Origin of the sequence: Psychrobacter faecalis (assembly GCF_016107575.1) — a bacterium.
GTDB classification, from domain to species: Bacteria; Pseudomonadota; Gammaproteobacteria; order Pseudomonadales; family Moraxellaceae; genus Psychrobacter; species Psychrobacter faecalis.
The window spans coordinates 1-57,671 of sequence record NZ_JABAST010000012.1 but is presented as its reverse complement, the minus strand read 5'-3'; the positions used below and the strand labels follow the sequence as shown (position 1 = coordinate 57,671).

Sequence of the window (57,671 nt, the reverse complement as noted above, 5' to 3'; positions counted from 1 at the left end):
GTCATTATATTCAGGATGCTGCTGCAAAAAATAGCGCGCCGCTTTGATAATTTTATGTTGCTTACTTTTCGTCACGCTAAGGGCAGCATCACCAAATCCTGAACGCTGCCGTTGCCGCACTTCAATAAATACCAGTGTCGACCACGCCTGCCCTTTTTCTAGCATAATTAAGTCGAGCTCACCCACTTTTGGTTGTTGCCAATTTTGCGCAATCAATATCAAGCCTTGCGCTTGCAAAAACGCACACGCTTGCTGCTCAAAACGGCTGCCTTGACGCTGGGTCGGTGAAGTTAGGTTTAAGGGTTTGTCATTTACCATCACGGGCTTTTATTATCATGGCTATCGGTCAGCGGAACATTTGAGAATTATCATAGCACATCATGCTAAACTAACCACTTTCGCGTTTTCATAATCGCTTTTCATATGCGTTTTTAATGCTCTTTCTTAAGACAATTTCTTAATACTCCGAGGTTTTCATGTCTAGCCCTACCGCGATGCCAGCTTGTCTCTATATCGTTGCCACGCCGATTGGTAATTTAAGCGACATGACACCGCACGCAATTGACGTTTTAAAGCAAGTTGCCATCATCGCCTGTGAAGATACACGCACCTCAGGCAAACTTTTATCACATTTTGGTATTAATACCAAAGGCAATAAGGTTGAAGATAGCGAAGAAGGAACGGGTTACCATAATAAAAATGCTGCCGAAAACGAGTCTGATGGCGCTGCTAAACAAAAAGGTCATCATAAGCTTTGGGCGTATCATGAACATAATAGCGCCATTCAAACCCCCAAAATTATTGAGATGATTCAGCAAGGTCATTCGGTTGCCTTGATTAGTGATGCTGGCACGCCGCTGATTAGCGATCCCGGTTATCAATTGGTACAAGCCGCTCATGCTGCTGGTGTTCGCGTCTCTCCTATTATTGGTGCTTCTGCTGCTATTGCTGCGCTATCGGTTGCAGGATTGCCCTCAGACCGTTTTAGCTTTATTGGTTTTTTACCAGCCAAAACCCACGGTCGCCAAAAACAATTAACGACTCTCAATTCACGTACCGAAACTTTGATATTTTATGAAGCGCCGCACCGTATTGTTGCTAGCTTAGAAGATATGGCAGCTATTTTTGGTGCAGAGCGCGAAGTGACGTTTTGCCGTGAATTGACCAAAACCTTTGAGACCGTGCATAAAAGCACGCTTGGCGAATTGGTCGAATTTGTCAAAGCTGATGACAATCAGCAACGCGGTGAAATCGTCGTGGTCGTCGCTGGGGTAAATATGGCGCAGGACGATGATGATATCAGTATCCACGATAAATTATTACAGCGTTTATTAGAGGATTTATCGGTTAAAAAAGCCGCTGCCTTGGCCGCTGATATCACAGGCGTCAAAAAGAACGCACTTTATCAGCGCCTGCTTGAACTACAAACAGCATAGTTTGTGGTTATAAAAAATTAAGCGAAGCAGCCATAGATTAAGTAACAGCAAATTAAGTATTGATAAATTAAGTATTGATAAATTAAATGTCAGTAAATTAAGTACTGGTAAATTCATTGAGGAGAGAAACAGTATGTACGATGTGATGGCAATAGGTAATGCCTTGGTTGACCACGAATACCTGCTGTCGGATGCAGCGCTAGAAGAAACCGACCTGACCAAAGGCAATATGACGCTTGCAGGACTCGAAGAGCAGCAGCAGTTATTGGCGTATTTTAAACTGGCCGACATTGCGCCATCAAAACAAGCAGGCGGCGGCTCAGCGGCCAATGCAATGTATGCCTTTGCAAGCTTAGGCGGTAAACCTTTTTATGCTTGCCGCGTCGGTGATGACAAGCAAGGCGAGTTTTACCTAAAAGACTTGCATGAAGCGGGCGTTGCCACCTCCCCGCAATCCATCCATGCAGGCGGCGTGACTGGCTCATGCGTGGTAGCAGTGACCGAAGATGGTGAGCGTACCATGCAAACATTCCTTGGCACCTCAAGCGATATTACGGCTAATAACGTTGACTTTGGAGCATTAACCCAAGCTGGCTGGTTATATTTAGAAGGTTATTTGGCGATGTCCGAAGGTATCCAGCCTGCGATGACCAAACTACGCCAACAAGCTGGTATCAATGGCGCCAAAATTGCCGTCAGCTTTGCTGATCCTGCCGTGGTAAAGTTTGCCAAAGAAGGCCTGCTTAATATGCTCGGCAATAAAGTCGCGGTGATATTTTGTAATAGTGAAGAAGCCAAATTATTCACCGATAAAAAACAGCATAAGTCGGCGGCGCGAGCCTTACTTGAGCATTGTCAGACAGCAGTCGTTACCGATGGACCCAATGGCGCTATCATCGCTCATAAGCCAAATGATGAGTCAGAGATTGAAATTTTTGAGGTTCCTACGCCAGCTGTTGTAAATGTTATTGATACCAATGGTGCCGGCGATAACTATTCTGGGGCGTTTTTATATGCTTTATCGCAGCATTATAGCTTGCCAGAATGCGGACAACTTGCTAGCGAAATCGCCGCCCAAGTGATTCAGCAGTTTGGTCCACGCCTCGCATCAAAAGAGTATCAAGATATCTCGCGCCGCGTTTTAACGGTTTAGTGGCTGGATTATTTGATTACTAAAGCGCTAAAATCTAAGTTTCTAAGTGTCTGAGATGGCGTTTCTAGTTTACCTCTAATAAAAGATAGTGCTGCTGGGATAAATTTTGCGCAGCCTCTGGAGCGACGAAGTCGCACAGCAAGCAAGGAAAATTTGCACCAGTAGCACTTTATAATATTTTCGCGCTTTTATTTAGGATTGCCTACAAAACTTTAGCATCTAATAAGCAAAAGCCCATCTCAAATCAATATGGGCTTTCTCTGTATGCAATATCTTATATTTGACTAAGCCGTAGCCAATGCTTGCTCTAAGTCGGCCTTAATATCTTCGATGTGCTCAATACCAATCGATAAACGAACCATATCCGCACTGACGCCGGCATTTTCTAGCTCTTGCTCGTTAAGCTGACGATGAGTGGTTGTGGCTGGATGACAAGCGAGCGACTTAGCATCACCGATATTGACCAAGCGCGTAATCAGTTGCAGCGCATCAATAAAGCGCGCGCCTGCTTCGAGGCCACCTTTTACCCCAAAGGTTAAAATAGCAGATGGCGTGCCCTTCATGTATTTTTGCGCAAGCTCATGCTCAGGATGGTCAGGTAGACCAGCATATTTTACCCAAGCAACTTTGTCATGGTCGCGTAGATATTCAGCAACCGCTTGCGCGTTTTGCACATGACGCTCCATACGCAAGCTCAATGTCTCCATCCCTTGCATGATACCAAAAGCATTGAGTGGGCTAATTGCTGCGCCAGTATTACGTAAAGGCGCCACGCGAGCACGAGCGATAAAGGCCGCTGCGCCGACGTCTTTGACAAAGTTTACGCCGTGATAGCTTTCATCTGGGGTGTTTAATAATGGGAAGCGCTCAGGATAATCGCCCCAAGGGAAAGTTCCGCTATCAACAATCGCGCCACCAATTGAGGTGCCCGTACCGCTCATGTATTTGGTCAATGAATGAATGACGATATCAGCGCCAAACTCAAATGGACGGCACAGCGCCGGCGTCGCAACCGTACTATCAATCACCACTGGTACGCCATATTCATGGGCGATGTCACTCAGTGCTTGGATATCGACGATATTACCCAATGGATTACCAATACTTTCGGCAAAGACCATCTTGGTTTTATCATCGATTAAATCACATATTGCTTCTGGGTTTTTATGGTCAAAAAAACGGACTTCGATACCTTGGCGCGGCAAAGCATGGGCAAATAGATTATAAGTGCCGCCGTATAGCGTTGATACGGCGACGATATTATCACCTGCTTCACAAATGGTTTGAATCGCATAAGTGATAGCCGCCATACCTGAGGCAACCGCTAGCGCCCCAATACCGCCTTCAAGTGCGGCAACGCGCTCCTCTAACACCGCCGTCGTCGGATTCATGATACGGGTGTAAATATTGCCAGCAACCTTTAAATCAAATAAATCGGCGCCATGCTGGGTATTATCAAAGGCATACGAGCTGGTATGATAAATAGGCACGGCGACCGCTTTGGTGGTTGGCTCGACGCTATAGCCAGCGTGAATAGCTAAGGTTTCAAGGCGCTGGGTATTCTGCTTAGCTGGTTGTCCGTCACTCATCAGGTGCTCCTAAAATTTTATGGGATATTTAGAGGGTATTGTTAGGTTATTAAACCCATATTTCATTTATCAAAATTGGTTATAACAAAAAGTCATAAAAAAAGCTGAGTTAATCATAACCCAGCTTCTTTATTAAAAGAATAGCAAATTTTTCATCTCTTAATAACAAACATTCATAAGTAATATTTATAAGCAAAGAAACTAATAAGCATATTCCTAGGTGATATCGGCGCTATTTTTATAACGACTTGTCATTTTCTATTTATAGTAAGCGTTTTCTGTACGCGTGTGGTCGGTTTCATCGATGACTTGGGTCAGCTCGGGAATTTGCTGTTTTAGCTGTACTTCGACGCCTTGACGTAAGGTCATATCAACCGCTGAACAGCCTTGGCAACCACCACCGAATTTTAGTATCGCGGTCAAACCAACGCCTTCTTCATCAATCAATTCAAGCAACTGGACATCACCGCCGTGAGCGGCCAAACTTGGGTTAATTTCAGACTGTAAGACATAGTTGATACGTTCTTCGACACTGGCATCAGCACCAACTTTTGGCACTTTTGAGTTTGGCGCACGGAACGTCAACTGCCCACCAAAACGGTCTTTATTATAATCAATCACCGCATCTTCTAAATAAGGCACCGATGCCGCTTCAATAAAGGCCGAAAAATCATCATAAGTCAATTTTAAATCAGCGCTGTCTTCTTCGCCTGGCTGATTGTACGCCATGCAGCATTCGGCACGCGGTGTGCCTGGATGCTCGACGAAAATACGCACGCCGATACCATCGGTATCTTGCTTCGCTAATAAATCTGCCAAATACCCTTGCGCCGCTTCAGTGATGGTGATGTTACTTTTAGCTTCGGTTTGCTCAGTATCTAACGCTGACTCGTAATCGGCAGCAGGGTTTACTTGAGTATCAGTTGGATTGTGTTCACTCATAATGCTTCCTATGTGTTATGACACAAGCGTTATATTGGCCACGTCTACTGTGTCGTCTATGTGAGGTTGGGACTAATGAAATTACCATCATTTTGGCTTATCGTTTTAATGCTTTGACCGTGATGAAAATTTCTTTATAGCTCTTTATGATGTCTATTATAGCGCACTTAACGCATAATTCCGACCGCACTAGTGTGAATTGGCAGTAGCGATTTTTAAGCGCTGAGGTTTTAAGCGATGGCTATTTTTAATAAGGCTTACCTATAGTAAGCTGCCTTTATCTTCATAGTATATAAAGACAGTGTGCAGACTTATCAAGTCTAGCGGGCGTAGAATGCACCAAAGAGCTTATGAAAATTTTAAAAGAATAAATATCAGAATCTTAACTATTTTGAGAGAGCAGTATGTTGACTGAGAATCTAAATTTTGTGACCACCAAAGATGCCGTACAAATCGCTATTTGGGAAGTTTTTGATAATGAAAAAAGCCATCAATTATCTATCGTTAATGCGCATCAAGGTCAAAATATCTTCTTAACGCACGGCACTTTTTCGGACAAAAAAACCTGCTTAAGAATCGCCGAATACTTAGCTGAGCTTGGACATCATTGCTATATCATGGAATGGCGCGCTCATGGCGCAAGCTCAAACCCCACAGACCAATTCAATTTCGAAACTGTCGCCACCTATGATTTTGCCGCCACTTTTGATTATTTATTTAACGAATTAAAGCTCAGCAATTTACACTGCGTCACCCATAGTGGCGGCGGCGCTTGCTTAACGATGTTTCTCATTCAAAATCCGCAGTATATCAATAAAATAAATAGCATCAGCATGTTTGCTTGCCAAGTGTACGGCGCCATCGTCAATCTGAAGAACTATTTTAAAATAGTCGCCGCCAAGATGTTTACCCGTCTATTTGGCTATATACCCGCCAGAAAACTCAAACTGGGACCCATCAATGAAAACCATCACACCATGAATCAATGGTATGAGTGGAATTTGCATAAAAACTTCCACAGCAGTTTTATTAAACAAAGTGATATAAATGCGAATGGTATTCAGAAAAGTGCTTTTGATAGCCACACTCGCCAGCAAAATACTCCTGAAAGTGCGATTTTTGATTATCGGCAGTATATGCCGAATATTACCGTACCCATTTATGCTATCAGCGCCAAGGGTGATAAATTCATCTCGCCAACTCGAGGTTGCCTGTCACTTTTTAACGACTTTAATCGCTCGCTCAACAAAAACTCTGCTAACGTTTTTCGTGAATACGCGCGAAGTCATGGTGACTTGGATGATTATACCCATAGCCGCATTTTAAACAGTCGTACGGCTGCCAAAGAGATTTGGCCAACGGTGGCGGCATGGATTGCGCAACATGCAGGGTAAACTTGCAGATTAGAATAGGTCAAATGACGCAAACAGCATAATACTACATCTCCTAAAACTAACTTCACATAACATAACTGACTTGGCCAGATTGGCTGTTTAGACTGGATTGAACGCTATAATAAATCCACAGGAGTAGTTTATGCAGTTATATGTCATACCAGGAACTTGCGCCGTTGTACCGCACACTGCCCTCGAATGGACGGGGACAGATTACGAGCTTAAGCTTTTAGATCACGATTCGGTCAAATCAGAAGAATATCTACGTATCAATCCGCAAGGCGCGGTGCCAGCTATCGTCGATGGCGACACTATCATTACTCAAAACATCGCCACCCAAGTCTATATCGATGCCGCCTATCCCGATGCCAATATATTTGGTTCAGATACCTCACCAGCTGGTAAAGGTGAACTGATGCATTGGCTAGGGTTTTTGAATGCGGATCTGCATAAAGCCTTTGCCCCGCTCTTTGGCCCTGATGGCTTTGTTGAAGGGGATGCAGCACAAGAAAGCTTAAAACAAAAGGCCAAAGAAAAAATCGCCCATTTGCTTAGACTGCCCAACGAGCAGCTCGGTAAAACTGATTATCTAACAGGCAGTAAAACCACGGCTGATATTTACTTATACATCACCCTAACGTGGGCGAAAAAGTTTGAGATCGATCTATCTGACTATAAAAACCTTGATACCTTTGTCAAACGTATTGAAGAAGATAAAGGTTTGACCGCCGTCATTGAGCAGCAAGGCTTAGAAAAAATCAAAACACTTGAGATTTGATATTATTAATGCTTTGAGCGTTTGCAAAAACCTTTCTAACCTTAACCTTTCTAGCCTTTAGAAGGGTTTTTGCTTTTATATCTATAAAAATATTATCCTTTAAAATAACATTCATGGCGCAAAAACCAAGCGCTAAAATTCGTTAAAGCGATAAAGTCACGGCACTAAACATCTTTATACTTGTCAGCCAGATATAGGCTGTGTCAGTATTAGCCTCTTTGAGACATTTTAAATTGATAATTAATAGCAGTAAGTTAGGAGTTGGCCGTTATGAGTGAATCAGCAGAGCAAGGTTCGGATAAAAGCTCGGATAAAAATAACAGTAAAGACTACCGTTATTTGGTATTTATTGGACGTTTCCAGCCGTTTCACTGCGGGCATAAGGCAGTGGTCGATGAAGCATTAAAACGTGCCGATAACGTCATTATGCTGATCGGTTCTGCCAACCTGCCGCGCAGTCTGCGTAATCCATTTAGTGTCGATGAACGGGCGGCGATGATTAAGAACACCTACTTGCCAGCAGAAGCGGCGCGAATTCACTGTGTCGGCCTCGACGATGCACTCTACAATGACACGCGTTGGCTGCAATATGTGCAGACGGGCGTCAAATCCGTCACCGGCGACTTACAGGCTGATATTGGGCTGATTGGTCATTCAAAAGACAGCTCATCTTATTATTTATCCTTATTCCCAAATTGGGCGTCGGTTTCTGTACCCAATTATCACAATTTATCCGCGACCCCTATTCGTGACAGCTACCTGATGGGTGCCACGCCAACGCCTGAGCGCACCCCTGAGTCGACCCGCAACGTCCTCAATGACTTTAAAAAGACCGATATTTATCAAAACCTGCATGAAGAAGCCGATTTTGTCGATAAATATAAAAGACAATGGGAATCTGCGCCTTATCCACCGACCTTTATGACCGCTGATGCGCTCGTCGTACAATCAGGGCATATTTTATTGGTTGAACGCCGCAGTATGCCAGGACGCGGGCTATGGGCATTACCGGGTGGTTTTTTGAATCCAAAAGAAACACTCTTTGATGCCTGTATCCGCGAGCTACGCGAAGAGACGCGCTTAAAAGTGCCTGAACCGGTGCTACGCGGCTCTTGTCATAGTCAGCATACCTTTGACGACCCGTATCGCTCAGCGCGTGGGCGTACGATTACCCAAGCTTTTTATTTTCAGCTAAAAAACGACCCAAAAGGGTTGCCAAAAGTCAAAGGTGGCGACGATGCAGCCAAAGCGTTTTGGCTGCCACTCGCTGAGCTTGATGCCACCATGATGTTTGAAGACCATTATGCGATTATCGCTAAAATGGTTGGTTTGTAGGCTTTTATCAGGCGACTGTGCAATTTTTATTAACCTTTTTTCACGCCAGCGCCGATAGACGGCAATGGCTCACCGCCGCAGCGGTTATTAAAAAACAGCTGCGGCATCTCAAAGCAGAGGAGTTCTGTGATGTACACCAGCAATTTAAACAATTTAATCTTAAATAGCGACAGCTATAAAACCTCCCATTGGGTGCAATATCCAAAAGGTAGCGAGTATCTATCAAGCTATATCGAAGCGCGTAAAGGTGACTACGATGTGGTATTTTTTGGCTTGCAAGCCTTTATCAAAGAATACCTTAGCACGCCGATTACCCATCAAGATATCGATGAAGCCGAAACGGTCATTCAAGCCCATGGCTTAACCTTTAACCGTGCCGGTTGGGAGCTGTTAGTCGATAAGTATGGCGGCTATCTGCCACTGCGCATCGAAGCCATTCCTGAAGGCAGCGTCGTTCCAGCATCCAATGTGGTCTGCCAAATTATTAATACTGACCCTGAGTTCTATTGGCTACCAAGCTATATCGAAACGGCGCTACTGCGTGCGATTTGGTATCCCTCAACCGTCGCTAGCGTCTCGCACTATTGCAAAGGCATCATTCGTCAGGCACTAGAAAAATCTGCCGACAATACCGAGTCGCTGATTTTCCGTTTGCATGATTTTGGTTCGCGCGGTGCGTCTAGTCAAGAATCTGTCGCCCTTGGTAGTCTTGCGCATTTGGTGAACTTTGCTGGTACCGACTCGATGACGGCCTTGGTTGCCGCCAGCCGCTGGTATCACATGGACAAAGAAATAGCTGCTTTTTCTATCCCTGCTGCTGAGCATAGCACCATGACGGCGTGGGGTCGCGACGGAGAAACTGCCGCCTTTGCCAATATGATTGAACAATTTGGCGGCGCTGGTAAAAGTTTTTCTGTGGTATCTGACAGCTATGATTTATGGAATGCCATTGATAATATTTGGGGCGGTAGCCTAAAAGACGACGTCAAAAATATGGGCGGAACTTTGGTTATCCGTCCAGATAGCGGCGATCCGGCAAAAGTGGTGCGCGAAGCCTTGGAGCGTTTGGCGGTAAAGTTTGGCACCACCATCAATAGCAAAGGCTATAAAGTGCTGCCCGACTATGTACGCATTATCCAAGGCGATGGTATCAGCCCGCAAAGCTTAAGCAAAATCATCGATGTGGTCTTAAACGCAGGCTTTAGCGCCGACAATATCACCTTTGGGATGGGCGGCGGCTTATTGCAGCAAGTCAATCGCGATACCATGAGCTGGGCGATGAAAGCCAGTGCCATCTCTATCGATGGTGTATGGAAAGATATCTATAAAGACCCTGTCACCAGTCGCTCAAAACGCTCAAAAAGAGGCCGTTTGGCACTCATAAAAAATAGCAAAGGCAACATAGATACCATTAAAGCGGATAATTTAACGTCAGCTGCAGATAACCTACTACGCGATGTATATATCGATGGTAAATTACTTATTGAAGACAACCTCACTACGATTCGGGAGCGTGCAGGATGGTAGCTACTAAAAAAATGCAAAATAAAATAACCGCTGCTGCCAAGGACGTGCTGCTTGCTCCTGTTTACCTTTATCAAGGGCACAAAATCAAGCGTGATACCGTACGCCTACCTGAGCCAAATGGCGAGCGTCATGGACAGGTTCAGCTCAATAACTTGCCTATTACCTCAAAGGGTAAAAGCAATAATATATTGAACCTGATGGTCGTTGGTGATTCGGCAGCGGCTGGCGTCGGTAGTCAAACCCAACAAGAGGCGCTGGTTGGTCATTTGATACCTATTTTGACTGAGCAGCCTGCTATCCAAAGCGCTTTTGATACCTTAAACTGGTCGTTGCAAGCGACCACGGGTCATACCAGCTTTGATATTTTGCGCAGGCTTTATGTGTTGCCTGCACCGAGCCAACCTATTGATGTGATGGTATTAAGTGTCGGCGTTAATGACACCACCTCCAAAGTCTCTGCGGCTCAATGGCAACAGCAGATTGAAAATATCATTGCTATCGCCCAGCGTAAATTTGGCGTACGCGAGCTGGTTTTTTTAAGCTTACCGCCGATGGCACAAATGCCTGCAATACCTGCGCCATTGAATAACTTCGTTGGTGCCAAAGCCGCTATCCTTGATAATAGCTTGCAGCAAATTTGTGCCGCTCATGACAATGTCACTTATATGGCAACGAACTTTGCGCGCATGATAGAAGAACACTCTAACGGCACGCCGATCGATATCAGAGTGATGTTTGCCAGCGACGGCTTTCATCCAAGCAGTTTGATGTATGGCTATTGGGCGCAGCAAGTGGCAGAATTGATTGTGAAGTTGCTAGATTCGTCGACTACTAAGTTAAGTAGCTGAGTAGTGCAAATACTTAACATTAAAATTTAGATAAAAAAAACCGCTGAATAGTCAGCGGTTTTTTATTGCTTAGCAAAAGACTGCTTCGCGATATGTATTTACACCATAAGTATAAATTATTCAGCAGAATCAGCCGCTTTCTTACTACGGCCACCAAACGCACCAAAGCGTTTGTTGAAGCTTGCAACACGGCCTTCAGTAGAGGTTTTACGTTGTTCGCCAGTATAGAATGGATGCGACGCACTTGAAATATCAAGTGGGTAGTATGGGTATTCTTTACCTTCGTATTCACGAGTGGCTTTGGTGTTAACGGTTGAGCGAGTTAAGAAAAACACGTCAGCGTTGGTGTCATGGAACAAAACTTCTTGGTAATTAGGATGGATATCTTTACGCATAATAAACTCTCTATGTCCGATGTATGGAAAGCACTTTTGCTTAATGGCATTTTGACTATCAAGCACGCTCACATACGTAACTGAGGCACTAAGGACATCTATCAGTCTGGCAATTACGTCACTGGCTTATTCCAGCACCCAACACCACACCGCTGCTCACTTAGCCTTTCCCCAGCGGGAAAATCAAACCGCGATTTTAACGGTTTTTGCTACTCGATGCAAGCCGCTTCTACGATAAAACCATGCCATGAACTCGACTTAACGCCATTATGCTGAGTCAAAAAACCACATAAATAATCATAAAAAAGCAGCCACGCTAGCTGCCTTTTTTATGGAAAACTTATTTTTGGAAAACTTATTTTTGGAAAAATGGAAACTTATTTGGTTTTTACGATATGCCAAACGCCAAGTTTGTTGTCGCCATCTTTATCGCCAACCTTGGTATCATTGGCATAAAAGTATAACGGTTTACCATTCATCGCCCATTGATATTTGCCATCTTCACGTTTAAAGGCGGCAAACTGTCCTGACGCTTTGGCATTACTTGGTGCCAAAAACGCTGGCCAAGCAACCAGACAAGCTGAGCCACATTCTGATTTATTCATAGAATCTTTATCAAAGGTATATAAGGTCATATGATTGGTTGCATCGACCAACATACCGTTTTTACTGGCAACTGGAGCGGTATTTTTAGTGGTCGCTTGCACCTCATGCATGCCAGAATCATCCTTGCCCAGCATATTGTTAAACGTAGAACAGCCGCTAAGCGCCAATGCACCAGAAATGACAGATAACATAAGTATATGTTTCATAATAACGTCCTTGTTAATAGTGGTTTTTTAAATTGCTTCTTTTATATGGTTTCTTGTGGTCTGCAATCCTATACCTTAAAGCAAAAAACGGCTTAAAGCTGACCATAAGTATTTTTACTATAGCACAGACATAAAATCAGTTATTTCTCGCATCATATAAATTTACAAAAGCACATAAAGTTTACAAATTAAATAAAGTTTGCTCTTCAATTTTTTAAAAATGCTTTTACAAAGCTGTGTTTTAGTCGCTCCTTGTTTGCCGTCCTTTGACAAAACTTATGCATCTACTTACGTTTTTGCCATGCTAATTTGAGTAATTTTTTCGTAGAATAAGACACCTATATTAAGAATTACTACACAATGAGAAATATGACTATGGCGGTTTAAAATGACTGTTGAACTTAGGGTTCGCTGTACGCATATCGGTAGCCTTGCATGAAAAAACATACGCATTAGAAAAACACGTTATTTAACATATAAGCACGGCGAATATAAAAAACTTAAGAAAAGAAACTTAGCAACGAACTATTTCACAAAGACGCCGAGCCATTCCTACTAACTGAATATAGGAATGCGACTAAGGATATAACAACGACAATGACTCATTCTGTTATGAACAATCAAGCGCCTGCTAGCAAACGGGTTGGTATTCTCGGTGGTGGTACAGCGGGGGCAACTATCGCGATTCGCCTTGCGGCATTAGGCCTTGAGACGTATTTATTTGAAAAAAACACCTCGCTGATTGATGGGCCGCCGATGTGTCATTTGCATGCGGGCGGCAATCTATATCGTGAAATACCTGATGAAGATTGCGTTGCCCTGCTCAAACAATGCATCGATATTCTGCGCCTTTATCCTTATACCATTGATGTACGCCCGACGGTATTTGCGGTGCCAACACGCGATGAAGGTTTGCCTGAGGATTTATTGCCACGCTTAGACATCTTAACCGACGCTTATCGAGAGCTTATCGCCGAAGATGCTAATAATAAAGTACTCGGCGAACCTGAAAACTACTATCAGCTCTACAGCCATGAGCAACTGATTGCCTTATCTGAGCGCGAGCAAGTCGCGGTGCCGCGCGCGGTTGATGAATGGATGATACCAGTTGCTAAGTATTTGGATTTAAACAAGGTTAAATTTCCGCTAATTGTCGTACAAGAATATGGCTGGAATATCTTCCGTTTGGCAGCGTCTGCACAATTGGCATTAGAAGGCTATGAGCACGCGCACGTGTTTACCGATACGCAGGTGAAGCAAGTGATGCCAGTCAATTGTGAAAACTGCTCAAATGCTGACCATCATGTGACCAGATGGCGCATTGATTATCAACAAGCAGCGCGCTCTGATACTGAAACCGAATTTGAAGCCAAAACGGATTCTATCGAAGTTGATTACTTAATCAACGCTTGTGGTTTTCGTACTGGCATCATCGATGATATGGTCGGGGTCAAAGTCACGCGTATGGTCGAGTTTAAATCCTCTTATATCACTTATTGGGACGATACGGGCGGGCAAATACCAGAAATCATCGTCTATGGTGAGCGCGGCACCCCTGAGGGCATGGCGCAACTAACGCCCTACCCTGATGGTTATTTTCAGATACATGGCATGAGTAAATTTATCACCTTATTTGATGATGGTTTGGTTGCTTCTAACAAAAATAGCGCGCAACCGAAATTGCCATCGCAATACCTGCATTATATCGAGGACGGTTGGGATAAAGCGCCGCTGCAAGCGCGCAGCCAGCAAGCCATTGATTACGTGGCTGAATTCGTCCCAACCTTTCATAGCGCGCGTACAGTTGGCAATGCGCTCTATGGCGGGCAGCAAATACCGGGGCAAGACGATACGCTGCGCGTTGCCGATGTGAGCTTATACTCTAATATTCGCTATGCGCGGGCAGAAAACGTCAAAGCCTCATCGACGCTGATTGCTGCTGATCAAATCGTTGATGAATTGACGACGCTTGGTTTGGTTGATTTTGAGGCACCAGAAAACCGTCAGCGTTATGCGCATGAATGGGCGTATTTGGCACAAAATGATAGCGTGGCGATTGATAAAGTCGCGCGTCATTTGGCGCAAGAGCGCGGCTTTCCATTGGCAATGGCGGGCGTAAATCATGGTATTCATGAGACTAATTAAAATGATTTAAATGTTAATAAAGTCAAAGCAAAAAAGAGAGTAAGGCTTAATGTTAGCCTTGCTCTCTTTTTTATATTTAGTTATTGATAAAGATAACCGCTGCTAGTTTCCCGCCATTTTCTCGGTATCAACGGCGTCATCTATTTTTACGACGGTTTTTAGCATGGCAATCGCCTCGTCAATGGTATTACAAACGACCAAACGCTCAAGGTCTTGTTGCTTCATAAAGCCTTGCTCAGCGGTATATTGTAAATGTTCAATCATACAGTCATAAAAACCATTAATATTAAGAATAATCATCGGTTTTTCGTGCTGATATAGCTGACGCCAGGTGGCGATTTCCATGATTTCTTCTAGCGTCCCAAGCCCGCCCGGCAAGGTAATAAAGGCATCGGCATACTCTGCCATCACCGTTTTACGGGTGTGCATGGTATCGGTCAAATGCAGGCGGGTCAGCTGCTCATGGGCAATTTCGTGCTTGAGCATAAAGGTTGGAATCACACCAACCGCTTGCGCGCCACCTCGGATGACCTCATCAGCGACTGCGCCCATCAGCCCGATGCTCGCTCCGCCGTAGACCAAACCCATGCCATTATCGGCAAGCGCACTACCAAGCTCACGCGCTGCCTGCTCATAAACGTCATTATTGCCCAAACGCGAGCCACAATAAACCGCGACCAGCGGCATGGTGAGCGCTGATTTATCCACAGCTTTTTCAATATTGGTAATGTCTTGACTGGTAATAACTTCATAGGTGTCATTGTTAATTTTCATTTGCATAGAGTTTCCTTAATTTTATATACATTGTTCTTATTAAATACTTAGCTATTAAAACACGTTTATTCATGCATAGTAGTTTATTGATATGTGTTATTTGGTCAAAATACATACTGCTTAATCGATAATAATTAAAATATTGCTGAAAAATAGCGCTCAAAATATACAACGTCGAGCTTGCTCATAGAACTTAGAAGTCATTTTCGCCTACCTTCCTCACTAAGATTTATTTTACCATAAGCAGTGTTACTGCAAAGTCATCATGCGGTTATCGCCAGCTAGGCTATAAAGTAAGCAACCAATCACGGCTTAATGACTGCACGCTTAATATTGATTATTAAACGCTGGTTTTTAAACGCTGAGCGCCTAGCAAGCGTTTTTATTGACCCAAAATACTGATTGATAAAAAAACTTTTACTCATAAAAATGACAAAAATACATGAAGGTTAAACCATGGAAAATCCGCACAATCAAACAGATATTTATACCCTAAGCATCATGACTGAGCGCAATCGAGCATTGGCAGCGACCGTTTATCGTCCTACAGACGAGGTGAAAGCCGCGGTTATGATCGCGCCGGCTACTGGTATAAAACGCCAGTTCTATCATAATTTTGCCACTTATTTAGCAGCCAGTGGCTTTGGGGTCTTAACCTTTGATAACGAAGGTATCGGCGAATCACTTAGCACCGATTTGGCAAAATGTGATGCTTCTTTAATCAGTTGGGGGCGTCATGACATGCCAGCCGTCCTTGATGCCTTACAAGACGAATTTACTGATGCCACTTATCATTTAATTGGACATAGCGCTGGCGGTCAGCTGATTGGTCTGATGCCAAATTATAAGGCGCTTACCTCAGTATTTAACGTCGCTTGTTCATCAGGGCAAATTAAAAATATGGACATGCCTTATAAGCTCAAAGCGATGGGTTTTATGGACGCCTTTATCCCGCTCACCAACTTAACGCTAGGCTATACGCCAGCGGATAAAATCGGCATGGGAGAGCCACTACCACGCGGCGTCGCTCGTCAATGGCGCGAGTGGTGCAATGGCGCAGGCTATATTAAAACCGCTTTTGGTAAAAGTATTCATACCCATTTTTACGATGAGATTGATATGCCTGCGTTGTGGCTCGGCTTTAGCGATGATGAGATTGCCAATAGCAAAAATATCGATGATATGATTCGCGTCTTCAGCAAAATGCCAGTCGAAAAATACTATTTTGACCCCGAAGAATTTGGCTTAAACAGTATCGGTCATATGCGCTATTTTAGCAGCAAAACCAATGCTAAAGCCCCGCAGCTTTGGCAAATGGCAGTCGATTGGCTAGCCAAGCAGCAATAAGTTTTGTTTAGGGCAGTCGTTTAAGCGCAGGCCTTTCAAGCGCAAGTCTATTTAGTCTTGCGTGATTTTTGCTGCTTGTTCTGCTTGCACACGCTTGGTCAACGCAGAATACAGCGACGGCTGCATATTATGAATGTTGCCTAGCATCCATTTTACGTAGCTAATTGGCACGTCTTTAATCGGCATGCCTTTATGTTTACCAAAGGGCATTTTGCTCAGTGGATTGGCTTTATTGGCGATAGCGTGTGCTGCGGCAAAATCTGTCGGCGCAATTGCTAGGCGCTCGCAGCAGGCCTGATACAGCAGATAACACATGCGCGCATCACCCAGCGCATCATGAGCGGCAATCGTCATTTTACCTGCCTCGCCTTTACCTAATAATTGCTCGATACATTTCGATTGCCCATAAGCGCTCCATTCTGGAAAGGCCACGCGCGCCAGCCGCACCGTACATATCAGCTTGGCGGACGGACTACCAATCACCCGCCAATCAAAGCGCACATTATGGCCAATCAAGTACTGCGGCAACTCAAATTGCCCAAGCTCAAAGCGCTCAAGACCGGCGACATCGTCATCGGTGATACCATGGATTCTAATCACGACGGGCGATATCGAGCGTCCACTATTAAAGTATTTCATCCACTCAAATCCTGTCGCTACATTGATCGTCGCCACTTGAATCGGACGCGGATCACGGCCTTGGTCGGTTTCGGTATCGATAATCAGCGCAATGTCGGTCATAAAGATTTGGCCATCGTTATTTAAAAATAGGTAGCAATAACAGTTTTCTACATAGACCTAAAAAACAGGTTAGCTTTAAAAGCAACAATGTATTTATGGGGATAAAAGCTAAAGATAACAATGGCATACAAACAATAGAAACGTTAACTCTTATACTACCCATTAGAGTTAACTCAAAAAAAATAAAGAGATATCAATGCTAGCAGATGGCAATAATCCGCAGCCAAGCCCAAGTAAAAAGCCAAACCTTTTACGCCGTGTACTAAGTGTATTCATCAAGGCGGCGGTGTTACTGATGCTGTTATTTGTCTTTGACAAGCTCTTACCGAGTATCAGCAAGCAAACTCAGTCGTTTGTACTGGCAAAATGGCAACAGCTCAGTTTATTACAACAAGAATTACCGACAGAAAATAGCTTACCTAGCCCACTGCCCGAACGACACTTAACGGATACATGGGGCGCTGCGCGTAGCCAAGGTCGTTCTCACGAAGGCATAGATATATTTGCCAAGCGAGGTACGCCGATACAAGCAACGACGCAAGGCATCGTTAGCAAAGTTGGCGAAAACAGCTTAGGCGGGCGCGTGGTGGTCATCATTGGCCCGGGCGGCGCTGGACATTATTATGCCCATTTAGAGGATTATGCCGATATCAGCCCGAACGACTGGGTCAATGCTGGCGATATCATCGGTTACGTCGGCGACAGCGGAAATGCCAAAGGTACGCCGCCGCACGTCCATTATGGGATTTATATCAATGGCAGCGCGGTCAACCCTTATCCACTTTTGCAAAAGCCTGATAGCTAGCGTTTGAATTTTTGGCCTTTAAAACCTGACCCTTTTAAAAATAAGACCTTAAACTTCCAATATAAAATTTAACGGCCCATCGTTGATACTCGCCACTTGCATATCAGCGCCAAACTCACCAGTTGCTACATGGGGATGTTGGGTTTTGGCATAAGTAATTAGTTGTTCGAACAATACCTCTGCAGCATCGGGTGCCATCGCCCCGCCAAAGTCAGGACGGCGACCTTTATCGGTTTTTGCCATTAAGGTAAATTGTGACACCAGTAATAAACCGCCGCCTACCTGCTGGACATTTTTATCCAATTTACCAAACTTAGCAGGCTCATCGTCATTCTCAAAAATGCGATAAGTGAGGATTTTATCAATCATACGCTGCGCACTTTGCAAGTTATCCTCATGACCCAAGCCAATATAAGCCAAGACTCCATGCTCAATCGCACCAACGCAGTGCGCATCGACAGTGACGCTGGCGCGCTCCACCCTTTGTATCAGTGCTCTCATTTACAGCCTTCCTTATTTATAAATCGCTTACAGTTTATGGTCATACAATCATACCCTGACCATGATAAAATACCGCCATTAACTTGCCTATTAATAATTACATCGAACCCTATTTTGGTAACCTTATTATGAATTTATTTGCCACCCTTCAACAATTTGTACCGCAGCAGCAGCTGAGTAAAGTCGCTGGACGTCTAGCAGCCAGCCGCCACCCTTATGTCAAGCGTGCGTTTATTCGTAGCTTTGCCAAAGCTTACAATGTCAGCTTAGACGAATACGAGCGCCAAAGTTTCAATGCTTATGAAAGCTTTAATGACTTTTTTACCCGTGAGCTAAAAGACGACGCGCGTCTCATCGATAGCCGCGCAAATGGAATTGTTAGCCCTGCTGATGGTGTTATCTCGCAATTAGGGCAAATCCGCGACCATAAATTACTGCAAGCCAAAGGTCGTCATTATGACATCGGTCAACTACTCGCTGATAGCGAAGATGGCAGTTATTTTGCTGATGGTAGCTTTGCCACCGTGTATCTTGCGCCGAGTAACTATCACCGCGTGCACATGCCATTTGCGGGTACCTTGACCAAGACTCGTTATATACCGGGTACCCTATTTTCTGTCAATAATGTCACGGCGGCAAACGTGCCGGATTTATTTGCCCGTAATGAGCGTTTGGTCTGTTTATTTGACACAGAGTACGGCAAAGCGGCGGTGGTCATGGTTGGAGCGATGATTGTCGCTGGTATCGAAACCGTCGCGACGGGAAAAATCAGCCGCACTGAGGATATCCAAGAAATGGTTCACAATATGAGCTTTGCCAAAGGCGATGAGCTTGGACGCTTTTATTTAGGCTCAACGGCGATTGTCGTTCTACCAAAAGGCGCAAAAGCCGATTGGCAAGACAGCTTACAAGCCAACAGTATGGTAAAAATGGGACAGCTATTGGGTGTTGCGAATAAATAGCAGTTGTATAAAGACCCTAAAAACCTCTACGTATAAGCCTAGTTAAGCCACTCAGCTTAGCTAGGTTTTTTATTAGACGCATTCAATCTAATACCGAAAGTGCTTGTGAATAGGATACGCAAATAAGATGTTTTCTTCTTGCGTTCCGCGTCCGATGTTATGAATAATCAACGGCGAGCCATCAGCGGCGACTTTATTAGAAACGATGCCCATATGCGGTAAATTGCCGTTTGGCAACCGCCACGTCACTATATCACCGGCTTGAAAGCTAGATTTATCAGTGGTAGATAATGTTTGACCATGACGGGCAAAAAACACCTCAAGATTCGGCACACGGCGATGATCGATATTTTTATCGGTTGATTTTAGTCCCCACGTCTTTGGATAGGCCGACCAATTGGACTTCATATCGTGATTGACCAATTGCTGTAAATCGATATTTTGCAGGCGGTATGCCCGTACGACAACATCGGTACAAACGCCGGTTTCTATCGGTACATCGCCACGCGGAAAATCCAGCTGACGATAGGTAGGGTCATAGCTGGTGGTCACACCTATCTGTTTTTTGGCATCATAGGCCAATTTATCGCCCTTACCAACAGACTCGGTCGCCTGCGCCAATTGCGCTAAACTTAGTACGCCAAGAAAAACCAGTGATTTCGCGAATGTTTTATAAGTACCAGCTATTTTCATGTGACCGTCTCTTTGCGTGATTGTCCCTAATATAAAGGCTTTAGTGCAGGAAGATAATGAGTAATTTGTAAACAGCTGACAGGCAAAAAAAACTTTTAACCACTTATCTATCAATCAGCCAGCCTTGCTCGGTCGCATACTCAACCTGTTCCAATAGCCATTGATGAATACTCGGAAAGCTGTCTTTAATAAATCTTAGGACGCCAGTCACTTGCGAGCGTGTCACCTCATGATCACTCCATGTTTTCCCGCCCGTATTTAAATTTAACAAAAATGGCAAAATTCGATCAATCACTCTCAGCAGCTCAGCCTCTTTGCTCCTGCCCGTTTCTTGCGCTTCCCAAATCTCACTTAAGTTTTTGATACCATTGCCGCGCTCAGCTCGTAATCGAGCGATGCCCTCGCGCTCTCCAGCGTGAGCGTCAGCTCTACTATTGGCAAATAAAAATGTATCACCGGCATCAACTTCTCCCAAGTCATGTATTAATGCCATCTTCAGCAATTTTTCATGATTAACATCAATCTCAAACTGTTCAGCAATTGACCAACAAGCCATCGCCAAATGCCAAGAGTGCTCGGCGGAATTCTCCAACCGATTTGTTTTCGTCACATAACTGCACCGATTGACGCGTTTTAGCGCATCCAACTCTAATAAAAAATGCGTTACATCGTCAATATCAATATTTGCAGCAGTCGCAGGGTCGGTCAACGGTGTATGGTTGACACCATTAGAATAGGGTAACGTCATGATTCTCTCTAAATAACTGATAAATTTGAGCGCTGTCTTTTCACGCAAAGGCAGATATTATAGTAAATATTTAAGCACTGCGGCATTGATAGCCGTTATAAAAACCGTAAACAACTTGCTTCAATATAATTTTTCGATAAAAAAATAGCGCCGATAGTATTGAGCGCTATTTTATTTTTGAGAGTTATTAAGAAACTATTTTTAATAATTAAATTTGCTTAAGCATGATGCTTAATTAGGCTACTTAATCAAATTACTAATGGTTTTAAACGCTGGGTCTTTACTGCTGCGGCATAATTCAAACAGAATGGATTCTACCGTGCTAATGACCCCACCAGCGCGGCGAATACGGCGAATCGCTTGCTTTTTATCATAAGGAAAGCGTGAGCCGACCGCATCACCAATAATCACGGGCTGCATACCATTATCGAGTAAATCAAGCGCTGTTTGCATCACGCAAACATGCGCCTCTACCCCAAACAATAAAACGATACTACGATTTTGCTGGGCTAAATAATGCCACGAATCATCGTTATCGCAGGCGCTAAACGTCACTTTCTCAAAGCTTTTGGCATTGTCACCTTCTAATACATCGCGTATTTCAGGCAAGGTATCGCCAAGTCCCTTTTTATACTGCTCATTGAGCATGATAGGAATATCGAGCGCTTGCAAACCCTTAATCAGAGTGACGGTTTTTTTGACGATATTTTCGTGGTCATAGATATGTGGCGTCAAGCGTTCTTGAATATCGATAATCATCGCTTGGGTATTTTCGCGGGCGATACGATAAGTGCGATCGGTAATCATGGTAGACATAGTACACTCCTTGTACGACTGACCTTATTATTAAAGGCTATGTTAGATTTATCATGGGTGTTTTCGTTATTGTTCTTATTCTTATTTAGTCATAGTTTGCTAAGCGGGTCAATGAAGATAAATCTTATTAACAATTATGAACAGGATATTATAAAACCAGTTTTTAATTGACCAACACAAAAACCCCTAGTCTTCATGACTAGGGGTTTTTTTAAAGATATAAAACTAAAAAGATTTATTAAAACGCTTAAACACGCTCAATTACAGTCGCGATACCTTGACCTAGACCGATACACATAGTGGCAAGACCGATTTCAGTATCCATTTGCTCCATAGCGTTTAGCAAAGTAACTGTGATACGAGCACCAGAACAACCGAGTGGATGACCTAGGGCAATTGCGCCACCATTGACGTTGATGATGTCTTGCTTGTCGGTCAAGTTCAAGGCTTTAAGTACCGATAGTGCTTGAGCTGCAAACGCTTCGTTAAGCTCGATGGTTTGCATATCATCGATGCTCATGCCAGCGCGTTTTAGGGCTTTTTGGGTCGCAGGAACTGGACCATAACCCATTATAGCCGCATCACAACCAGCAACTGCCATGCTGCGAATACGCGCACGTGGTTTTAGACCCAAATCTTTGGCTTTTTGCGCGCTCATGACGAGCATCGCTGACGCACCGTCAGATAGAGCTGATGAAGTTGCTGCAGTGACTGTACCGCCTTTTGGATCAAAGGCTGGACGTAGCTTTTGCATTTGCTCCATCGTAGCGTCTGGGCGAATCACTTCGTCGACGGTACATAGTTGCAAACGACCGGCGGCATCATGCCCTTCGATACCGATGATTTCATTGTCAAAACGACCTTCTGTGGTGGCAGCCCATGCACGGCGATGCGACTCAAGACCAAAGGCGTCTTGCTCTTCGCGGCTGACGTTATTCATACGGCCCAGCATTTCAGCGGTCAAGCCCATCATGTTTGATGCTTTTGCATAATGTTTTGAAGCTTCAGGGTTTAAGTCAACGCCATGCATCATGCCAACGTGACCCATATGCTCAACACCACCGATGATGAATACTTCACCTTGGTTGGTCATAATTTGCGCAGCAGCTGTGTGTAGCGCCTGCATAGATGAGCCGCATAGACGGTTCACCGTTTGGCCGCCAGCAGTCTTTGGAATATCAGCTAGCAAGCCGATATTACGACCGATGTTTAAACCTTGCTCTAAAGTCTGGTTTACACAGCCCCAGATGATGTCTTCAACGTCACGTGGGTCAAAGTCGTTACGCTCAACCAAGGCACGAACCAATTCAGCAGAAATGCTATCAGCGCGAACGTGGCGGAACATACCGTTTTTAGATTTACCCATTGCTGAGCGTACGCCATCTACGATGACCACGTCTTTTGGACTTAAAGTTGTCATACTATCTTCCTTTTCAATTTTTATTGTCAGTGGCAGTACCACAATGCTCGTCATATTTTATGTAAAAGATTATTCATAATAAATAAATCATCAACAACCTTATCGAGCATGGGTACGGCACTTCATCCTAGTAATGACCGACCATTACGCAGTGGCGTAAAAAGTCTCGCCTGCGGCTGCCATATCGCGAATCTTTTGCGGCGCTTCATAGGCTTTGCCAAGGTGCGCATATTTTTCGCATAGTGCCAAGTAGTTATCTAGACCCATTTGGTCGATATAACGGCAAGGGCCACCGCGGAATGGCGGGAAACCAACGCCCATAATCATCGCCATATCGGCTTCAGATGGCGTGCTGACGATGTTGTCTTCTAGGCAGCGAACCGTTTCATTACAGAACGCCAGCATAGTGCGGTCGATGATGGTTTGATCATCAAAGGTTTGCTTGTCGCTATCCGTGGTCGCTTTTAATAGCTCATAAGTCGCTTCGTCAGCCACTTTCTTTGGCTTACCGCGCTTATCAGTCTCATATTTATAGAAACCAACGCCGTTTTTCTGACCTAAGCGTTTGTTTTCATATAGATGCTCGATAGCACCTTTATAATCAGGCTTCATGCGATCAGGGAAACCTTCTGCCATCACTTCTGCGCCGTGTACGCCCGTATCTAAACCAACCACGTCGATTAGATAAGCAGGACCCATTGGCCAGCCGAATTTTTCCATGACTTTATCGACATGAGCAAAATCCGCACCTTGCTTAAGCAGCAAATCAAAGGCACCAAAGTATGGGAACAATACACGGTTTACTAAGAATCCTGGGCAGTCATTGACCACAACTGGCACTTTACCCATTTTAGACGCTAGCGCAACCGTAGTCGCAATCGCTTCTTCTGATGATTTTTCACCGCGGATAACTTCAACGAGTGGCATACGATGTACTGGGTTAAAGAAATGCATACCAACGAAGTTTTCTGGACGCGCAAGTGCTTCTGCTAAATAAGTAATAGAAATTGTTGAGGTGTTTGACGCTAAGATACAATCGTCTTTAACCAAACCTTCAACTTCTTTTAGTACCGCACGCTTGACGTTTGGATTTTCTACGACTGCTTCGATAACGATATCAGTTTCAGCAAAATCACCATAGTTCAAAGTTGGACGGATACGGCTTAAGGTTTCACCCATTTTCGCTGGGGTCATCTTTTTGCGTTCGACCATTTTGCCAAGTAGCTTGCTGGCTTCGCCCATACCAAGGTCTAATTGCTCAGACTTGATATCTTTCATGATGATTGGCAAGCCTTTGCTGGCTGCCTGATACGCGATACCGCCGCCCATGATACCGGCGCCTAGTACGGCCGCTTCAGTGATTTCATGTGCTTTTTTGCTGTGCTGCTTGGCAAGTTTTTTCACCAATTGATCGTTTAAGAACAGACCGACCAGGCTTTCTGCTTGTGGGGTTTTCGCCGCTTTGGCAAAACCAGTGGCTTCGACTTCGATTGCTTTATCACGTGGCAAATTGACGTGCTTCTCAATCGTTTCGATAGCGATTGCTGGCGCTGGGTACTGCTTAGGATTGGCTTTGGCAAAGATCATACCTTTGGCACTGTTAAACGCCATCGCTTGCTCAAGCTGGTTTAGCTTTACAGGATTCAGCTTCTCTTCACGCTTCGCTTGCCAATCAAGCTCACCTGAGATACATTTTTTGACTAGGTCAATGGCGGCATCTTGCAAGTCATCGGCAGGCACGGTTGCGTCAACTAAGCCTAATTTTAGCGCATCAAGTGGTTTTTTTGGCGTACCAGTGGCAATTAGCTCAAGGGCATTGTCGATACCAATCACACGCGTACTACGCACCGTACCACCAAAACCTGGGAAGATACCGAGTTGGGTTTCTGGTAGACCGATAATGGCTTTGTCACTCATGACACGGTATTCACAAACCAAGGTCATCTCACAACCACCACCAAGCGCGGCGCCATTGATGGCCGCTACTTTTGGAAATGGCAGGTCTTCAAAACGGTTGAAAGCGTCATTGATATTAATGACCCAATCTTTGATTTCGTTTTCTGGATTCTTAAATGAACCGACGAATTCTGTGATGTCCGCACCAGCGATAAATACGCCTTTGCTTGAGGTGACGATTAAGCCTTTCACGTCATCCGCTTTTTCTAGCGCTGTCACAACTTCAGCAAATTGCTTATTGGTTTCAGCATCAAACTTGTTCACGCTCTCATTTTCGGCGTTGTATTGCATGTTGGCGATGCCATCCTCTAGCATTGTCACCGTAATGCGATTTCCTTGGTATACCATTTGAAACTCCTTGCTATATAACGAAAGCTACGTTTTAAAATTAAAAGCTTTAAAATTAAAGGTCATAGTCAGTTATTGTTAGTAAAACGAGTAATAACACTGCCAACATACTGCTTTAAAAGTCAGTATATGAGCAGTGCAGATGTCTTTATTATCCAGCGCTCATGTTTGTATTCATTTTTTGCAACGCTATCAGGCAATAGCAAATATGAATACGGCGCTTCATTTATATACGTTTGTTACCGGTACTGATGTTATAAACACTGACTGAACATTGAGATGATGAGTCACTTAACTCAGGCTAAAAACCTATGTGCTAAGTGCCAGACCATTTTCACGCCAATTAGTGTAGGGGATTATGCCCCCGACTGTCACAAGCTAATACCATACTCGCAAGTCACTCTTAAGTCGACACCAACCCTTTACCTTGCGGCCAAGGTGCTTTAGGTGTCCGCCTGTATACTGAGATTTAAGATAGGAATTAGCCTTTATTATCAAAACACATCTAACTGCCAAGTTAAATCAATAATAGGTAACAAGGGTTTGTTGCATTATTACGCCTATTCAACGGGCTTTTTTACGCCAGTTTTTAACATTAAACCGCCAAAAATGCGTCATTGATAATACTCGTAGCATAAGGAATATAATCTATCATGCTACACTAGCGCTATTTTTATTATTCACCTGATTAATGGTTGGATTATGACTGTTTCCCCTGCTTCTACTTCTATGCCAAGCCCTATGTCTTCAACAACGGCTTCAAACACTGTTTCAACAACGGTGCCTTTTGCGAGCTTTAATAATAATACTGAACAATTTCATAGCGCCGTGCGCACGCAACTGGCGCAAGATATCGAGATGCTGTTTGCTTACGCTGAGCTGCCAAGTCCGCTGCTTGATGCCTGCCGTTATGTGATGACAGGTACTGGTAAATTGGTACGGCCGTTATTGGTCGCCAGTGCCTTTGATAGTGTCAATCAAAGCAATGCGAATGACGATATTAATAGGGCTGATGAATATGTCGATAAAAGCACTGATAAAGAAGCTAAGCAAATTCAGCAAAATAGCGATTTAGAATCACTACTAGAAAACGACTCCGATTACGATATGGCGCGCCGTGCAGCATTGGCGGTAGAGCTGTTGCATACTTATTCACTGGTGCATGATGACCTGCCTTGTATGGACGATGATGAGCTGCGCCGTGGTCAGCCAACTGCCCATATCGTCTTTGCAGAATCGACCGCCCTGCTCGCCGGTGACGTGCTACAGACGCTCGCCTTTGAGATACTGACCGCAGAGCTGCCAACTTTTGCGCCATATGACTCTGCTATCGCAAGCCAGCTTATCGCGATATTTGCGCCGCGCGCCAGACGCATGGTTTCTGGGCAAATGCTCGACCTCAATGCCGAAGCCAGCACTGGCATTTCACAAGATGATTTAGAAGCCATCCACCGTGATAAAACCGGTGCATTGATTGAAGCGGCGATGCTCATGGGCGGTATCTGTGCAGGTGCGACGGCGCCGCAGCGTATTGCCCTACAAGAGTGCGCGCAGCATATTGGTCTGGCTTTTCAAGTCCAAGACGATATCTTAGATGTGACCACCAGCACCGATACCCTTGGCAAACCTGCTGGCAGTGATGAAAAGTTAGACAAATCTACCTATGTGAAACTGATGGGCGTCGAGCAAGCGACCCGCTATGCGCAATCGCTATTTAATGACGGCCGCGCAGCTATTATCCGCGAGTTAAGCAGCCGTGAGCTGAGTGGTAAAAAAGACAGTGCAGACACTAACGCCTTATTGGCATTAATCGAATGGCTATGGTCACGTAAAAAATAAGCTCAGCAATAAACATTAAAAACGATAAAGAGTGGTCAACATGGATAGTACCCCTACTCAGCGTATCTACCTCGGCACTGGCGGCTATAGCGATACCGATCTGCTTGGTACGCTGTACCCAACCGGCACCAAAAAAACTGACTTCTTACGCGAATACGCCAAGCAATATGGCGCGGTTGAGATTAACAGTACCTTCTATGCGCCCATCGGGCAAAAAGCCTTTGCTGGTATGGTTGATAAAGCCTACGTACAAGCGGATAGTGAGTTGAAGTTCGCAGTCAAACTGCATCAAGACTTTACCCATGCGCGTAAAGGCACAAGCGAGCATGCGCAAGCTTTTATCACTGCGCTCACGCCCCTTATCGAAGCGGATGCGCTTGCACCATTACTGCTGCAATTTCCGCACGGCTTTGATCGCACCCGTGAGCATCGGCTTTATCTTGCCAATTTGGTCAGTTGGTTTAAAGACTATCCGCTAGCGATTGAGTTTCGTCATAATGGCTGGCATACGCCGCAAGTGGTCGATAGCTTTGTCGAGCAAGGTTTGATTTGGTGTAGCGTCGATTATCCCAAGGTCAGCGGCCTACCGCCGTCACGACTGATATTTACCGAGCGCACTGGCTATCTGCGCATGCATGGTAATAATACGGGCTGGTGGGATGCGATGAGCGCTAGCGATCGGCATGATTATCGCTATACCGAAGCTGAAATGCAGGACTGGGCACAAGCGATTGCCAATCAGCGTCAGCATTTTGATACGCTGTATATCTTCTTTCAAAACACCGTCAATGCGCATGCGTATTATAATATTGCGATGTTAAGGGAAGCGTTGAGTAAGTTTGGGTTTGAGGTGCTTTAATAGAAAAATCATTGCTGCTTGGAGTAAGCAAATCATGCAACCATCAATAGAAATGACTGATAAATTTATCTTAGCAATTAATAATGTTTTAAAGTCAAAAGGTGACATGACACCTATGATTGAAGTTACTTCACAGCTGAAGCTAGTTAATTTAGATTACTGGGAACGCCTCATACGTGAGGAAGTAGCAAAATACTTAGTATCACAACCAAAGTGGGAAAGCTTGTCAAAAGCTATCAAATCACTATTTATTGAGCAAGCATCTTGGCTAGGACTGGTCAGTTGGGACGGCTACGAACGCGAAAAAAGTCTAAAATTATTGTCAGAGAGCGCCCCTAATGCTTTTTTTCTTATATTAATTGCTCGCAGATTAAATGATTGGGTTCCAGAAGTTCGTGTGGCTGCCAAAAAAGCTTTTATCTTAGTCAGCCGCAAAACTGACTCTAAAATTATTGCAGAAGCTTTGATAACCATTTTATCAAATTGGAATTCATGGGGTCGTATAGGACAAGAAAATAGAAATGTCATTTTAAATACTGCTTTAAGAAAAGATGTCACCTTATCATTGACAAATAATTTAATCACATTTGCGTCAGGAGCCATTCCTAGTTTATTGTCCCAACTTGGTCAGCTGCCTATTTTTGATGATTACCTCAATGAAATTGCTCATAATGCCATCCAGCCTTACGTAAGAGCTAAAGCGTTTCGTAGTTTGTTTGAAGCCCGAATGACATGGATTAGTGGTTATGAATGGAAGTGGATTGATAAAGCTTATGGCAGAAGAAAATTAATACCTGTTATTGCTGAACGAAAAATTGATGTGCATATATCTCTAATCGAATTGCTTAATAGATCAGCGTTTGACCGATCTTCAATTGTTCGCAGCGTATCAGCAGAATTTCTTATTATAAATCTTGACCGCCTAAAACAAGATGAAGTTAAATTCTTTGCAGAGAAGTTTGCTTTGGATAAATCCAATGCAGTATCAGAACGAGGTCAATTTGTAATTAAGAAATTAAATGAAAAAGTTTACCAAAGTCCGACTAAGTTTTTATAGGAGCAAAACCAAAAAAAGGACGCCTCTCAGCGTCCTTTTCCTACTTATAAAGTAAATCAAATACTTAGTGGTTAAAGATTACTCTTCAACACCAGCATCTTGACCTTTATATTTTGCGTTTGCGTAGTCCCAGTTCACTAGCTTGTCTAGGAAGGTATCCACATAGTCAGGACGACGGTTACGATAATCGATGTAGTAAGCATGTTCCCATACGTCACAAGTCAATACAGCGACTTGGTCATGCGCCAATGGGTTATCAGCATTACCAGTTTTAGCGATTGATAGTTTACCACCAACTTTATCAGCCACTAGCCAAGCCCAACCAGAACCAAACTGTGAAGTTGCTGCGTTTTTGAACTCTTCACGGAATTTGTCATAGCTACCAAAATCTTCTTCGATTTTCGCTTTCAAATCACCAGTAGGTTCGCCGCCACCATTGTCAGGCGTCATACAGTTCCAATAGAACGTATGGTTCCATACTTGCGCTGCTTGGTTAAACATGGTTTTTTTGCTGTCATCTTTCGCAGTCGCTTTGATGATTTCTGGTAATGTTTTGTCTTCTAGACCAGAACCCGGTAGCAATTCATTTAGCTTGTTTACATAAGCGGCATGATGCTTGTCATGATGGTACTCTAGCGTCTCAGCACTGATATGTGGCTCGAGCGCATCTTTTGCATAAGGTAAGTCTGGTAAAGTAATATTTGACATAATTATTTTATCCTTGCTGGTTTAGCCATTAGTATTAGGTATAGCTTAAATCAACGCTATAAATTATCGGACTAAATTGGCTTAGTTTATTGTTAGTGAAAGTCATTACTCAATATGCTAAGCATATTGCGGTAAACCTAAAAGGCTTGCATGCTAAAATTATCTTAAGCGCGCATCACTTAGTAATTAATGTACTTATAAATATACAATGGGCAAAAACCATGATGAATATTTATAAGAATTATTAATTAAAAGTTCACAAGCTATAAGATATAATTCACTGTAGCTTATCGCCTATTATAGCAAGAGTGGTGACAAATATCAGTTACCAAATGTTATGAATCAACGATTCGTTATGCTAATTGGTAATTTAGCTCATGCTAGCCTAGAATATAGCAGTATTAGTGAATCAATGACGGACAAAAAATATGACCCAAGCCAGCAGCGCAAACCTGACTCTACAAGAGCATTTAACGCAAACAAAGCTCGCCAATCAATGGGTGCTTGCCAGTAATAATAAAGGCAAACTTGCGGAGTTTAAACGCTTATTTGCAGCGGCAGATTTGGCTGTGACGATTGTCCCGCAAGGTCAGCTTAATATCGAAGACGCGATTGAGGACGGTTTGAGCTTCGTTGAGAACGCTATTATCAAAGCGCGGCATGCCAGCCGCGCAAGTGGCCTACCGACGATTGCGGATGATTCAGGACTTTGTGTGCCCGTATTGGGCAACGCGCCCGGTATCTATTCTGCCCGCTATGCTGGCGAGCATGGCAATGACGCCAAAAACAACGCCAAGCTTATCGCTGACTTGCAGCCTATTCGTGCAGCCAAGCCAGATACCCCTATTAAAGGCGTGTTTGTGTGTATGCTCGCTATGGTACGTCATGCCGATGACCCGCTACCGATTATCGCTCAAGGTTTATGGCACGGCGAGATTTTAGACGCGCCGCATGGTGATGGCGGTTTTGGTTACGATCCGCTGTTTTGGTTGCCAGAGTTGCAAGCGACGGCGGCAAGTCTCAGCGCTGCGGACAAAAACAGCATCAGTCATCGTGGTCAGGCCATTGAGCAGTTATTGGCGCAATTGCCGTTATAAGCGTATTCGATAATAAAGTGTATTTGATGATAATAAGCGGGCAGATTACGGCAAAGCTAAGCTTATAAATCACTGACGGGGCAATTAAACAGATAATTTTTACTTTGATAAACAGATAGATTATACTGTTCTACTTTTAAAATTTTGTTGAAAGCCGTTATTTGTCTGTATAATTGCGCAAAAAGCGTTATTATGCGGGCGATTAGCAGTTAATATTGATATCTGAGAGCGTTTATTTAGAATAAAGCGTTTCATATTTTTGTGCCGTCAGCGATTGCTACGCTCACAGATTGCGAAATCGCGCGCTAGCAATATCCCCTATTTATTCCAACGGCAACCAGTAGCACACGCGTATTTTGCAGCCTGGTTGTCTATTTCTATTTAATCCTAAAGGTGTAACGAATATGGCTACAGATTTACAAGTCACAACCAACAAGCTGTCTAACAAAGAAACTCAGCTAACGGTTAAAGTACCCGTTGAAAAAATTCAAAACAAAGTTGAAGGCCGCATCAGTCAAGTGGCGAAAACCGCCAAGATTGACGGTTTCCGTAAAGGTAAAGTACCGATGTCGCATATCCGTTCACAGTACGGTGCTGGCATTCAGCAAGAAGTCATCAACGATGTGATCCGTGATACTGTATTTGAAGCGATCAAATCTGAAGACATCCGTGCTGTTGGTATGCCAAACATCGACGACGTAAAACTTGAAGACGACTTCTTGGTTTATCAAGCGACTGTTGAAATCTTCCCAGAAATCGACGTCCAAGGTATCGATGAAATCGAAGTTGAGCGCCACACTGCAACCGTCAGCGACGAAGACGTTGACACCATGATCGAAAACCTACAAAAGCAGCGTCAAGAGTTCGTTGAGAAAAAAGGTAAAGCGGCCAAAGACAACCAAGTGACCTTTGACTTTGAAGGTTCAATCGACGGCGAAAAATTCGAAGGCGGCTCTGCTGAAGACTTCAAACTGGTTATCGGTAGCAATCAGATGATTCCAGGCTTTGAAGATGGCATCAAAGGCATGAAAGCGGGCGAAGAAAAAGTCATCGACGTCACCTTCCCAGAAGATTACCAAGCTGAAAACTTGGCTGGTAAAGAAGCACAATTTAAAATCAGCGTAAAATTGGTTGAAAAATCAAAACTTCCTGAAATCGACGACGAGTTCTTAGAGCTATTCGGCGTGAAAGAAGGCGGCGTTGAGAAATTAAAAGAAGACGTGCGTAAAAACATGGAACGCGAAATCAAAAATGCCGCGCGTAGCCAAGTAAAACAAGCGACCTTTGACGCACTATTAGAAAAGAACGAGTTTGACGTACCAAACGCTATGCTAGAGCAAGAAATCGATCGTCAACGCAACATGATGATGCAACGTTTTTCTCAGCAGTTCGGCGCCAACGCTGATAGCTTCGATAAAGACATGCTGCCAAATGAGCTGTTTGAAGAGCAAGCGCTACGTGCTGCCCGTCTTGGCATCATCGTTGCTCGTGTTATCGACACCAAAGGCTTAGAAGTCGACCAAGAACGTGTTGAAAGCTTTATCAAAGAAGCCGCTGAAAACTACGAAGACCCAGCGGAAGTCATCGAGTACTACACCAATGACAAGCAGCAACGCGCTAACATTGAGTCAGTAGTGCTAGAAGACCAAGTGGTTGATTATTTAATCGAGCAAGGCCAAGTAACGGACAAAGAAGTGAGCTATCAAGACCTATTAGCCGCTCAGCAGCAACAAGCCATGTAATCATGTGATCTAGCGCTTTGCCAGTCAGTACTAACTGGTTTAATACCTAGCATAAACAAAAATGCCCTGACACCTTTGTTAGGGCATTTTTATTGCCCGTTTATAAACTACTGTCTTAATATAGTGAGTGAAAAGTAATATTGATACATCACACACTGCTGATATCAATTTTTCTTGCTTGCTGTGCCTGCGCAGACAGAGGCTAAAAAAAATTGATATCAGCAATACCGTAGCGTGTTTAGAATATTTTGAATATAGCATTTTTTATAAACAGATTATTCATGCTGCCCTTGATAAGTGCGCACAGACGCCTTATTAATAGGGAGTCGTTTATCATTTGTCACATTAAAGCGTTATTATTGCTGTGATAAAAAAGTTACCATTGGCTCACTTATTTCTAGCGGCGACCAATATTTATTAGCCACTATTTTAGCAGGCAGAGCCAATCTGCTTGATTGAGTATATTTTGGCGCCGAATTAATTTAATAAAATAAAATGTATGCGTGAATAGGTTTTATTTTCTAGTAGGTTTTATTACCAAGCGATAATGTTTACAATGATAATCATCAATAACAATGTAGCCAACAGCTAGCTTCTATTTTTTATTTTATGGACTTATAAACAGGACATCTTTATGACAGATTATGATCGCATCATTGCTAACCCGCATTTTGATATGTTGATGAGTGCGCATGACAATGTACAAAGCACGACTCAAGCCGCATTGGTTCCAATGGTGGTTGAGCAATCAGCGCGCGGTGAACGCTCGTTTGATATTTTCTCACGCCTATTACGTGAGCGCGTTATCTTTTTGACCGGTCAAGTTGAAGACCACATGGCCAATCTTATCGTGGCGCAGCTATTGTTTTTAGAAGCCGAAAACCCTGATAAAGACATTCATTTATATATCAACTCGCCCGGCGGCTCAGTCAGTGCAGGTTTGGCTATTTTTGATACCATGAACTTTATCAAACCTGAAGTCTCAACCATTTGTATGGGCGGCGCGTATAGCATGGGTTCGTTCTTACTGGCAGCGGGTGAAAAAGGCAAACGTTATGCTCTAGCCAACTCGCGCGTAATGATTCATCAGCCATCAGGCGGCGCGCAAGGTCAAGCAACCGATATCGAAATTAATGCGCGTGAAATTCTAAAAACCCGTGCTCGTTTGAACGAGATTTTGGCTGAGCGTACCGGTCAACCGGTAGAGAAAATCGAAAAAGACGTTGAGCGTGACTATTGGCTAGATGCTAAAGAGGCCAAAGAATACGGCTTGGTTGACGAAGTATTAGAGCGCCGTCCTGATTCTTTATAAGCTTTAATTTCTTTATAAGCTTTGATAATAGACGTCTAAAAGACTGTAAAACATCAGCTACCTAAGCGTTACGGTAAGTGAAAATATATCAACTGCCCTACGCTTTGGCGCTGATGTCCATAATCAAAACATTGATAAGCATTAAATTTTAGGAGTGCCTGTATATGGCAGAAGATAACACCCCGCATTGTTCGTTTTGCGGCAAAGAAAAAAGTGAAGTAAAGCAGCTGATTGCCGCTGACGACGCCAATATCTGTAATGAATGTATCGAGCTATGTACGGACCTGATTGCTGATAGCGCCGAAGATGGCGACGACGACAGCGACATTGATACCTCTTGGGTCAATAAAAAACTGCCAACGCCAAAAGAGCTACGTGCCAAGCTTGATGAATATGTCATCGGCCAAGATGCGGCGAAAAAAGCCTTAGCGGTCGCAGTTTATAACCATTATAAACGCCTAAAAGTCAGCCAAACGTTGGCTAGAGATAGCAAAAAAGCCAAAATCGGCGCTGATGACGCCATGGTCGAGTTGGCAAAAAGTAATATCTTGCTGATTGGCCCAACGGGTTCTGGTAAAACCTTGCTCGCGCAAACACTCGCACGCTTGCTTGATGTGCCGTTTGCGATGGCCGATGCGACGACGTTAACGGAAGCCGGTTATGTCGGTGAAGATGTTGAAAACATCGTACAAAAGCTCTTGCAAGCCTCTGACTATGATGTCAGCAAAGCTGAGCAAGGCATCATCTATATTGATGAGATTGATAAAATCAGTAAAAAAGGCGACAACCCTTCTATCACTCGCGACGTGTCTGGCGAAGGCGTACAGCAAGCGTTGCTGAAACTTATCGAAGGCACGGTTGCGGCTATCCCGCCACATGGTGGTCGTAAGCATCCACAGCAAGAGCTTATCCAAGTCGATACCAGCAATATCTTGATTATCGTTGGTGGTGCGTTTGCCGGTCTTGATAAAGTCATTCAGCAGCGAACAGAAAAAGGCGGTATTGGTTTTAATGCTGATGTCAGCTCAAAAGATGACAGCCGCCGCAGCTCTGATTTGCTGCAGCAAGTCGAGCCAGAAGATTTAATCAAATTTGGTCTCATTCCTGAATTGTTTGGTCGTCTGCCCGTGTTAGCCGCGCTACAAGAGCTCGATGAAGAAGCTTTGGTACAGATTTTGACAGAACCGAAAAACGCCTTAGTAAAACAGTATAAATATCTGTTTGAAATGGAAGGCGCTGAGATTGAGTTTACCAAAGAAGCGCTTGATGCGATTGCCAAAAAAGCCATGGAGCGTAAAACCGGTGCGCGTGGTCTGCGCTCTATCGTCGAAAACGCTCTGCTTGAAACCATGTACGAGCTGCCATCGATGAAAAATGCCAAAACCGTACTCGTTGACGAGCAAGTGATTAACGAAGGCAAAACCCCTAAAATTGCATAAGTGACGATTGGGTAAAAGCACTTCATCATGTTTGACGGGCTATATGCTTAACAGACTATATGCTTAACATGCTATTGATTTAAAAAGCGTCTGATAGTTATTCAGGCGCTTTTTTATGTCTGTGATTTATCATCATAGGCTGGCTAAAAATGACAGCTGCGTTTATCAATCAGTAGCAGCCAAAGGGACAAATCATGCTAAGGTAAAGCGACTTTTATACGTTATCCTTATTGACGACCAAACTCTTCAAATCAATGATACAAAGGACTGTTTATCATGCTTAACCACGTTTCTGGAAATATCTCTGCAATCGCAAACTCTCTACGTCGGCATCTGCCTTTTCCCTTGCAGCAAGACCACGATATTACCCCTTATTATGCCAATCATGTCGCCGCTATCACCGGTGCAGGTTCTGGCATGGGACGCGAGCTTGCCCTGCATTTGGCAAAAATGGGCTGCCATTTAGCGCTATCGGATATCAATCCTGAACAATTGGCGCAGACCAAGGAGCTACTGGTCGGCTATGATGTCAAAGTTACCACCACCGTACTCGACGTCTCGGACAATAAAGCCGTCGAAGCTTGGGCAGATAGCGTGATGGCAGAACATAGCAAAGTAAATTTTATCTTTAATAATGCAGGCGTGGCGCTCTACTCTTCCGTTGAAGGCAGCAGTATTAGCGAGCTTGAATGGGTGATGGATATCAATTTTTGGGGCGTGGTTTATGGCACCAAGGCGTTTTTACCCCTGATTAAAAATAGCGTCAAAGAAAGCGAAATTGATACTGGTAAAAAAGATAACAAGTCGCGCCAATTTAACGAGCATGGTCATATCATTAATATCTCAAGCCTGTTTGGTTTGACCGCGCAACCCTCCCAATCGGCTTATAACGCCAGTAAATTTGCGGTGCGCGGCTTTACCGAAAGCTTGCGCCAAGAGTTAGACATTCAGCGCTGCGGCGTGTCGGCAACTTGTGTACATCCCGGCGGTATTAAGACCAATATTGCCAATAGCGCCCGCGGTAACGACAGTATCAGCGACCTCGGTATGCGTAGCGGTAGCAAAGCCATTCGTAGCTTTAATAAATTCTTAAAATTCGATGCCAGCGCAGCGGCTTGGATTATTTTACAAGCGGCGGCGACCAACCAGCCGCGCTGCTTGATTGGCAACGATGCCAAAATGATGGATGCCGTCCAACGCGTATTCCCGTCTCGTTATGGTCAGGTACTCAATGATATCAACAAATTATCGCGTAAATTAAAAGGCAAAAAGCACGTAAAAACAGCCAACCCTAAAGCGGTAACTACTCATTAATATAGCGGCAAATACACGACGATAAGTTAAACTATTAAACAAACATGCTTAGCAAAAAGCGCGTGAATACTTCGCTATTCACGCGCTTTTTTAGTAGAAAACAACATATAGTCAAAATATCCTAAAAACGCGACGGTATTGCTGATATCAATTTTTGTAGCCTCTGTCTGCGCAAGCACAGCAAGCAAGTAAGAAAAATTGATATCAGCAGTGCGTAATGTAGCGATATTACTTTCCACTCACTATAGATACTGTGGTTTGCGCTTTAGCTTTTTTCAACTTGGTTTGTCACGTTATGTTTTATTTTCAATTTAAAATCACTTTACGTATTTGTATTTGATACAATCATGTTACTAGCAAGTTACTGATTGATTACCCCGTAGTTTTTGATGAGCAAAGTGGAGCGTCTACATAAATTCGTACTGTCGTTTTATCTAAATCACAGCATAAGTTCTGCCATCATTGCTGCTAAATTAACACATCGATAGATTTTTATATATTATATTTTAAGATAAGGATATTCCAATGAGAAAGTTTTTACGTACTAAGTCTTCTATTTTAGTGGCGTCTATCTTTGCTCTTGGTGCAACTGTTCTCACAGGTTGTGATAATAGTAGTGAAACTAAGGCAGTTGATCGCGTCGAGGAGGCAGCAGCCCTAGCACGCGTAAAGGATCTTGAGGCACGTGCAGATGCCTTAAAAGGCAACATGCCTGCTGCCAATGATATAACTGCAGGCGGCGCTGATGCTGCAAGCGGTAAGCCGTCCATTAAAATGCCAGACGAATCGACCATTCCAGATGATGAGTATGGCGCTGCCGTACGCCGCGGTCTACAGCTTGCCAACCATACTTATAAAGAGCTGCCAAATAACGTTGGTAACCAGCTTAACTGTACCAGCTGCCACCTAGGCAATGGCTCAGAAGCGTATGCCGCGCCTTGGAACAATATGCCCAGCGTTTATCCGATTTATCGCTCACGCGCAGGTCGCGTCAATACCATACAGGAGCGTATTAACGGTTGTTTTGAGCGTTCGATGAATGGTAAGGCACTCGATCTTGATTCAGATGATATGAATGCGATGGTGTCTTATATGAGCTGGTTGTCGCAAGATATGCCATTCGGGGTATCACCTGAAGGTCGCGGTTTTGTAAAAGTGAATAAAGAGTTAGAGCCAAACCCTGAAACCGGCAAAAAGCTGTTTGCAGAAAAATGCAGCGTTTGCCACGGTGCTGATGGCGAAGGTCAATACAATGATGATGGTACTTACCTTTACCCAGCAGTCGCAGGCGACAAGTCTTTTAATGATGGCGCAGGCATGGCGCGTACATATACCGCCGCGGCCTTTATTAAAGGTAAAATGCCGTTCGGTCAGGGCAATACACTAAGCGATCAAGAAGCGGTCGATATTGCCGCCTACTTTACCCATTTGCCGCGCCCTGTCAAAGCCAATAAAGACAAAGATTGGCCAAATGGCGATGCACCAAAAGATGTGCGTCGTTAATTGAAAAACTTATGAGTTAGACCATAAAAAAGCCCAGTTATTGAATAGCTGGGCTTTTTTATCATAGATAGTTAAGACAAATAGTTAGGAAAATTGGCGTGCTTTAGCTTTAGCCTTACTATTCATTTAGGGCAATTTCATATCGCCATCGACCAACCAGCCAAGGCGGCGCATCACGTAAGCGACCAGACCAGCAATGAGAGCAGGTAAAATGAACATCAATAATATAATCGCCGTCCACAACTGAGCACTGCTCATGATTTCTTGTGATGCTTCAATGACGCCAAACACCCCAACCAGTCCTGCCGTGCCCATACCAGCGCCAGTTGCTGTGCAAGCTAGCCCAAAGCCAACGGTTGCGATAGGACCAACGATGGCGCTAGCAATCACAGCAGGCAATAGTACGAGCGGTTTTTTAAGGACATTAGGAATCTGTAGCATACTGGTACCAAGTCCTTGGGATATGATACCACTGACGCCGTTGTCTTTAAAACTGGCCACCGCAAAGCCAATCATATGCGCCGCGCAGCCAACTACCGCTGCCCCACCTGCTAAGCCGCCAAGTCCAATAGCGATACAGATAGCCGCGCTTGAGGTCGGTAGCGTCAATAAAATCCCGACCACCACTGCTATCACGACACCCATGAGAAGCGGCTGTAATTCAGTCGCTGCTTGAATACCCTGACCAATGGCGTTGACCGCAGCGACGACTGGAGGATTAAGTAGCGCACAGACGATGAGTGCCACCGTACATACCACTAAAGGGATAAGCAAAATATCGAGCTTGGACTTGCCAGCGATCCAAGTACCAGCGCGATAAGCAAATACTGAAGCCAAATAAGCACCAATTGGATTACCGGGCACAGCAACGAAAGTTGCTGGACTTGCCTCTTGCGCGATAAATAAATTGCCCGCCATCAAAGCTTCAGAATGCGCGCCAAGCATCCCTGCAACCAAGCAACTTAGCATCACCAAAGTTGGTGCTTTTAGGTAGTAGGCGATACCAACACCGATACCTGCGCCCATTAATACTGACGCCAGCTTGCCGACCGCTACCAAGGCTGGCAGGCTTAACCAACCACCAATTTGCGAGATGATAAGACCAGCGATAAGGGTCACAAACAACCCTAACGCCATGCCGGTAAAAGCATCGATAAAATACTTTTGGAAAAAAGCTTTCATCATACCAACGGGCGCAGTTTCTGAAGGAGTTACAGTCATCATGATGCTCTTATATTGAGTTTGCCGAAAGGAGCTAAAAAACATATCAAAAAAAAGGGATAAAAAAAGCGTCCTCTGACGCTTTCTTTATCGATGCTTTAGGTTTAACGGCGCTGCTCAACGATAATAGAATCAATACCGTTATTTTGCAGGCGCTGCTGAGCAGTGGCAACCGCTTGTCGATTATTCATCGGGCGTGAAATCACCTGATAAATAGGCAGGCCATTACCGGTAGTGTTTTTCACCACCCTAGCATCGACACCAGCCATCAGAACTTGTGCTCGCCGACGGTCTGCTTCATCGGCATCACCAAAGCTGTTGATTTGCAAAATATAAGTCGCCGCAGGCTTCGCTGGCTGAATACTAGCATTGCTAGCGTTCGCTGTATTAGCTCTGTTTGCAGCCGCGCCTGTATTCGCGCCTGTATTATTGGCAGCTGGTGTACCATCATAAGTCGCATCTTCTTCGACGATGACAATATCGTCGTCATTATTGCTGTTTGCTGCATTATTCGTATTGTTGCTACGACTAGGCTCAATCGTTGTGCTCTCAGAAATACCAAAGTTACCCGCATCATTAGTACTGGGCGTGGTGTTTTCTGGCTGATTGACGACTACATCTGGCTCAAAATCAGTGATTTGACCGGATTGGCTACTACTGCCTTCGCCGAAGTCCTCATCGGGAATGGTTGCCATCTCTTGATTGGGCAAAATATCATAGAACTCATAATCACCATTGTCGGTATCGGTATCGACCCGTTGCTGAACTTGTCTATCAGCATCGGTGCCCTCACCGCTGCCCGCAGGACTAAAGTTAAACAAGGGTGAGAGGTATAAAAACACCCCGATCATGAGCGTCAATACTGCCCCAACAAACATCCATAATAAGCCTGACACACTACTGGTTTTGCGTTTTTCAGTGGCACCTTTTGGTTTTTTGGCTAACATGGATCTCGTTCTCCCTACTGAATTATCTGTCGTTGTCGAGTTATCGTTATCGAATTGTCTTTATCGAATCAGCACTGTCGATTAGATTAGAATTGAAGAATTATCATCAAATAATGGCTACAGCCGTCTTCCTTTATACTACATGCTAGACGGTGCAGACAAGCCTAATAAGCTCAATCCATTGGCCAATACTTGACGTACGGCTTTAGATAAGCGTAAACGCGCTTGCATCAAATCCGTCTCATCTTGGCTTGGCGTTTCACCTGAAGTTAGGCTGACCGGCAAGATGCGATTGCCATCATACCAACCATGAAATAACGCCGCCAACTCTTTTAGATAGTTGGTTAAGATATGCGGTTCATAGCCTGTCGCTGAGCGTAGCAAGGTTGCCGGATAAGCGGCCAATAATTTAATCAACTCTTCTTCGCTCGGTGCGGTCAATAACGCTTGCTTTTCAGCGCCAGTAATATCGTCTACTTGCAGACCACTGGTTTCTAGTTTTTCTAACACACGGCAAACCCGGGCATGCGCATACTGAATATAGTAAACCAAGTTATCTTTACTTTGCGATTTGGCCAGCTCCAAGTCAAAATCAACATGAACTTCAGGCTTACGAGCGACGTAATAAAAACGTGCAGCATCGTTACCGACTTCATGGCGCAGCTCACGTAAGGTAACAAATTTGCCCGAGCGCGATGACATTTGCACTTTTTCACTACCGCGCCATAAGGCAACAAACTGTACCAATACCACATCAAGGCGGTCGGCATCGATACCAAGTGCCGTCAATGCCGCTTTTACGCGCGGCACATAACCATGATGGTCAGCGCCCCAAACGTTAATGACTTTATCAAAACCGCGATCGAACTTGTTTTTATGATAAGCGATATCAGAGGCAAAATAGGTACTTTGACCATTAGCACGGCGTACCACACGGTCTTTTTCATCGCCAAAATCAGTCGATTTAAACCAGATATTGCCGTCTTTTTCGTATAAATAGCCTTTTTCATCGAGGATTTGTAAAGCAGGCTCAATCTCGCTATCGATGGATCTTTCGCTAAACCAGCATTCATAACGGACACCAAAGTCATTTAAGTCGTCTTTGATATCAGCCAAAATACTGCTCAATGCCGCATTTAAAAACAGCTCATAACCGGCGCCAAGCAAGGCTTTGCTATTGGCAATCAAACCATCGATATGGGCTTCTTTATCGCCTGATAGCAGTACTTTTTCGCCATCATTATTTATCTCAAACTGTGCATCTGCTGCTACGTCTTTGGCAATATCGGCAAAACTGTGCACGTAGCTATTGCCATGCTGGGTTTTTAGGGTTTGCGCAATATCCCTGACATAATCGCCTTGATAGCCATTGACTGGGAAGGTGACTGCCTCGCCATTAGCTTCTAGATAACGCAAATAAGTACTGGTCGCCAAAATATCCATTTGGCGACCGGCGTCATTGACATAATACTCACGCGTGACATCATAACCAATGGCTTCAAGCAAATTTGCCACACTCATTCCAAAGGCAGCACCGCGTCCATGACCGACGTGTAAGCTAGACGTAGGGTTGGCCGAGACAAATTCAACTTGAATTTTTTGACCTTGAAACTGCTTGCTTAAACCAAAGCGTTCTTGCAATTTAAAGATATCGTCTAACACCGAAAATTTGGCTTCGGTATTTAAAAAGACGTTGATAAAACCAGGACCTGCGATTTCTACTTGACGAATATTTTGATTTTCAGGCAAGGCATTAACGATTTTTTCAGCAAGCTGGCGCGGATTGGCTTTCGCAGCTTTGGCAGCCGTTAGGGCGATATTGCTCGCAAAGTCACCATGACTGGTATCTTTAGTGCGCGTAATTTGGCTGTTGTTTTGCCAATCAGCCGGTAGTTCGCCGTTCGTTTTTAGGACTTCAATGGCACTGTCAAACAGTGAGGCGAGCGTATCGATTTGGGCTTGTGACATAGGACTATAAACTCAGATAAATGAACAAAAAATTGGGGTAATATAAGATAAAACAGAAAAAATAAGTAACCTATAAATATAACAACCTTTAGCTGCTATTGCACTATTTGAACCAAAAATAGCACTAAAATCACCGCTATTATACTAGATATGTGCAAGTGACAAGTGGACGACTATTATAGGCTGCAAATATAGGGCTATTTAAGCGGATTGTAGCGTTACTGTTGTTTGACGTTGGTGAAACATTTATAGCAACCTTATTCCGCGTTATAATGGCAACATTAATCTATTGCTGCTTCTATAAATGCTGATGCCATTTATAACCATATATAAAAACAGACCATAGAAAACGCAGCACTTTACACTTTCATTGACAGGATAAAACCATGTTTGCTATTGCTTCTAGTACCGTCACCAGTTGGGGCATGTATATTTTATTGCCCATTTTTATTGCTTTCTTATTCTTTATTATTTGGGATTTATCAAAACAGTCTAACGCTGGGCGCGCTGGTACTTTTTGGATGTTTTTGGCCTTAGGTGCGGGTTTTATCGGTTTTATCCTAAAAGTATTGATAGAGATGGCATTTAAACGCTGGTTTATTTAACCGACCTCTCTTAGCCAACCGCAAACCGCCAGCGCTATTTTTTTGCAATTAAGGTTGCCCGTTTCGGCGCAGGATACCCTTCGATGGTTTTACTGGCATCACTAGGGTCTAAAAAATCCGCCAATGAATGATACGTCATCCATTCGGTTTTGCGCTGCTCCTCAGTCGATGTAACCGCTACATCGACGCAGCGTACCTCGCTAAACCCCGCTTTTTCTAGCCAGCCAATAAGTGCATCGACCGATGGCAAAAAATAGACATTATTCATCTGTGCATAACGATCATGCGGTACAAGGACAGTATTGGCATCGCCATCGATAACCAAGGTTTCCAGCACCAGCTCACCACCTTTAACCAACTGACCTTTTAGCTGTTGCAAATGCTCAAACGGCGACTGGCGATGATAGAGCACGCCCATACTAAAAACCGTATCGAATAGCTGACTGTGCTCCGGCAAGGCTTCAAGCGGTACAGGGATATAATGCGTTTTATAATGATCAGCGGCGCCAACAAAATGACGAATCGCCATAAATTGATGATAAAACAAACATGATGGGTCAATGATGATGACCGTCTCCGCGCCTGCCCCTGCCATTCGCCAACCGTGATAACCCGAGCCACCGCCCACATCTAATATTCGTCGTCCTTTTAACGTGCCTAAATGCGGTGCGACCCTTTGCCATTTCCAATCGCTATGCCATTCGGTATCGATAAATATCGAACAGTCTTTATCACTACCAATTTGAAAAGGCCCTTTGCGCCACGGCATTAGCTGCTTTAGTAGCGCTAAGGTTTGTTTGCGCTCAGAGTCGCTGAGATTGGCGGCAATAGTTAATACATCACTGTCCAAATCTACTTTATCAGCCGCTACTGTTGGCAATCGTGCTACCAACGCTTGGTAAGCGGGCGCGTGCGCGTAATTGGCTTTATCTTTGATATCATTAAGCCACGTTGGCAAGCGCGTCAGCCACTCATAAGCGCTCGGCTGCTGCTGCGCCAATGACAGCAAGGTTAAATATAATTCGCGTTCAGCGAGAATAATGGTGTCGTTAAGCATAAAAACAGATTGCCATGTCGGTAAAAAGATAGAGTAAAAATTTATATTAAAAGTCGAGCCGTTATTACTATCGCGTTTAAATATTATTTAAAGGCCACAATAGAGACAAAGTTTAAAAATTGAAACCAGGTCAAATGACGCTCAAAGCCAACTTGCGCTAGACGCATATGATGCTCATCCAAGGTATCGGTAATCAAAACGTTTTCTAAGGCATTGCGTTTGCCGCTGATTTCCATCTCGGTATAACCATTGGCGCGTTTAAAATCATAATAACGCTCAACCAACCATGCATCATACTGCTCATCAAAAGCATGGGTTTTTTCGGTCAATACCAAAATACCACCCTCACTTAATGCAGCATAAATTTTCTCAAGCACTGCCACTCTATCGGCAGCGGGCAGAAATTGCAGCGTCAGATTCAGAATGACCATATCGCATGGCTCAAGCTCGACATCACGAATATCAGCAGTAATGACTTCAATAGTATGCGCCGGATAATTCTCCGTTAATAACGTACTCGCCTCATTGGTCATCGCGGGTGAGATATCAATCGCCTTAATCTGTAAATCTTGCGACTCAAACTCGCCTGCCAACGCCATACTTGCCGCACCCAGTGAGCACCCTAAATCATAGACACGGCTGACACGCTGGCCGCTATCATCTTGCTGGCGGTATTTACAGTGACGACGAGCGAATATCGGCAACATCGCCAGCACTTGACCATAACCGGGTACACTACGGCGAATCATATCAGGAAAACACGCCACCACTTGCTCATCAAAAGAAAAACGCGCCGCTTTATCGAGTGGCGTGGTAAATAAGGTATCGTGCTTCACGGTGTCATTAGTCAGGTTAGCAGGCTTAGTTTGGCTCATGAGGTTACTCGTTTTTTGATGGTGGGTCGTTTTTTGATAATGGCTCGTTTTTTAATAATGAGACTTTGATTCTTTAAAAATAAAACGTTAATTAAATAGTGCATTACTCAATGCTTTAAAGACAGCTAAAGATAGCAAAAGCCCATTATTAAATAGTGCATTACTCAATGCTTTAAAGACAGCTAAAGATAGCAAAAGCCCATTATAAAATAGTGCATTACTCAATGCTTTAAAGACAGCTAAAGATAGCAAAAGCCCATAATTAAATAGTGCATTACTCAATGCTTTAAAGACAGCTAAAGATAGCAAAAGCCCATTATTAAATAGTGCATTACTCAATGCTTTAAAGACAGCTAAAGATAGCAAAAGCCCATTATAACATTACTGTTTGTTACTTATCGCGACCAGTTGCCCTGCTAAGCTAAATAGGTAACGCTAATCCTTTATAAAAGTAATCTTGAGACATAAAAGCAGTATTGAAAGATGAAATATTACAACCAGATAAAGCACTTAGCGCATCTCTATGACAACATCTATAATAATAGGAACAATTATGCAAACCATTATCTTAGGCGGTGGCTGCTTTTGGTGCACCGAATCAGTATTTTTATCCGTAAAAGGCGTGCAATCTGTGGTGTCAGGCTATATGGGCGGCGATGCCGTTTCTGCCAACTACGAAGCGGTCTGCGGCGGTGATACCGGACACGTTGAAGTAATCAAGGTTGAGTTTGACGAATCTATCGTACCATTAGAAGTGGTTCTTGATGTGTTTTTTGCCACGCATGATCCCACCACCATGGATCGTCAAGGCAACGACGTCGGCAGCCAATATCGCAGCGTGGTTTTCTATACCGATGAGGCGCAAAAACCAACGGTCGACCGTACCATTAACAAATTACGCGACATGGGCCTCAATGTGGTGACAGAAGTCCATCCCGCTATGGAATTTTACAAAGCTGAAGACGCCCATCAAGACTTCTATAATAGAAACCCGGGTCAAGCTTATTGTAACTTTGCTATTCCGCCGAAACTTGCCAAATTGCGCAAAGAATTTAGTCAGTATATGGTGAACTAAACCGGTAACGTGAATTTTATACGCTATCAAAGCCAAGGGTTAAGACGCTTGGCTTTTTTATTGCGTTTAGCGGTATGATAATACCAAACATCTAAAGTATAGATAGGTTAGGAATAAAGGTATGGATTCTAAATTTTGGCAACAGCGCTGGCAAGACGGCCGTATTGGCTTTCATAAGTCTGACGTCAATCCTCAGCTAATCAAGTATTTTTCTGAACTGGCAGTGCCCATCGGTGGCCAAGTCTTGGTACCTTTGTGCGGTAAATCGGTTGATATGGTATGGCTTGCGCACGCAGGCTACGATGTCGTTGGCGTCGAGCTTATCGAAACCGCTGTGCAAGCGTTCTTTGCTGAACAAAAGGTTATTCCTACTATCACTGAATTTACGAGCGCTACGGATAAATCTATTTTAAAACGCTATCAGGGTCAGCTAGCTGGGCAAATCATTACTTTATGGGCAGCAGATATTTTTGCTCTGAGCGCAACAGATATAGGCGAGATTAATGCTGTTTATGATAGAGCAGCATTGATAGCCTTGCCAGCAACGATGCGTGCTGATTATAGTGCGCAAATAGTTAAGCTTAGCAATCATGCACCACAACTGTTAATCACCCTAAGCTACGATCAAAGTAAAAAAGACGGCCCGCCTTTTTCGATTAGTCAGCAGCAGTTACAGCAGTATTATGATGCCGACTATAAAATTATCGAGCTTGAAAGCCAGTCATCAACCCTTAATGCGGCATCTGAGCTAGCCGTAACTGAACATGTTTGGTTATTAAATCCTTCATTTACTCATTAACTGGAGCTAAACCACGAAAAAGCGCTAAATCTTGCTTAAGCATGATAGCCAAACCCTCTTCTAACCTCACGCTCGCGTCAATTTATAGTAACTGAGTGCTTCGATACCTTTTCTTTACTATTGAGATTGGTTACTCTAAGTTCATACTGCTTAATTCAGCTTTGTTCTCTTTCAATGACTATTTCGATGTTTATAGGATATTTCCATGCGTTTTTCTTCGACCTCTACGTTATCGCTACTTAGCATCGCGGTTGGCCTCAGCTTTGCCAGTACTGCGCAAGCGGCCAAACCACCAGCACCAGACTTATCTAATAGCCAGTTTCAACAGTGCTTAGATGGTTTAAAAAACTCTAGTAAATTCCGCGGCGTCGATAGCTATACGTTTAATAACTATCGTCCAAGCCAGCCTGACCCTAGTGTGATTCAGTCACTCAATTACCAGCCTGAATTTCAAAAGGACGTTTGGGATTATTTGTCTTCGTTGGTAGATAAAGAGCGGGTCGAAGATGGTATTCGCGCTAAGCACCAATGGGCAGATACCTTGCGCCGCATTGAATCGCGCTATGGGGTCAAAGCTGAGCATGTACTGGGCGTATGGGGCGTGGAGTCAAACTTTGGTCAGACATTGGGTAAAAAGCCCTTGTTTGAATCTTTAGCGACGCTGTCATGTTTTGATCGTCGCCAAAGCTATTTCCAAGGCGAATATGCCAATGCGCTAAAAATTGTGCAAAATGGCGATATCGCACCTAGTGATATGACCGGCTCATGGGCAGGTGCATTTGGGCAAACGCAGTTTATGCCAAGTACCTTTTTAGAACTGGCTGTCGATTTCGATGGTGATGGCCGCCGCGACTTGGTTAATAGCGTCCCTGATGCGCTCGCCTCTACTGCCAACTTTTTGGACAAACGTGGTTACCGTACCGGCGAGCCATGGGGTTATGAAGTCAAACTGCCGAGTGGTTTTTGGGGCGCATCAAACCGTAAAGACAAAAAATCTATCAGCCATTGGCGCAATCAAGGGCTGACATTGGCGAACGGCAGCCCTCTGCCTTCTACCTTGGGCAGCGCAGGTTTATTATTACCAGCCGGCACTGATGGCCCAGCATTCTTGGTGGGTAAAAACTTCGACACGTTTTATTCGTATAACGCTTCAGAAAATTATGCTTTAGCAATTGCCCACTTATCAGACTTAATCGCGCGTGAAGACAGCAGCAAAACCGACTTTGTCACTGCCTGGCCGACGGACGACCCTGGTATTAGCCGTCAGCAATCTAAAGATATCCAACAAGGATTATTAAATGCAGGCTACGATATTGGCGAAGTGGACGGTATCATTGGTGATAATACCCGTACGGCGATTCAGCAATATCAATCAAGCCATGGCATCTTTCCAGCCGATGGACGCGCCGGACAAAAATTTTATCGCGCCATCGTTGGTAATAGTGCTGCAAGCACTTCCCAATATGGCAATCCGTACGGACAACCAGCAAACAGTCGTCCTTTAAACCCTGCGCCTGCAGACCGTATGGGGCAATTGATTCAACAGCAAACTGGCAGCTCAAACTCTAATCCTTACTCGGTACAGCCGTCTGTGCAGCCAACCGTTAGACCATCAACCTCATCGGGCAATACGCGTTATCGCCGGGTTACCAGTCCTGATGGTACGATAAAGCTTGTACGCGTTGATGAAGGCTCATAATTAGCTAAGCTAAGGAATGAATTATTTAGTATCTACAAGCATGTATTAGCGACTAATAAAAAAGCCACGCTTATTTGCGTGGCTTTTCTATAAAATGAATGCAATAAACTGAAAAAAGACGGTCATTATTCTATTATTTTGTTAAATAATATCTACTAGATAACAGGTGGCGGATTTGGTTTGCCATTGTCGCCATCCCAATTTTCGCGGGCTTTGTCATCTAAATCCGCAGGCGTTTTTGGTTTCCATTTGCCGTTTTCCTTCCACGTCGCATCACCCCAGTCAGCATCTTCTTCCTTTCTATCCAAATCCTTATAGGCTTGGGTTGGGTCAATGCCGCGACGTTTCATGTCAGCAACTTGCTCTTCTAAGGTACGAAACTGATCGGCTTCAAGCATGGTTTCTTCTAAGCTGGTTAGTTCACTATTTAAATCTTTTTTGGCATCACTCATTGTTGGTTCTCCCTAATTATTAAGCATTATTATGTATTTATACGCTTATTATTACGGGTATTACCCCGCTTCACAACTACAGAGACGTATGCTTTGTATTACAAAGGGTAAGCGCTGGCTTTATAAATGGATTTTTTTCAATGAAATTATAAATAGAGCAGAGAGCGTTTGCCCTAGCTAAGCGGTAAAGTTGGCGCATTAGGTGTGGTGGCGTTAGTGTCTGTCAATAAGCCTTTTGCATAAAAGGTGAGTTTCCATAGCTCCTGCGACACGCGTGTGCCATAGGTGGTGAGTTGAATCCAGTTAGCCGCCACCAACTGCCGCTGTAATTGGTTTAAGTCATCTTGAGAAATCTGACAACGTGCTACCGCGTGAACATTTGGCATGTCATTTTTGATATCTGTTTCAGCTTTGACGGCGATTAAGCGATTAATGGCGCTCTGTAAACCATAGCTTGAAAAGGTAGCGGGTATTTTTATTAAGGCGATGAGCACTTCTTGCCACGATAAACTCATAGGGCGGGTAACGTCGGTTAAATTACCGCCTTCATAGGCTTGGGCTTTGTACTGAATCTCAAAAGTGTCTGTCAGCACCAATGGTTTGCTGACACTATCGGCTGCTAAATGATTGGTAACAGCAGGGCGAGATTGGGTAAGTTTGGTTTTCTTGGTAGAAAAGCTCGTTGCCGTTTCTTCAGCCAGTGCCGATTTATTGGCTTTCATTAGCTCGTCGCTCACCCTTACCCAGCCGTCCCCTACTTCATGATTGGCGACCATTCTATAGAAGGCTTGAATGAGGAGCTGCTCGATATCGTTTTCTGTTTTATAGTAATAAATCTTATCGGCTTTTTTGGTCACCATGTTGGTGAATTCTTGTAGCTGCCGACTGATATTGACCTCGTTATGATGACTTTTGACCAATATTAACAAAGGTTTGAGCTTGGCTTTAGCATTAAGATAGCTTAAATGCATTTGACTGACACCAGTATTTTGCGCCGTACCATAGCTATCACCGATAATCATCAGCGCATAATCGCAAGCATCGATACACTGGCGACCATATAACGCCGCTTTGGGTAATTTGCTAGAAACGTCATAGGTTAAAAATGCGCGGCCTTGGAAAAACATCGCCACACTGTCTAAAACCAACAGTTGGTCGTTGTCAGCGCATATGACGTGAATATGATAGCGACGGTTTGACACAATCACCTCTAAGCTTATTAGTCATATAAATGAAAGTTATCTCAATCGATACCCAAAAACGATAGCATCAGAGCTTGTCTAATATTCTGCTTGGCAAATACTAGCCTAGCAGAATATTACGCAAATGCGTTTAATTTATTGCTAATTCCACTAATATATTGCGGGATTATAACAGCTACCTCACTATTGCACAGGCAAAAAACCCTATTAGACTAAAACAAAAGGGCTTAAGGCGAAAGAATATACTGTATACGAGACTGTTTACCCAATAAACGTCGCACCACAGCGCCGAGCTGCTCATCGTACCTAGTCGCGTAAAAAGTCAAAGCCGGCGGTATATCTATAGCGGTCGCTACGCCATTTAACGCTTCATTAGCTGATACCGTAACGGGTAATGCCGACAACTGATCCGCTATCAACAGCTGCTTAACGCGCTCAGCGATTGCATGCCCCGAATCGACAATATGTAGCGGTAACTGCTGCTGAGTAATTTCTTGGCGTAAAAACGCTTTAAAAAATGGATAATGGGTACAGCCTAATACCAACTGATCGACGCCATCTTGCGAAAATTGCTGCAATTGCAGGCGTAAATCCTGAGCCGTTTTGCTGTCTTTAGGCATACCTGACTCAACCCAAGGGACTAAGTTTGGGTCAAAGTATTTGGTGACTCTGGTAGCATGAGGAATGGCGACATTCTTAATGACGTCATTGAGTAGTGCACCGTTTAACGTCGCTTTCGTTGCCAATACTGCCACGTGATGAGTTTTACTGGCCAACACCGCAGGTTTTAAAGCGGGCACCAGACCGACAATAAGCAGCTGCGGATAATAGCGTCTGGCCGTCTCTAACGCATACGCCGAGGCACTATTACAGGCGATGACGATAAGCTTGCAGCCTTGCTGATACAGCCACTCTACTGCGGCGAGCGTCAAGGCTTTAATGTCTTCACTATCGCGATTGCCATACGGTACATGCAAGGTATCTGCATAATAAACGTAACGCTCATGCGGTAATTGCTGAGCCAGATGTAGATAGACCGACAAGCCGCCGACGCCCGAATCAAACAAGCCGATTGGCGCGCTGCGTTCCTTTTTAAGCGCGTTATTTATCACGCTATCATCTGCTTTAAGCGTTTTAAAACTATCATTAATAAATGTCGTTTTGTGCGTCTCAAGGCTATCAATAATATCAACACCATCAAGGCTTGTATTATCAGTCACTGCTTTTACGGCAACCTTCATTGCTCTCTTACCGCCGTTCTTATATAAGTATTAAATATAGTCTATTATGAATCTAATAGCATTGATAATGTATAAGCGTTATCGCCACTTTGCAGCGTTAGTATCGTCTCACCATCACGCTCTGTCAATTCACCAATTTCTGTTAAATGATAAAAAGCGTTACGTCCAATCAATGCTTCTAAGCCGTTTCGTACCGTCATATAAGGACGAATTTGCGTAGGACTTTCTGTACTTTTATTGTCTTCTTTATTCTTACTTTTGCTAGAATTGCTATTGTCATCAGAGTCTTTCATTGTATAAGCACGCAAACTAATCGGATGTTCATCATCTAAACGCACTACATCACCGGTGCTGGTCGTAAATTCTAGCCAGTTTTTACCTTGTTCTTCAATTATACCAACATCGTTAATCAGTAACGGCGCATCTTCTACTTGAATACGCAGTTTTTGTACCGGCGTTTTTAAAAAATACTCAACCGCGCCATTATTTTCTTCTTTCCATAAAATAGTAGCAAATAAATTAACCAGTGACTGACGGGTCATGTGCTCGCCTTCGTGCCACCACTCACCGTTGGCTTTGATGGTTAAATCCATATCCGTTACTTGCTCAGGATGCCAGTTCTCAAGCGGCGGTATGGCGCGCCCTTCGCGTATACTTGGCGCTGACTTAAAATACTGACTCAAAGCATCCATACCATTTGGCGCAGATACCTTGTCATTCGTGACTTTGAGGCTATCTTTATCATTAGAATTGTCGTTTTTATTATCGTCATTCATCATAAAATCCTTTATGTAGTAATCAAAGTTTGTCGCATCTATTATTACTATAAATTTTTGTTTCGGGTATGATGAAAGCCTATCGTCATTGTACCCCCATTATTTCCATCTTACCTTAACATTGATACCCAGAAATGCGTATCGTGTTTGTAGGACTTTTCTTTTATAATGAGTAACGATTATTTATTTGCAATGGTTCAGTGGGTGTTGAATTAACAACACATTTTACGTTATGGGTGCTAGATTTTACGTCAATCTTTGTACGCTTAACGTCGTCAATTGATGCCGCAAAGACAGTTCTTATCGGGCAGCCATATGTCTGAGTAACGTTAGCGCCGCAAGCTTTATTATTCAATTGTTAAGCTAATGATGCCCTGAGATAAGCCACTAAAAGTTTAGGAGTAGGTATGCAAGAGCAAGACAATCAAAAGCCTGTTGTTGATAATGACACTGTTAGCAACGACGTTGTTAATAATGACACTGTCAGTAACGACACTGTAAATAGCGACATCGCACATACTGATGTAGCCGTAGAAGAAGTCGCCACTACTGAAGAAAGCGCTGCAACTGAGGCGACAGAAGCTGCCGCTGAGCCAGTAGAAGCCACTACTGCAACAGAAGCAACGCCCGAGCCAGCCGTAGAGCCAGAAGCTGCTGAGCCTGAAATCGAACGTGAATCAATGGAATTTGATGTCATTATCGTCGGCGGCGGCCCTGCAGGTTTATCAGCAGCCATTCGTCTGCGTCAGCTTGCTATTGCAGCGGGTAATGATGAGTTTATGGTTTGTGTGGTCGAAAAAGGCTCAGAGTTTGGTGCCCATACCTTATCTGGTGCAGTCATTGAGCCGCGCGCTTTAGACGAGCTGATACCAGATTGGAAAGAAAAAGGCGCACCGCTAAACGTGCCTGCCATTGAAGACCGCGTTTATATGCTCGGTTCTGCGACCAAAGCAACCAAACTACCTGATTCTATCGTACCTGCTAGCATGCACAATGAAGGCAACTACATTGTCTCATTGGGCAACGTCGTTCGCTGGTTGGCTGAGCAAGCAGAAGAGCTTGAAGTCATGATGTTCCCAGGCTTTGCAGCCGACGACATCTTATATAACGATGACGGTTCGGTAAGAGGAGTGTTGACCGGCGACATGGGCGTAGCTGCCAATGGTGAAGCCAAGCCAAGCTTTGAGCCAGGTTACGAGCTGCTAGGTAAATATACCATCTTTGCCGAAGGTTGCCGTGGACATTTGGGCAAGCGCCTCATCAGCCGTTTTGCGCTTGATAAAGACTCAGACCCTCAGCATTATGGTATCGGCCTAAAAGAGCTATGGGAAGTCAGCCCAGAGAAGCACGAGCAAGGCGTGGTCATGCATGGTTCAGGTTGGCCTTTAACGGATACCGGCTCATCTGGCGGTTGGTGGTTATACTTCGATGAAAACAACCAAGTCAGCTTCGGTATGGTGATCGACTTATCGTACTCAAACCCTTATATGTCACCTTTTGATGAGATGCAGCGCCTAAAACTGCATCCAGTCATTCGCAACGTCTTAGAAGGCGGCAAACGCCTGTCATACGGCGCGCGTGCGTTGACCAAAGGCGGCTTAAACTCCTTACCAAAATTCACCTTCCCAGGTGGCGTGTTGGTCGGTGATGATGCTGGATTCTTAAACCCTGCCAAAATCAAAGGTACGCACACCTCGATGAAGTCAGGTATGTTAGCGGCTGAAGCGATTTTTGAAGCGTTACAAGCAGGCCGTGAGTATGACGACGTGGTTGCCTATAGCACCATGTATAAAGAATCCTGGCTGTATCAAGACAACTACGAAGCGCGTAACTTTGCCCCAGCCATGCACCGTATGGGTCAATGGATGGGAGGCGCCTTTACCTTTATCGAGCAAAATTTGCTTGGCGGTAAAATGCCTTTGACCATTCATGATAATAAGAGAGATTATGATCAGCTAGAGCGCGCGGCGCATGCTTATCAGCCAACCTATCCTAAGCCAGATGGTAAGCTGATATTTGATAAGCTGTCATCAGTCTTTATCTCCAACACCAACCATGCCGAAGACCAACCGTCGCATTTGAAACTTACCGATCCTACGGTGCCTGTTTCAATCAACTTACCGCTATATGCTGAGCCTGCGCGTCTGTACTGCCCAGCTGGCGTTTATGAAGTGGTGAAAGATGCCGAAGGTGCTAAGTTTGTTATCAATGCCCAAAACTGCGTGCATTGTAAAACCTGTGATATCAAAGACCCGTCACAGAACATTACTTGGGTAACGCCAGAGGGCGGCGGCGGTCCTAACTATCCAAACATGTAAGTGCGACAAGTACTGTCGTGTTTGCTGTGTACGCCCCGACATACGGGGCTTTCCAAGAAAGGCTATTTACAGGATAGCCTTTGCTGGATGTTTTAAAGGTAAGATAAACGTGGTTAATTAGCCATGTTTTTACTGTACACGCCTCGGTAAAAGGGGCTTTCCAAACTAGGTTTTTTGAAAGAAAAATCTATCTATGGACGTAACTAAGCGGTGTTTCCCAATATCGTTTAGTTGCACTTATTGGTGATTTAACTCAATCACCAATAGGTGAACACGTTAAATCAAATGGTAGGTGGCAGAGTTCTTAGTGCCATCCTGTTTGTTACTCCAATTATTACGATGCTGGTCATCAGCACACATAAGGAAGAGTAAGCCTGTGCGTATTAATAATCGATACAAGTAGGCGCTGTTAATAGATGCCAAGTTTAATGGATGCTTCATAGAGGAGTGGAAGTTAGATGACCGTATTTATTATGGCTCAAGCAAAAAAGCCAATAAGTTGTAAGGCAGATAGTAGCACGCTGTAAGCTGCTATAGTGATTGTTGCTCTTTTAACCAAAGCTGTTTGTTCGTTAAATGAAGTAACCGAGTGTGCAACCACTCGTAGCCTAGGAATACTGCATTACTGGTAACGGTTTTGTGGGAAGCTTTCTGACAATGTACTCCCCTATTTTGGGCATTAATGTTTGTGAAAACATCAATGGATAAGCTGAACTACACAGCTTTGAGAGGCTAGGCTATTTAATAAGGTTAATGTATGTGAATCATCGTTTACACGTCGTTATCGGGACAGAGTTTACGGTAGTTGATAAACTCTTACCAAAATGGTGGGTGACCAGTTAATCCTCTTTACATTGGGATTACGTTGCTATAAGCGTCATCGGCGTACAAGGTGGAACCTAAGTTAAATGTTGTCACTATAGTGGAACTTGGTAAGCCCATGTCTTTGCCTTGAGTGTTTAAAGGCAGGCTGACCGTGAGGAAAGCTGTTGAGGGTATGGGTATGGGAGGTTGGAGAAAGCAAACGCTTAAATGTAATGTTTAAGATAGGGTATGAGATATGACCTAGCCTGTAATGGGTGCCCACTTCCAACTGGTCTTTCATCGCAAGATGATTTGAGTATTTCTAAAAAGTGAAAGCGGTAGAAGGCTTAGGCTTAATACAACTTTCGGAGGTTAGTACACGACGTACTGACCTCCCATTAGGGATGCTCAGTATATCAAGTTCTAACCTCCTTTTATCTAGAGGAGGAAAGCATGAATAAACACAGTGATGTGTCTGCATCCTCACGACCGTTAACTTGGCACGATATCGACTGGTATCAAGCTGAAAAGACGGTAAGAAAGATGCAGATACGGATTGCGAAGGCAACTGAACAAGGCAAGTGGCGTAAGGTGAAAGCCTTACAACGCCTGTTAATTCACTCTTTTAGTGCAAAAGCACTAGCAGTACGAAGAGTGACGGAAAACAAAGGGAAGCGAACCGTAGGAATTGACGGTGAGCTTTGGAGCAGTCCAGCTAAAAAGCTAAAGGCTATCTCTCGGTTAGTGAGACATGGGTATAAGCCTAGTCCATTAAGGCGGATTTATATACCGAAACCAAATGGTGCAAGACGACCACTAGGTATTCCCACTATGATAGATAGAGCAATGCAGGCGCTGTATTTACTTGCGTTGCAACCTGTTGCTGAAACAACCGCTGATAAAGACTCTTATGGGTTTCGTATCAACCGAAGTACCGCTGATGCCATTACCCAATGTCATTCGACATTGAGTAAACCCGGCTCAGCACAATGGATACTTGAAGTTGATATTGAGGGGTGTTTTGACAATATAAGCCATGAGTGGTTACTTGATAACATCCCTATGGATAAACAAGTATTACGCAAGTGGCTAAAATCGGGTGTGGTGGACATGGGGCAACTCAAACAAACCACGGCAGGGACACCGCAAGGTGGTATTATCTCCCCGACTTTAGCGAATATGGCGATGGATGGACTAGAGACTTATCTATCCGAGCACTTCGGTGCAAAAGGTAGTAAAAAAGCCCGTAGACATAAAGTTTACTTAACTCGTTATGCAGATGATATGGTGATATCTGGAATATCTAAGCAACTGCTTATTGATGAGGTGAAACCTAAAGTTGCTGATTTCTTAGCGATTAGAGGGTTAAGCTTATCACCAGAAAAAACCAAAGTGACGCATATTAATGAGGGCTTTGATTTCTTAGGATGGAATGTGCGTAAGTATCACGGTACATTACTTATCAAGCCTGCTAAAAGCAATGTGCAAGCGTTGTATAAAAAGGTAAAAGAGATTGTCTCGAACATGAAGACGGTTAAAACTGAGCACTTGATTTGGAAGTTAAATCCTGTCCTTCGAGGATGGGCAAACTATCATAAACATCAAGTGGCTAGTGATGCATTTTCAAGAATGGATGCACTGGTTTTTAGGTTGTTATGGGTATGGGCGGTTCGCCGTCATCCAAAAAAAGGTAAGCGATGGGTGCGAAGAAAGTATTTCAAATCCATCAAAAACCGCAATTGGGTTTTTTCTTGCCAAACGGGTGACAACAGAACCGTATCGCTGGTTTATACAGGTGATTTTCATATCAAACGTCATGTTAAGGTAAAGGCGGATTATAATCCGTTTGACCCTAAATGGGACGCATACGCTGAAAAGCTACAACAAACGCGTACGCTTAATTCTATTAAGCATCGTAAACTGTTGAGTGCTTTGTATGCAGAGCAGCATGGTAGATGTGCATTTTGTCATGGCACATTAACAACGGATGAAACATGGCACAACCATCATGTGGTTTATAAATCGCAAGGTGGCTCTGATGGACGCCATAACCGAGTATTACTTCATGCCGTATGTCACCGTAAGGTGCACGCCCTTAAATTGCCGATTCAGAAGCTGGCTATTGAGGCTTAAAAAGGCTTGAGCTGTATGCGGAGAAATTCGCACGTACAGTTCTTAGGAGACCCCCCCATCATAAGATGAGGGGGTTATCCGACATCATGTTTGATATAATTATGGCTTAATAAAAAACCGCTCTTAATATTGAACTGACCCCCATAAGTTGGACACAACTTTTG

The 57,671-nt window shown here is 44.0% G+C and carries 49 protein-coding genes (1 of these 49 running past the window's edge); 26 read left to right on the top strand and 23 right to left on the bottom strand.

The genetic code is table 11. The features are described from left to right. Nucleotides 1-318 carry the 5' portion of a YraN family protein gene (locus tag JFC07_RS05785; protein WP_198328630.1) on the bottom strand. The gene continues 150 nt to the left of window position 1, outside the view, so only the first 318 of its 468 coding nucleotides appear in the window; it begins with the start codon at nt 316-318; the stop codon falls past the left edge of the window. A 158-nt stretch (nt 319-476) separates the two neighbouring features. Between JFC07_RS05785 and rsmI the strand changes: the two genes are divergently transcribed. Continuing rightward, on the top strand, nt 477-1,436 hold the full coding sequence (rsmI, locus tag JFC07_RS05780) for a 16S rRNA (cytidine(1402)-2'-O)-methyltransferase (RefSeq protein ID WP_198328629.1): 960 nt from the start codon (nt 477-479) through the stop codon (nt 1,434-1,436). A 133-nt stretch (nt 1,437-1,569) separates the two neighbouring features. After that, nucleotides 1,570-2,589 carry an adenosine kinase gene (locus tag JFC07_RS05775; protein WP_198328628.1) on the top strand — a complete coding sequence of 340 codons (1,020 nt, stop codon included), beginning with the start codon at nt 1,570-1,572 and terminating at the stop codon, nt 2,587-2,589. A 284-nt stretch (nt 2,590-2,873) separates the two neighbouring features. Here JFC07_RS05775 and JFC07_RS05770 read toward each other — a convergent pair whose 3' ends face one another. Together JFC07_RS05770 and nfuA are read right to left on the bottom strand one after the other, a co-directional pair. Then, complete coding sequence (locus tag JFC07_RS05770; protein ID WP_198328627.1) at nt 2,874-4,178, bottom strand: O-acetylhomoserine aminocarboxypropyltransferase/cysteine synthase family protein; 1,305 nt, start codon at nt 4,176-4,178, stop codon at nt 2,874-2,876. A gap of 258 nt (nt 4,179-4,436) precedes the next feature. Continuing rightward, nucleotides 4,437-5,120 (bottom strand): Fe-S biogenesis protein NfuA, encoded by a 684-nt coding sequence (nfuA, locus tag JFC07_RS05765; protein WP_102076939.1) that lies wholly within the window; start codon nt 5,118-5,120, stop codon nt 4,437-4,439. Between the two features lie 404 nt (nt 5,121-5,524). Between nfuA and JFC07_RS05760 the strand changes: the two genes are divergently transcribed. The 5 genes from JFC07_RS05760 to JFC07_RS05740 all read left to right on the top strand — a co-directional run bounded on the left by JFC07_RS05760 (nt 5,525) and on the right by JFC07_RS05740 (nt 11,002). Then, nucleotides 5,525-6,514, top strand: coding sequence for an alpha/beta fold hydrolase (locus JFC07_RS05760; RefSeq protein ID WP_198328623.1), 990 nt, complete (start codon nt 5,525-5,527; stop codon nt 6,512-6,514). A 142-nt stretch (nt 6,515-6,656) separates the two neighbouring features. Beyond that, nucleotides 6,657-7,292, top strand: coding sequence for a glutathione S-transferase family protein (locus tag JFC07_RS05755; RefSeq protein WP_198328622.1), 636 nt, complete (start codon nt 6,657-6,659; stop codon nt 7,290-7,292). 270 nt (nt 7,293-7,562) lie between these two features. Beyond that, nucleotides 7,563-8,627: a bifunctional nicotinamide-nucleotide adenylyltransferase/Nudix hydroxylase gene (locus JFC07_RS05750; protein WP_198328621.1), complete on the top strand. Its 1,065-nt coding sequence runs from the start codon at nt 7,563-7,565 to the stop codon at nt 8,625-8,627. Nucleotides 8,628-8,756: 129 nt separating this feature from the next. Continuing rightward, nucleotides 8,757-10,154 carry a nicotinate phosphoribosyltransferase gene (locus JFC07_RS05745; protein ID WP_102076943.1) on the top strand — a complete coding sequence of 466 codons (1,398 nt, stop codon included), beginning with the start codon at nt 8,757-8,759 and terminating at the stop codon, nt 10,152-10,154. Next, nucleotides 10,148-11,002, top strand: coding sequence for an SGNH/GDSL hydrolase family protein (locus JFC07_RS05740; protein WP_068405146.1), 855 nt, complete (start codon nt 10,148-10,150; stop codon nt 11,000-11,002). Before JFC07_RS05745 ends, JFC07_RS05740 begins: the two co-directional genes overlap by 7 nt. Before the next feature lie 116 nt (nt 11,003-11,118). On the opposite strand, the gene JFC07_RS05735 is transcribed toward JFC07_RS05740, so the two are convergent. Together JFC07_RS05735 and JFC07_RS05730 are read right to left on the bottom strand one after the other, a co-directional pair. Next, nucleotides 11,119-11,397: a type B 50S ribosomal protein L31 gene (locus JFC07_RS05735; RefSeq protein WP_068405148.1), complete on the bottom strand. Its 279-nt coding sequence runs from the start codon at nt 11,395-11,397 to the stop codon at nt 11,119-11,121. A 377-nt stretch (nt 11,398-11,774) separates the two neighbouring features. Then, the gene (locus JFC07_RS05730) at nt 11,775-12,209 is read right to left on the bottom strand and encodes a COG4315 family predicted lipoprotein (protein ID WP_068405150.1); all 435 of its coding nucleotides are present in this window, start codon (nt 12,207-12,209) and stop codon (nt 11,775-11,777) included. Nucleotides 12,210-12,806: 597 nt separating this feature from the next. Between JFC07_RS05730 and JFC07_RS05725 the strand changes: the two genes are divergently transcribed. Further along, nucleotides 12,807-14,354 carry an FAD-dependent oxidoreductase gene (locus tag JFC07_RS05725; RefSeq protein ID WP_198328619.1) on the top strand — a complete coding sequence of 516 codons (1,548 nt, stop codon included), beginning with the start codon at nt 12,807-12,809 and terminating at the stop codon, nt 14,352-14,354. A gap of 102 nt (nt 14,355-14,456) precedes the next feature. Here the strand turns inward: JFC07_RS05725 and JFC07_RS05720 are convergent, their stop codons facing one another. Further along, complete coding sequence (locus tag JFC07_RS05720) at nt 14,457-15,134, bottom strand: LOG family protein (protein ID WP_198328617.1); 678 nt, start codon at nt 15,132-15,134, stop codon at nt 14,457-14,459. Between the two features lie 450 nt (nt 15,135-15,584). Between JFC07_RS05720 and JFC07_RS05715 the strand changes: the two genes are divergently transcribed. Continuing rightward, the gene (locus tag JFC07_RS05715) at nt 15,585-16,475 is read left to right on the top strand and encodes an alpha/beta hydrolase family protein (RefSeq protein WP_198328615.1); all 891 of its coding nucleotides are present in this window, start codon (nt 15,585-15,587) and stop codon (nt 16,473-16,475) included. Nucleotides 16,476-16,526: 51 nt separating this feature from the next. On the opposite strand, the gene JFC07_RS05710 is transcribed toward JFC07_RS05715, so the two are convergent. Beyond that, the gene (locus tag JFC07_RS05710; RefSeq protein ID WP_198328613.1) at nt 16,527-17,216 is read right to left on the bottom strand and encodes a putative quorum-sensing-regulated virulence factor; all 690 of its coding nucleotides are present in this window, start codon (nt 17,214-17,216) and stop codon (nt 16,527-16,529) included. Nucleotides 17,217-17,412: 196 nt separating this feature from the next. Between JFC07_RS05710 and JFC07_RS05705 the strand changes: the two genes are divergently transcribed. Then, a complete protein-coding gene (locus JFC07_RS05705; RefSeq protein ID WP_198328611.1) occupies nt 17,413-18,021 on the top strand; it encodes a M23 family metallopeptidase in 609 nt (202 codons plus the stop codon). Nucleotides 18,022-18,069: 48 nt separating this feature from the next. Here the strand turns inward: JFC07_RS05705 and dtd are convergent, their stop codons facing one another. Next, nucleotides 18,070-18,522 carry a D-aminoacyl-tRNA deacylase gene (gene dtd, locus JFC07_RS05700; RefSeq protein WP_198328609.1) on the bottom strand — a complete coding sequence of 151 codons (453 nt, stop codon included), beginning with the start codon at nt 18,520-18,522 and terminating at the stop codon, nt 18,070-18,072. 128 nt (nt 18,523-18,650) lie between these two features. Here dtd and asd point away from each other — a divergent pair, with 128 nt between their 5' ends. Continuing rightward, nucleotides 18,651-19,484, top strand: coding sequence for an archaetidylserine decarboxylase (gene asd, locus JFC07_RS05695; protein ID WP_144297787.1), 834 nt, complete (start codon nt 18,651-18,653; stop codon nt 19,482-19,484). Between the two features lie 87 nt (nt 19,485-19,571). On the opposite strand, the gene JFC07_RS05690 is transcribed toward asd, so the two are convergent. From JFC07_RS05690 to fadB, 5 genes are all read right to left on the bottom strand, one after another. Then, complete coding sequence (locus JFC07_RS05690; protein ID WP_198328606.1) at nt 19,572-20,177, bottom strand: DUF1287 domain-containing protein; 606 nt, start codon at nt 20,175-20,177, stop codon at nt 19,572-19,574. 103 nt (nt 20,178-20,280) lie between these two features. Continuing rightward, on the bottom strand, nt 20,281-20,925 hold the full coding sequence (locus JFC07_RS05685; RefSeq protein ID WP_198328604.1) for an HD domain-containing protein: 645 nt from the start codon (nt 20,923-20,925) through the stop codon (nt 20,281-20,283). Nucleotides 20,926-21,165: 240 nt separating this feature from the next. Then, the gene (locus tag JFC07_RS05680; protein ID WP_191691966.1) at nt 21,166-21,741 is read right to left on the bottom strand and encodes an isochorismatase family protein; all 576 of its coding nucleotides are present in this window, start codon (nt 21,739-21,741) and stop codon (nt 21,166-21,168) included. A 247-nt stretch (nt 21,742-21,988) separates the two neighbouring features. Beyond that, the gene (fadA, locus tag JFC07_RS05675) at nt 21,989-23,161 is read right to left on the bottom strand and encodes an acetyl-CoA C-acyltransferase FadA (RefSeq protein ID WP_198328602.1); all 1,173 of its coding nucleotides are present in this window, start codon (nt 23,159-23,161) and stop codon (nt 21,989-21,991) included. A 144-nt stretch (nt 23,162-23,305) separates the two neighbouring features. Next, nucleotides 23,306-25,465: a fatty acid oxidation complex subunit alpha FadB gene (gene fadB / locus JFC07_RS05670; protein ID WP_198328592.1), complete on the bottom strand. Its 2,160-nt coding sequence runs from the start codon at nt 25,463-25,465 to the stop codon at nt 23,306-23,308. A gap of 702 nt (nt 25,466-26,167) precedes the next feature. On the opposite strand from fadB, the gene JFC07_RS05665 reads away from it, so the two are divergent. Genes JFC07_RS05665 through JFC07_RS05655 form a run of 3 tightly spaced genes read left to right on the top strand, consistent with a single transcriptional unit; the run spans nt 26,168 to nt 29,220 of the window. After that, nucleotides 26,168-27,304 carry a polyprenyl synthetase family protein gene (locus JFC07_RS05665; protein ID WP_390625424.1) on the top strand — a complete coding sequence of 379 codons (1,137 nt, stop codon included), beginning with the start codon at nt 26,168-26,170 and terminating at the stop codon, nt 27,302-27,304. Between the two features lie 40 nt (nt 27,305-27,344). Beyond that, a complete protein-coding gene (locus JFC07_RS05660) occupies nt 27,345-28,163 on the top strand; it encodes a DUF72 domain-containing protein (RefSeq protein ID WP_068407767.1) in 819 nt (272 codons plus the stop codon). A 34-nt stretch (nt 28,164-28,197) separates the two neighbouring features. Next, nucleotides 28,198-29,220, top strand: coding sequence for a hypothetical protein (locus tag JFC07_RS05655; RefSeq protein ID WP_198328584.1), 1,023 nt, complete (start codon nt 28,198-28,200; stop codon nt 29,218-29,220). A gap of 78 nt (nt 29,221-29,298) precedes the next feature. Here the strand turns inward: JFC07_RS05655 and JFC07_RS05650 are convergent, their stop codons facing one another. Further along, the gene (locus JFC07_RS05650) at nt 29,299-29,928 is read right to left on the bottom strand and encodes a superoxide dismutase SodB (RefSeq protein ID WP_068407772.1); all 630 of its coding nucleotides are present in this window, start codon (nt 29,926-29,928) and stop codon (nt 29,299-29,301) included. Between the two features lie 452 nt (nt 29,929-30,380). Between JFC07_RS05650 and rdgB the strand changes: the two genes are divergently transcribed. The 6 genes from rdgB (at nt 30,381) to JFC07_RS05620 (ending at nt 38,335) form a co-directional block, all read left to right on the top strand. Then, nucleotides 30,381-31,025 carry an RdgB/HAM1 family non-canonical purine NTP pyrophosphatase gene (rdgB, locus tag JFC07_RS05645; RefSeq protein ID WP_376779306.1) on the top strand — a complete coding sequence of 215 codons (645 nt, stop codon included), beginning with the start codon at nt 30,381-30,383 and terminating at the stop codon, nt 31,023-31,025. Nucleotides 31,026-31,429: 404 nt separating this feature from the next. Next, on the top strand, nt 31,430-32,767 hold the full coding sequence (gene tig, locus JFC07_RS05640; protein WP_198328582.1) for a trigger factor: 1,338 nt from the start codon (nt 31,430-31,432) through the stop codon (nt 32,765-32,767). Nucleotides 32,768-33,449: 682 nt separating this feature from the next. Further along, complete coding sequence (gene clpP / locus JFC07_RS05635; protein WP_068407788.1) at nt 33,450-34,079, top strand: ATP-dependent Clp endopeptidase proteolytic subunit ClpP; 630 nt, start codon at nt 33,450-33,452, stop codon at nt 34,077-34,079. A gap of 164 nt (nt 34,080-34,243) precedes the next feature. Next, the gene (clpX, locus tag JFC07_RS05630) at nt 34,244-35,518 is read left to right on the top strand and encodes an ATP-dependent protease ATP-binding subunit ClpX (RefSeq protein WP_198328580.1); all 1,275 of its coding nucleotides are present in this window, start codon (nt 34,244-34,246) and stop codon (nt 35,516-35,518) included. Nucleotides 35,519-35,794: 276 nt separating this feature from the next. Then, nucleotides 35,795-36,832, top strand: coding sequence for an SDR family NAD(P)-dependent oxidoreductase (locus JFC07_RS05625; protein WP_198328572.1), 1,038 nt, complete (start codon nt 35,795-35,797; stop codon nt 36,830-36,832). Between the two features lie 525 nt (nt 36,833-37,357). Continuing rightward, a complete protein-coding gene (locus JFC07_RS05620; RefSeq protein WP_198328564.1) occupies nt 37,358-38,335 on the top strand; it encodes a c-type cytochrome in 978 nt (325 codons plus the stop codon). A gap of 126 nt (nt 38,336-38,461) precedes the next feature. Here JFC07_RS05620 and JFC07_RS05615 read toward each other — a convergent pair whose 3' ends face one another. The 3 genes from JFC07_RS05615 to argS all read right to left on the bottom strand — a co-directional run bounded on the left by JFC07_RS05615 (nt 38,462) and on the right by argS (nt 42,471). Next, on the bottom strand, nt 38,462-39,556 hold the full coding sequence (locus tag JFC07_RS05615) for a PTS sugar transporter subunit IIC (RefSeq protein ID WP_198328640.1): 1,095 nt from the start codon (nt 39,554-39,556) through the stop codon (nt 38,462-38,464). A 104-nt stretch (nt 39,557-39,660) separates the two neighbouring features. Continuing rightward, nucleotides 39,661-40,503, bottom strand: coding sequence for an SPOR domain-containing protein (locus JFC07_RS05610; RefSeq protein ID WP_198328562.1), 843 nt, complete (start codon nt 40,501-40,503; stop codon nt 39,661-39,663). Nucleotides 40,504-40,641: 138 nt separating this feature from the next. Continuing rightward, a complete protein-coding gene (gene argS, locus JFC07_RS05605) occupies nt 40,642-42,471 on the bottom strand; it encodes an arginine--tRNA ligase (protein WP_198328560.1) in 1,830 nt (609 codons plus the stop codon). A 386-nt stretch (nt 42,472-42,857) separates the two neighbouring features. On the opposite strand from argS, the gene JFC07_RS05600 reads away from it, so the two are divergent. Further along, a complete protein-coding gene (locus JFC07_RS05600; protein WP_068406984.1) occupies nt 42,858-43,076 on the top strand; it encodes a DUF2788 domain-containing protein in 219 nt (72 codons plus the stop codon). A 34-nt stretch (nt 43,077-43,110) separates the two neighbouring features. Here JFC07_RS05600 and cmoB read toward each other — a convergent pair whose 3' ends face one another. Continuing rightward, entirely contained in the window at nt 43,111-44,133 is a 1,023-nt protein-coding gene (gene cmoB, locus JFC07_RS05595; RefSeq protein WP_068406981.1) for a tRNA 5-methoxyuridine(34)/uridine 5-oxyacetic acid(34) synthase CmoB, read from the bottom strand. 83 nt (nt 44,134-44,216) lie between these two features. Then, nucleotides 44,217-45,008, bottom strand: a complete 792-nt coding sequence (gene cmoA, locus JFC07_RS05590) for a carboxy-S-adenosyl-L-methionine synthase CmoA (RefSeq protein WP_068406978.1) — start codon at nt 45,006-45,008, stop codon at nt 44,217-44,219. Between the two features lie 553 nt (nt 45,009-45,561). On the opposite strand from cmoA, the gene msrA reads away from it, so the two are divergent. The 3 genes from msrA (at nt 45,562) to JFC07_RS05575 (ending at nt 48,581) form a co-directional block, all read left to right on the top strand. After that, nucleotides 45,562-46,083 carry a peptide-methionine (S)-S-oxide reductase MsrA gene (gene msrA / locus JFC07_RS05585; RefSeq protein ID WP_068406975.1) on the top strand — a complete coding sequence of 174 codons (522 nt, stop codon included), beginning with the start codon at nt 45,562-45,564 and terminating at the stop codon, nt 46,081-46,083. 121 nt (nt 46,084-46,204) lie between these two features. Next, on the top strand, nt 46,205-46,882 hold the full coding sequence (gene tmpT / locus JFC07_RS05580) for a thiopurine S-methyltransferase (RefSeq protein WP_068406972.1): 678 nt from the start codon (nt 46,205-46,207) through the stop codon (nt 46,880-46,882). Between the two features lie 205 nt (nt 46,883-47,087). Further along, on the top strand, nt 47,088-48,581 hold the full coding sequence (locus tag JFC07_RS05575) for a lytic murein transglycosylase (RefSeq protein ID WP_068406970.1): 1,494 nt from the start codon (nt 47,088-47,090) through the stop codon (nt 48,579-48,581). Nucleotides 48,582-48,736: 155 nt separating this feature from the next. On the opposite strand, the gene JFC07_RS05570 is transcribed toward JFC07_RS05575, so the two are convergent. The 4 genes from JFC07_RS05570 to JFC07_RS05555 form a co-directional block, all read right to left on the bottom strand. Beyond that, a complete protein-coding gene (locus tag JFC07_RS05570; protein WP_198328552.1) occupies nt 48,737-49,033 on the bottom strand; it encodes a hypothetical protein in 297 nt (98 codons plus the stop codon). A gap of 173 nt (nt 49,034-49,206) precedes the next feature. After that, entirely contained in the window at nt 49,207-50,235 is a 1,029-nt protein-coding gene (locus JFC07_RS05565; protein ID WP_227678266.1) for a DUF4062 domain-containing protein, read from the bottom strand. Nucleotides 50,236-50,462: 227 nt separating this feature from the next. Further along, nucleotides 50,463-51,476, bottom strand: coding sequence for a glutamate racemase (gene murI, locus JFC07_RS05560; RefSeq protein WP_198328542.1), 1,014 nt, complete (start codon nt 51,474-51,476; stop codon nt 50,463-50,465). 44 nt (nt 51,477-51,520) lie between these two features. Continuing rightward, nucleotides 51,521-52,255, bottom strand: a complete 735-nt coding sequence (locus JFC07_RS05555) for a DUF1285 domain-containing protein (protein ID WP_390625426.1) — start codon at nt 52,253-52,255, stop codon at nt 51,521-51,523. Nucleotides 52,256-52,932: 677 nt separating this feature from the next. Between JFC07_RS05555 and JFC07_RS05550 the strand changes: the two genes are divergently transcribed. Both JFC07_RS05550 and ltrA read left to right on the top strand, forming a co-directional pair. Further along, complete coding sequence (locus JFC07_RS05550) at nt 52,933-54,570, top strand: electron transfer flavoprotein-ubiquinone oxidoreductase (protein ID WP_198328639.1); 1,638 nt, start codon at nt 52,933-52,935, stop codon at nt 54,568-54,570. Between the two features lie 1,257 nt (nt 54,571-55,827). Then, on the top strand, nt 55,828-57,507 hold the full coding sequence (gene ltrA, locus JFC07_RS05545; RefSeq protein WP_198328538.1) for a group II intron reverse transcriptase/maturase: 1,680 nt from the start codon (nt 55,828-55,830) through the stop codon (nt 57,505-57,507). Nucleotides 57,508-57,671 lie beyond the last annotated feature (164 nt).

What these genes read in the sequence shown, in the direction of transcription:
- rsmI (WP_198328629.1), top strand. Translation starts at nt 477, where the DNA reads ATGTCTAGCCCTACCGCGATGCCAGCTTGTCTCTATATCGTTGCCACG.
- JFC07_RS05775 (WP_198328628.1), top strand. Translation starts at nt 1,570, where the DNA reads ATGTACGATGTGATGGCAATAGGTAATGCCTTGGTTGACCACGAATAC.
- JFC07_RS05770 (WP_198328627.1), bottom strand. Translation starts at nt 4,178, where the DNA reads ATGAGTGACGGACAACCAGCTAAGCAGAATACCCAGCGCCTTGAAACC.
- nfuA (WP_102076939.1), bottom strand. Translation starts at nt 5,120, where the DNA reads ATGAGTGAACACAATCCAACTGATACTCAAGTAAACCCTGCTGCCGAT.
- JFC07_RS05760 (WP_198328623.1), top strand. Translation starts at nt 5,525, where the DNA reads ATGTTGACTGAGAATCTAAATTTTGTGACCACCAAAGATGCCGTACAA.
- JFC07_RS05755 (WP_198328622.1), top strand. Translation starts at nt 6,657, where the DNA reads ATGCAGTTATATGTCATACCAGGAACTTGCGCCGTTGTACCGCACACT.
- JFC07_RS05750 (WP_198328621.1), top strand. Translation starts at nt 7,563, where the DNA reads ATGAGTGAATCAGCAGAGCAAGGTTCGGATAAAAGCTCGGATAAAAAT.
- JFC07_RS05745 (WP_102076943.1), top strand. Translation starts at nt 8,757, where the DNA reads ATGTACACCAGCAATTTAAACAATTTAATCTTAAATAGCGACAGCTAT.
- JFC07_RS05740 (WP_068405146.1), top strand. Translation starts at nt 10,148, where the DNA reads ATGGTAGCTACTAAAAAAATGCAAAATAAAATAACCGCTGCTGCCAAG.
- JFC07_RS05735 (WP_068405148.1), bottom strand. Translation starts at nt 11,397, where the DNA reads ATGCGTAAAGATATCCATCCTAATTACCAAGAAGTTTTGTTCCATGAC.
- JFC07_RS05730 (WP_068405150.1), bottom strand. Translation starts at nt 12,209, where the DNA reads ATGAAACATATACTTATGTTATCTGTCATTTCTGGTGCATTGGCGCTT.
- JFC07_RS05725 (WP_198328619.1), top strand. Translation starts at nt 12,807, where the DNA reads ATGACTCATTCTGTTATGAACAATCAAGCGCCTGCTAGCAAACGGGTT.
- JFC07_RS05720 (WP_198328617.1), bottom strand. Translation starts at nt 15,134, where the DNA reads ATGCAAATGAAAATTAACAATGACACCTATGAAGTTATTACCAGTCAA.
- JFC07_RS05715 (WP_198328615.1), top strand. Translation starts at nt 15,585, where the DNA reads ATGGAAAATCCGCACAATCAAACAGATATTTATACCCTAAGCATCATG.
- JFC07_RS05710 (WP_198328613.1), bottom strand. Translation starts at nt 17,216, where the DNA reads ATGACCGACATTGCGCTGATTATCGATACCGAAACCGACCAAGGCCGT.
- JFC07_RS05705 (WP_198328611.1), top strand. Translation starts at nt 17,413, where the DNA reads ATGCTAGCAGATGGCAATAATCCGCAGCCAAGCCCAAGTAAAAAGCCA.
- dtd (WP_198328609.1), bottom strand. Translation starts at nt 18,522, where the DNA reads ATGAGAGCACTGATACAAAGGGTGGAGCGCGCCAGCGTCACTGTCGAT.
- asd (WP_144297787.1), top strand. Translation starts at nt 18,651, where the DNA reads ATGAATTTATTTGCCACCCTTCAACAATTTGTACCGCAGCAGCAGCTG.
- JFC07_RS05690 (WP_198328606.1), bottom strand. Translation starts at nt 20,177, where the DNA reads ATGAAAATAGCTGGTACTTATAAAACATTCGCGAAATCACTGGTTTTT.
- JFC07_RS05685 (WP_198328604.1), bottom strand. Translation starts at nt 20,925, where the DNA reads ATGACGTTACCCTATTCTAATGGTGTCAACCATACACCGTTGACCGAC.
- JFC07_RS05680 (WP_191691966.1), bottom strand. Translation starts at nt 21,741, where the DNA reads ATGTCTACCATGATTACCGATCGCACTTATCGTATCGCCCGCGAAAAT.
- fadA (WP_198328602.1), bottom strand. Translation starts at nt 23,161, where the DNA reads ATGACAACTTTAAGTCCAAAAGACGTGGTCATCGTAGATGGCGTACGC.
- fadB (WP_198328592.1), bottom strand. Translation starts at nt 25,465, where the DNA reads ATGGTATACCAAGGAAATCGCATTACGGTGACAATGCTAGAGGATGGC.
- JFC07_RS05665 (WP_390625424.1), top strand. Translation starts at nt 26,168, where the DNA reads ATGACTGTTTCCCCTGCTTCTACTTCTATGCCAAGCCCTATGTCTTCA.
- JFC07_RS05660 (WP_068407767.1), top strand. Translation starts at nt 27,345, where the DNA reads ATGGATAGTACCCCTACTCAGCGTATCTACCTCGGCACTGGCGGCTAT.
- JFC07_RS05655 (WP_198328584.1), top strand. Translation starts at nt 28,198, where the DNA reads ATGCAACCATCAATAGAAATGACTGATAAATTTATCTTAGCAATTAAT.
- JFC07_RS05650 (WP_068407772.1), bottom strand. Translation starts at nt 29,928, where the DNA reads ATGTCAAATATTACTTTACCAGACTTACCTTATGCAAAAGATGCGCTC.
- tig (WP_198328582.1), top strand. Translation starts at nt 31,430, where the DNA reads ATGGCTACAGATTTACAAGTCACAACCAACAAGCTGTCTAACAAAGAA.
- clpP (WP_068407788.1), top strand. Translation starts at nt 33,450, where the DNA reads ATGAGTGCGCATGACAATGTACAAAGCACGACTCAAGCCGCATTGGTT.
- clpX (WP_198328580.1), top strand. Translation starts at nt 34,244, where the DNA reads ATGGCAGAAGATAACACCCCGCATTGTTCGTTTTGCGGCAAAGAAAAA.
- JFC07_RS05625 (WP_198328572.1), top strand. Translation starts at nt 35,795, where the DNA reads ATGCTTAACCACGTTTCTGGAAATATCTCTGCAATCGCAAACTCTCTA.
- JFC07_RS05620 (WP_198328564.1), top strand. Translation starts at nt 37,358, where the DNA reads ATGAGAAAGTTTTTACGTACTAAGTCTTCTATTTTAGTGGCGTCTATC.
- JFC07_RS05615 (WP_198328640.1), bottom strand. Translation starts at nt 39,556, where the DNA reads ATGACTGTAACTCCTTCAGAAACTGCGCCCGTTGGTATGATGAAAGCT.
- JFC07_RS05610 (WP_198328562.1), bottom strand. Translation starts at nt 40,503, where the DNA reads ATGTTAGCCAAAAAACCAAAAGGTGCCACTGAAAAACGCAAAACCAGT.
- argS (WP_198328560.1), bottom strand. Translation starts at nt 42,471, where the DNA reads ATGTCACAAGCCCAAATCGATACGCTCGCCTCACTGTTTGACAGTGCC.
- JFC07_RS05600 (WP_068406984.1), top strand. Translation starts at nt 42,858, where the DNA reads ATGTTTGCTATTGCTTCTAGTACCGTCACCAGTTGGGGCATGTATATT.
- cmoB (WP_068406981.1), bottom strand. Translation starts at nt 44,133, where the DNA reads ATGCTTAACGACACCATTATTCTCGCTGAACGCGAATTATATTTAACC.
- cmoA (WP_068406978.1), bottom strand. Translation starts at nt 45,008, where the DNA reads ATGAGCCAAACTAAGCCTGCTAACCTGACTAATGACACCGTGAAGCAC.
- msrA (WP_068406975.1), top strand. Translation starts at nt 45,562, where the DNA reads ATGCAAACCATTATCTTAGGCGGTGGCTGCTTTTGGTGCACCGAATCA.
- tmpT (WP_068406972.1), top strand. Translation starts at nt 46,205, where the DNA reads ATGGATTCTAAATTTTGGCAACAGCGCTGGCAAGACGGCCGTATTGGC.
- JFC07_RS05575 (WP_068406970.1), top strand. Translation starts at nt 47,088, where the DNA reads ATGCGTTTTTCTTCGACCTCTACGTTATCGCTACTTAGCATCGCGGTT.
- JFC07_RS05570 (WP_198328552.1), bottom strand. Translation starts at nt 49,033, where the DNA reads ATGAGTGATGCCAAAAAAGATTTAAATAGTGAACTAACCAGCTTAGAA.
- murI (WP_198328542.1), bottom strand. Translation starts at nt 51,476, where the DNA reads ATGAAGGTTGCCGTAAAAGCAGTGACTGATAATACAAGCCTTGATGGT.
- JFC07_RS05555 (WP_390625426.1), bottom strand. Translation starts at nt 52,255, where the DNA reads ATGATGAATGACGATAATAAAAACGACAATTCTAATGATAAAGATAGC.
- JFC07_RS05550 (WP_198328639.1), top strand. Translation starts at nt 52,933, where the DNA reads ATGGAATTTGATGTCATTATCGTCGGCGGCGGCCCTGCAGGTTTATCA.
- ltrA (WP_198328538.1), top strand. Translation starts at nt 55,828, where the DNA reads ATGAATAAACACAGTGATGTGTCTGCATCCTCACGACCGTTAACTTGG.